Below are 57,671 nucleotides of genomic sequence, written 5' to 3'. Positions count from 1 at the left end.
GGAAGGATCTGCAGCAGAAAAGCTGATCAGTGATGGCTTCACACCGATGAAAGAAGCCACACCAGACACGGTACCGGAAGAGAAAATCGGTAAGGATATCGAGGACATGACAGTTGAAGAACTGAAAACTCTTGCAAAAGAGAAAGGACTGACCGGCGTATCCTCCTTGGCAAAAGCGGACCTTCTGGCAATCCTGAAAGGGTGATACGATGGCATCAGCAGAAGATATCAAAAAGCTGAAGATCCTGACTGGAGAAAAGAATGAGGAACTTCTGTCTGTTCTTCTGGATGAAGCTGAAGCTTTCGTGCTGTCCTACACTAACCGCAAACAGTTAAGGACCGGGCTGGAAAAGGCAGTCCGGGATTTTGCTGTGATCGCTTTGAACCGGATGGGAACAGAGGGGGAAAAGTCCAGAAGTGAGGGTGGAGAGAGTTATACCTTTGAGGATGCACCGAAACAGATCTACGACACACTGAACCGGTATCGCCTGGCCAGAGTAGGAGGAAAGACTTATGAGGTTGAGAAGAAGCAGACTTGAGGGATTTTTCCATAAGAAAATGACGGTAAAGAAAGATAAGGAAGGCAGTACCAGCGAGGAATACGGTACTGCCTCTTCTGTTACCGGAGAAAGCTGGCCGGCATCCGGAAAAGTACAGGCTGAGCAGTACGGCCAGAAACTGAATTATATCCGGAATCTCCGGATACAGGGAAGCTATAAAATCCAGACGGATGAAAAGGGCCGGCTGCATTATATCCTGGAAGATGGAACGGATATAGAGGAACGGGACGGGATTTGTTTGTATGTGGCAGCAGATCAGCTTCCGGATTATCGGATCATATCCATCAAACCATATCGTTTTCTGACCATGGAGGTGGAAAAGATATGAGCGTAAATGGATTCGATGAAGTAGAGAAAGCTTTGCAGGAGGTGTCCGAGTTGGACACCCGGCAGGCAGTTGGAGAAGCAATCCGGTTTGTACGGTCAGCAGCAGTTGAGAATTGCCATGCAGATACCGGAGAACTCCGGCAGAGCATTTTTGCGGAAACCACAGAGGAAGAAAACTCTGTCACAGGGATCTGCTGGACAGACAAAGCTTATGCTCCGTACATAGAGTTCGGAACCGGACCGAAAGGCCAGGAGAAACATGCCGGCATCTCTCCGGAAGTAACTCCGGTCTATACTCAACAGCCATGGTGGATCCATGAAAGCCAGATAGACAGAAGAGTGGCTGAAAAGTACCGTTGGCCATATATGGACACGCCGGATGGAAGATTCTATAGATGCAGCGGAAATCCGGCCTATCCGTTCCTGTATCCGGCTATGAAGGATAACGAAGAACAGATCTTAAAGGTGCTGGGCGGAAGCCTTGCGTCAGATTTGGAGGATATATGAAGAATGTAAAAGATCAGGTGTACGCGGCACTGTGCACGGTGTCCGAAAATGTTTCAGATGCTTATCCCCGTTCCTGGGCGGAGGGCTCAACGCTCCAGTATACCGAAGAGCAGAACGATGTATACGAAGCCAGCTCCGATGCTGAAGGAATGAGAGAGGATAAAGCCCTTGTAAGATACCGGATCGATATCTGGAACAATCACAGCACTTCAGAAGCAGCTCTGCAGGTAGATGAAGCGATGAAAGTGACAGGCCTGAAACGGATCGCATGTGCAGATGTGCCGGATCCGTCAGGGATGAAGCATAAACAGATGCGCTACGAAGGGATCATTGATATGGATTCTGACAGCGTGTATTGGAGATAAGGAGGAATAGCGATGTTAGCAAATGGAGCAACATTAGGTTACAGAAAACACACAGCTGGAGAAAACTCTGCAGCTTACACAGATCTTCCAGGACTGAAAGAGATCCCGGAAGTCGGAGTGGAACTGGATAAGGAGGAAAACACCTGCCTTACAGATCCGCACAAGATGTACGAGGAAGGCATTGGAGACCTTCCGGATATGAAGTACAAATGGAAGTACGACAACAGTAAAGCCGGAAGCCCGTACAGGCTTATGAGAGATGCAGCAGACAAAAAAGAGATCTGGGATTTCCAGGAAAAAACAAAAGATGGAACAGTTACCGAGTTTACTGCACAGTTTTCCGTAAAACGTACAGGCGGTGGAGTAAATGGTGTGATCGAGTTTGAGGTGACCATGGCCGTACAGTCTGAGATCAAACAGACAGATCCGGCGTAAGGAGGAATAAAAGATGATGAATTTTGAAGGCATTCAGGATCTGGGCGGAGCTTCTGCCCAGAATGAGACACAGGCTCCAGAGGAAAAAGTAGTCAATCTGGAGGAACAGAAGAAAAAGAGACAGCCCTTTGCTTATTGGAATGTAGGCGGCAGGAGCTTCAAGATGAAACTGAAAGCTTCCGGAATCGGACGCCTGGAAAATAAGTACAGACAGAATCTCATGAATATGATCGATGATATTCCGCCGCTTTCCGTGATGCTGACGATCATCCAGGAAGCAATGTCACCGTGGGAGCATGGGATTGATTATCAGGATGTGCAGAAGCTGTATGACGCATGGATCGATGAAGGGAACAGTCAGCTGGAACTCTATCAGAAGATTTTGATCCCGCTCATGGTGGTATCGGGTTTTTTACCGGAGAAAACAGCGGTATCCCTTCTGGAGGAAATCGAGAACGCCTGATGTCAGAACAGCTCTCGGAGCTGTATCCGGTAGCTCTTGAGATGGGGATCCTGGCGGAAACATTCTGGAACCTTTCTGTAAATGAGATATTCGATACTTTGGCAAATATAAGAAGGCGGTTGCTCAGAGAAGAAAAGCAGCGGATCATGGATAATTTCATCCAGGCCCAGGCCATAGCAGTAGATATCTCAGCGTTATTTGCTAAAGATGGCAAGATAGCCCATCCCTGGGATTATTATCCGGAACTGTTTGAAAAAGAACAGAAGGCATACGAAGAAGCAGAGGAAGCCCGCCAGTGGGAAGAGTACATGGAAAAAAGAAGGGCGTACAACGCCGAATGGAACTATAGACATAATCATTGATTTGTTGAGAAAAAGAGAGGAGGTGAGCCCATGGGAGACACACTTCATAAGATGCAGGTGATAATTGAAGCTACAACAGAACCATTGAAAAAAGGAATGGAAAACAGCCGGCGGGAAGTAAAGAAAAGCGTTGAAGAAATCCAGAAGGAAACTGAGAAAGTAAAGAATCCGTTCAAGGGAATGGAAAGCAAGGCGCTGCAGCCGGTAAGGAATACTCTGAATAAGATCAGGGAAATGCTCAGCAGGAATCCTGTGAAAAATTTCCAGATCAAGGCAGGCATCAAAGTTCCAACGGAAGAGTATGCAGAATTGCAGAAAAATTTATCAAAAGCACAGCAATCATTGGAAAAACTACAAGAAAAACAGCACAAATTTGAAAACACGGGTAAATCTAAAGAGAACCAGCAATGGAAAAGCCTTGTAGTTGATATTACTCGAGCTGAAAAAAAACTCAGTGAATACAAAGATGCTGCAGCCAAAATGGAAACGTCAGGAACTGCTTTTAAACAAACCCCTACAGACGAATATCGTGAAATCAGAAATTCTGTTAAAAGTTTAAACGAAGAAATAGAAAAATATGAAAAAAAAGGTGAAAAGCTTGAGGCGATGGGCGTTAAGAAAGAAAGCAAGCAATGGAGAAGCCTTATATACGATATTGAACAAGCTCGCGGGAAGCTGTTTGAGTATGAAGAAAAAATGAAATCGTTAGAAAAATCAGGAAAATCAACTCAGCAGGTGCCAACAGAAGAATATCAAAAAATACAAAAAGACATTTTGAAAGTAAATAAAGAACTTGATGCTTATCGCGAAAAAAAGAATAAGCTCCAAGCTTTGGGCGTATCAAAAGAAAGTCAGGAATGGAAAAGCCTTACATATGACATTGATCAAGCGAAAATAGCTGTAGAGGAGTATAAAACAAAGGCCAGACAGATGGAATCCTCAAATACAGATGTAAAGCGGCCGGTATCTCTTCCGAAACAGGCATTGAACTTTGGGACAGGAATTTTCAAAGGAATAGGAGCAACTGTTTCGAAGGGGTGGGGAGGCTTTACAAAGCTTCTGGGAGGTGTTGGAAACGTTGCATCTTCCTTCACCGGTGTGATCCGGAAATGCTCCGGTGCTTATGCTGCACTGATCCAGAAGTTCACATCCGGAATCCCGTTTCTTAACAGGACAAAATCTTCGTTCAATGGTCTGGGAACATCCGGACGAGGCTTGACAGGTATACTGAAGACGATCGGAATGACTGCAAAATTTATGTTTGCAAGTTTTGTGATCCGTGGAGCTGTAGATGGCGCAAAGCAGGGATTTCAGAACCTTGCACAGTACAGTGGAGAAACAAACAGAAGTCTTTCTCTGCTGATGTCTTCTCTGACACAGCTCAAAAATTCACTGGCCACAGCCTTTGCACCAATCCTGAATGTTGTAGCACCAATTCTGAACAGTTTCATTCAGACGGTTATCAACGTGGTAAATTCCATAGGCCAGCTGATGGGAGCCCTCACAGGCAAAACCACCATGGTCACGGCCAAGAAAGTCAATCAGGATTATGCTGCAAGTCTTAACAGTACCTCAACGGGTCTGAAGAATAATGTAAAGAACGCGGATACGGCATCAAAAGCGGCAAAACAATATCAGCGCACTCTTCTGGGATTCGACCAGATCAACAAGCTGAACGATGATTCAGACAGCTCCGGATCAGGAGGAACAGGAAGCGGAACGGATACATCACCGCTTGGTGGTGTTAATGATATGTTCCAGACAACGGCCATCAAGAGCCGTTTCAAAGATCTTGCAAAACTGATCAAAGATTCCTGGAAGTCCGGCGATTTTACAGAACTTGGCGCCATGGTCGGCAATAAGCTCAACGAAGCACTGGAACGTATTCCGTGGGGTAAAATCCAGAATACCTGTAACAAGATTGCAAAAAGCATTGCCACTTTTCTGAATGGCTTTATTGAAGTTGCGGATTGGAGCTTAGTTGGTAATACATTCTCTAAGGGACTGAACACAGCCTTTGGATTTGTAGATACCTTTGCAAAGAATTTCCACTGGAACAGTCTTGGGAAAGCTATCGGAGATGGGATTAATGGTGCTCTTGGAGGCCTTGACTGGAATCTGATCAAAGGAACCGTACATGATACCGTATTTGGCCTGGTAAGCACACTGAATACAGCGATTGCGACAACCAATTGGAGTGTAGTTGGAAAAACAGTTGGAGAGTGCTTTAACACACGACTGGAAGCACTTTATACCACAGTTCATAACTTTAACTGGAGAGGCTTGGGCACTGCGCTGGCTGATCTCGTAACCAACACGGTCAAAACCATTGATACTGGAAAAATAGGACAGACCTTATCCGATGGGATAAAAGGCTTTTTTGAATTTGCAATCTCAGCGATCGAACACATGGATTGGTGGTCCATGGGGGACACCATCTATAACAAAGCAAAAGATCTGATGGTAAACATTGACTGGAGCGGAATTGCTGACAGAGTTTTTGAAACGATTGGAGCTGCATTTGGAGGTTTTGCTGCATTTATTGGCGGTATCTTTAAAAATGCAGTTGCAGATGCAAGGAAGTATATTATAAAGCATTTCACAGAAGCTGGAAAATTCACCTGGGAAGGCTTTAAAAATGGTGTTGTGCAGTCATTTAAAGATATAGGAACCTGGATCAAGGCACACATTTTTAAACCATTCATAAACGGATTTAAAAAAGCTTTCGGAATCCATTCACCATCAACAGTCATGCGTACGCAGGGCGGATATGTTATATCTGGCCTGTTCAATGGTATGAAAGCAGGATTGCCAGCTGTACTGTCTTGGATTGCTAAACTCCCAGGGCAGGTAAAAGAGAGACTTGGAAATGCCAAAACATGGCTACGTGGGAAAGGAAATGCTGCGGTCATCGGTCTGAAAAATGGCTGGGAAGCTGTAAGGGAATCAACATTCCTGAGCAGAGTAAAGAAAATCGGTTCTCAATCTTTCAACGCTATCGGAGATATCAAAAGCAAAGTAACGCCGAAAGGCAGGGATATCATCAGCGGAATGAGAACCGGCCTGAATAATAACTGGAGCTCTCTGTCTGGAATATTAAGTAATATACCAGGCAAGGTGGCAAACGCAATTCCAAGCTTATACACAGTTGGCCAGAATGTTATTCAGACTTTTGCAAATGGATTTTCAAGCATCCATATCCCTATGCCACATATCGGCTGGGATTGGGAAGGTGGATCTATAAAAATCGGTAACTTCAAATTTTCGTTGCCACGTTTTAATCTGAGCTGGTACGCAAATGGCGGATTCCCTGGTATGGGAGAAATGTTCGTGGCAAGAGAGTCCGGACCGGAGCTTGTCGGAAGAATGGGAAACCGTTCTGCGGTGGCAAACAATAATCAGATCATTGCCGGAATCCGGGCAGGTGTATTTGAAGCAGTTGTGAATGCTTTTGAAAGCATGCAGGGCAGAAAAGATCGTGGACAGGAACTTCACATCTATCTGGAAGGCGATGCAAAGAAATTGTTTAAGGTGATCCGCCAGGAAGGAAACAACTATCAGAAACAGACCGGAAATCCGGTATTTGGATAAGGGGGCGGTAAAGTGACAGATGATATCATTATTGACGGAGTTACGATGCCGACTCCGGCCCTCGGGGGCTTGACCATTAAAAAAGAAAAAGTGTGGTCAAATAATACAGGGCGTGCTGCAAACGCAGAAATGATTGGTGATGTGATTGCTATCAAGTATACACTTGAGTGTACATGGACGATGCTTAGTAGGGCTGATGTCGCAAAAATTGATGCGGCAATAAGTCCTGCTTTTTTTAGTGTAACATTTACAGATCCTGGAACAAACACAAGAACAACGAAAAAATTCTATTCAAATACGCCATCTTATCCCGTATACAGTTATGTTAATGGCGTGAAAACATATAAGGGAGTAGGAGCAACACTAATTCAGAAATAGGAGGAAACAAACATGTTAAAAGGTACAAAATCAATGAATCTCAGTTACAACTCCATCATCAATGGAAAAAATGTGGTATACATGTCTGCACAGGTTCCGGAAACCGGAAAGAGCAACTGCACAAAGACCATTCAGGACCAGGAGATGTATGAGGCGAACAAAGCAGAATGCAGAAAAGACATGGCTGCATTTGACGAGCTCCTGTGGAAACTGGAAGATCAGGGGACGGTAGACACTGCAAAAGATACTGATACGGAGGAACAGGGAGCATGAAGATGAAGAACAGTGAGATTGTAGCATTCCTTAACACCTGTGCAGGCTTAAGAGAGAAACATTTACCAGTTCGTCTGGCGTATGCGATCAAGAAGAACATGGCAGCAGTCCAGGAAGCGGCAACTGCATACATGGAAGAAAGAGAAGAGCTTATTGCCAGATATGCGAAAAAGGACAAAAAGGGAGAATATCTTGTCAAGGATAGCTGCTATGTGTTCGAAAACAAAGATGAGTTTGAGAAGGATATGAGTGAACTTTTAGCGATTGAAACTGCAGTGAAAATCCACACGGTATCAATTGATATTGTCGAAAAATGCGATGACGATCAAAAGTATGATTCACTGACCATGGAAGAACTGGATGTCATTGAGTTTATGATTACAGAGTAAGGAGGCGGTCCTGTGTATCAGTCAACAGCAGAATTCGGAAACCTGGTACAGCAGGATTCCCGAACATTTAAGTGTCTGCTTACTTATGACAAGGTATCGATCACAAAGGTTAAGAGCATCAAGCTCACCGGAGGATCTGAGGCAGAAGATGATTTTTCCCTAGGATCGACCATGTCCCAGTATATCGAGGTAACGATTCCGGATGGCAACCTCCTGATCGAGGGAAAAGAAATCCTCCTGCAGATCGGGATGGACGTGAACGGTCTGACAGAATACATCCCGATGGGATACTTTACCGTAGGGAAGCCAAAGAAAGCGGACGATCAGATCACATTCACAGCTTACGACCGTATGATGAACACAGAGCGGACGTTTTCCATGGATGGCACAACCACAAATACAGTGGCCGCACTGAAGAAGATTGCGGATATCACAGGTGTTCCTGTAGTGACAACCGGATTAACGGCGATATCCATGAAAGTGCCGAAAGGATATAGCTGCAGGGAAGTCCTTTCTTATGTGGCACAGCTTCATGGCGCGTTTGCTGTATGTAATCGTAGAGGTCAGATCGAGCTGCATACCTATGTGGATTCAGATTATAAGGTAAAACCAAATCGGTACTGGGGAAATTTTGAACATAATGATTACAATTTTAATGTTTCAAAATTTGTGTGTTTTACGGGCCAGGACAAAAATGGAAAAAGCATATCAATATCTTCAGGATCCGGAGCAAGGTCCGTGTCGTTTTCCAATCCATTCATGACGCAAACGGCTCTCAATAATATCCTGGCATCGTTCAAGAGTTTTTTCTACATGCCGGGTACTTTGAAAATGATGGGAGATCCCCGCGTGGATCCATGGGACGTCCTGACAGTAGAAGATCTGTCCGGAAATACATATAAAGTCCCGGTCATGAAACTGGAATGGGAATATGACGGAGGCCTTACGTACTCTGTCGAGGCGGTAGGTCTGTCAGAAGAAGAAACCAATGCAGATTATAAAGGCCCTCAGACAAAAGAAATGGAACGGTATTACGCACAGCTGGTAATGATTGACCAGGCAATGATCAACAAACTGGATGTGGATACTGCAAACATTACATATGCTACTATAAAAAACCTGAATGTAGTAGAAGAGAATGTGCAAAAAATAAATGGAGAGGTTGGTAACTTCAAGGAACTGACCGCTGCGAATTTTAAAGCAGCTAACGCGCAGATCGATATCCTGAATGGAAATTACGCAAATATCAAAGTACTTTTGTCCGGAGGGGCAGGAATCGGAGATCTGCAGAACATCCACCTGACGTCTCAGAACGCAGTCATTGACTCAGCATTGATCCGATCAGCCGTGATGCAGACGGTATCCGTAGCAGATCTTCTTGCCGGTACTATCAGCACAAACAAATTCCTGATAGCTTCCGACGACGGAGGTATCCGTATCAAGGGAGCAACGCAGCAGTGGTCCGATGAGAATGGTACAATCCGGATGCAGGCCGGCCGGGATGCAAATGGAGATTTCACCTTCTCCCTGTTTGATAAGACCGGAAAAGGCATCCTGATCGATGCAACAGGTGTTAAGCCTGATGCGATAGCAGATGGCCTGATCGTCAATAAGATGGTCGCAGATAATGCAGCGATAGCCGGTTCCAAGTTAGACATCCCATCCGTGATATCAGCAATCAATGACAGCTCGCAGACTATCAAGAGCAGCCGTATCTGGTTCGATGACCAGAATCAGTCCCTGAACCAGTCATACAGTCAGCTGAATCAGAATGTGATAGAGATTCGTTCAACAGCCTCATCAGCAGCCAGCAAGGCAGACGCAGCAAATGAGACAGCAGGAGCTGCTTCGAAGACCGCACAGCAGGCGTTATCTGTTTTATCCGGAATCTCCACACTGGATGCCATCGGAGCTACGTTGAATAACGATGCACATGTGGTTCACACAAACACAGATGGTTCTGGTGGAGATTATAGTGATTGCTCTTCAAAGATGACGGTGTATTTGGGAGATACAGATGTATCAGATGATAGTATATTCACTGTAACCGTATCTGCAGGCGTGACCGGACACTGGGATGAAACGAGCAGAACATACTATGTCACAGCTATGAGCGCTGACAACGGGTACGTTGACATTGACGCATTGTATGGCACAGGAGACCGGTACCTGACCACAAGGAAGGGGCTGCGGCTCACAACCAGAGCAGGAAAATACATCCTTGTACAATCCGGCGGAGCGCACATCCGAAAACGTTTCAGCATCAGCAAGGCGAAAGACGGAAAAATTGGCCTGTCTTATGACCTACATAGCTCCACACTGGCAGTCCGGAAACAGAAAGATGGAAAGACACTGATACCGGCATCTATCACATTCTCAGCAACGCAGAATGATAATGGACTGGTCAGGAGCTATTCCGGAAGGTACAGCATCCAGGAAACAGAAGATGGGACAAACTACATGCTCAAATATGTTTCCGTAGCTGATGAGATCCAGAAAATCTACACGCCATCCAGTGCGAATATAAAAGCAGTCAGGTGTACTCTCCTATCTGCAGGAGGGGTGTCCGAATTGGACACACAGACAGTGATCATCCTTGTAGATGCGGAAGGCCTGTCTGACGACATCAAGAAAGCACAGGACACAGCAGATGCAGCGAAAGAAGCCATAGTGACAACGAACCAGAACGTAGCAAACATCGAATCCGGGATGGATGGATTCCGGGCAGAGCTTAAGCAGACCACTACAGATCTCCATGGATTGACGGACAACACCTTGTTATACAATGTGAAATATCAGGATAACGGGAATGACACTACCACTCTGAGTGCAGTGCTGTACAAAAACGGAAATGACGTGACAAAGTTATATCCGGCTCGTTGGTATACCTGGAACAGAAAGACTGAATCAGGGCAATCTTATCTGGGTTACGGATACAGCATAACCGTAAAGAATTCGGATTATGAATTTGGCGGAGTCACTATAGGAAGCTTTACTACATATGACACAATGAATCTTACAACTCGATCAGGAAATCAGTTGACAACCCGATCCGGCAACCATTTAACAGTATGGAGGGAAAATTAATGGCAGATCAGAATATAACAGCGTTACCGGTATCAACTACACCGGAAACTTCAGACCAGCTTTTGCTCGTAGGAGCGACCGAAGAGAAGCTGATAGACTACGATAAGCTTGCAGATGCGATACTCAATAAATTGACATCGAAAAAATTCAGCCTGGATCAGGGAACTATGCCCTTGATAAGTGCTCTTAATCAATTAAATAGTAACTCGCTGAATGGCTATTTTCATTACGAAAAATTTGCTGATATACCTAAAAGGAACATTCTGTGCGATGTTCGTTATGAGTCAGCTTCTGATCCAGAAGCGCCTGATGTTACTATGGGAACGTACTGGTGGAATATCATTCAAGTTTGTCTGGCAGAAAATCGCATTCTTCAAATAGCATCTAGTGCGTTTAACCAAAGAGATGTTTTGTATTTTCGCGTAAAACATGATAATAACTGGTATGGATGGTACTATGTTATAGGCCAAGAAAAAAGATAATTTCCCGTCTTCCCATTTAATTGGTTTGTGAACAGAGCACTTCCTGTGGCAAAATAAAGGTAAAATAAAGCTATAGGAGGTGCACTTTTTTGACAAAAATCGAAATGATACAATCGAGGATAATGGAGAGGATGCAGGATATACTTTCGAACGAACAGTTGCAGCACTTGGAGAACGTCTTGGCGATAGAATTCCACGGGATTGAGGTGCAGGAGGAGTGTACGCAGCTAGTAACGTCAGAAATTCACTGGCAGAAGATTCTTAGGACCTTCATTGCTTCGAAGAGAATCGAGAACTGCAGTCAGGGAACATTGGAAAGATACAATGACTGCGTGGTTAAACTTGTTACGGCTCTGAATAAGCGGCTGCAGGATATCACAACGAATGATATTCGATACTATCTTGCGATGTATCAGGAACAGAGGAAGATCTCTATGAGCTATATGGACACAATCAGACGGTATCTGAGTAGCTTCTTTGCATGGATATCGGATGAGGGGTATATTAGCCGGAATCCTATGCGACGTCTCAAGAAAATCAAGGTTCCGCGCATGATTAAAAAACCATTTACGCAGGCCGAAATGGAGCATCTGCGCTGTAATGCAGAGTGCCAGCGAGATATAGCTATTATGGCATTCCTGTACAGCACAGCAGCCAGAATCGGCGAAGTTGTACGGCTTAATCGGAAAGATATAGATTGGGGTAACAAGGAAGTGATTATATACGGAGAAAAAGGCAAGAAAGAGAGAAGAGTGTATCTGACGGATGACTGTGCATATCATCTTCATAAGTATCTGTTATCCAGAGATGATACAAACCCGGCCTTGTTCGTGAGCAATAAGCGGCCACATACCCGACTTGGGAAGCAGGCTATTCAATCTATGCTGCGAACATTAGGCCAGAAGACGGAAATCCATGCACATCCGCACAAATTCCGTCGCACATTACTGACGGATGCCGGAAACCGAGGAATTCCACTGCAGGAAATCCAGATGTACGCAGGTCATCAGAAACCAGATACGACGATGATGTACGTGACGGTGAGCGAGGAAAACGTCCGAGCATCATTCAGACGGTATATAGCCTGATAGCCTGATTTGTTCTAAATAATATGATTTTTTGAAGCTGGCAGAAATGGCAGCCTTTTTGTTGTACCTAAAAAACTACAAAAAGACAATGGAAATCGGGAAGATGTTCAGAGAGACGATATTATACAAAATGGGAAGAGGCTCTTGAGTTTTAGCTTATATTAATTAAAAAACATAAAAATGTTTGAGTATTAGTTATAGTAAGACCAAGAATTATCTATCGTTAATCGACCGTATTATTTACGAAGTCTTTCCATTTTTCCCAATCAGCCATTTTCCAGACTGGCTTCGTTCGTTCCGGAAATAATACGATTTTGCATGAACTTGAATTACGGTAAAAAATAATTCCAGATCCATATTTATATGTCGCATCAATAGGAAGATCATTCCCTGTATAGTTAGTACCAGAGAGGTGGAACAGAATGTACGTGCCAGGTGAAGCTTTGCTTATCAAAGCCTGTATATCGGTCACGTTTTCTTTCAAGGCAAGCTTTGAGGTGTTACTATTTTATAAAGCTGAAAGAAAACTTATTTCCAAAAATCAACCTCTAAACCATAAATTATTGTATCGGGTTCTCCGATGATATAAGCTCTTTGAGAGCTTGCATATATGGTTATAGCTGTTTTGGTATTTATGTTTGCATAGTTCACTATGGTAGCGAATTTACATTCTGAGAGGTCTATATCATTTTTAGCCAATGACGCATAGCCATTTGCATTGATTTTTAATTCATTGTATGTTCCTCGTGCGTAGGCGGTCAGCCGGTTACTATTTAATCTGTCCATTCTGACCAAGAATCTGTACTTTTTGAATATCGAATCTTGACTTTGCCAGACATATAGGCTCTTTGAATTACACTTCCGCCCGATGTGTCATTCCAGGGAGTTATTGTTTGTAAAACTAAAAACGCTGCAGCCTGAAAAGGGTCGTCTACTGATATGCTCTCTTTAAGCTCATAAACAACTGTTTGAGGATAATTTGAGTAATAGTATTGCGGTGGCTTGTTTGTTGATCTTGTATCAATAATTTGCGTTTTGAGCAGGTTACTATTTTATGTCGTAACGATATGTCCAAGTGCCATTCATCCGGTAGGCTGCTATTACTTTGCCAATTCCAACAGCTATCAATCCAGCATCCCGTCCGAATGGAATGTAGATGCAGAATGTCCACGGAGGTATAGTAAGATTTTCGTTTACTACAATTTCGTTTTCACCAGCACGGAAAAAAGCAATTTCGTTGCCATCTGGAATCTTGTCGGAGGCGGCACTTGCATAACTGGAAAGACGGTTACTATTTAATATCACAGAAAGGAGGTGAGAAAAAATGAGATTTCAAAAAGAGATAAACATTTTTGCCAAAGATGCCATACTGAAGCGCTTCCAGACAAATGAGACAAATTTTTCTGTTGTCAAAGGCAAGATAGAGGCCTTGATCAGCGAGAGTGAAATCCTCGAATTGCAGAACAGCAAGGTTACTATGTATAGCAAACTTGCGAATATAAAGCTTACTGTAGATGGACTGGAGCAGACCTATACAGATATATCATCGAAATATGATTCCGTAACCGGAAAGTATACGGATCTTGATGCCAAAGTTGCTGAGTATAAGTCAACTGTAGACGGATTCTCCTCAAATTTATTTCAGGTCAAATCAAATCTGAAGGATAACTATAGTACGACTACGACCATGAATACCGCGATACAGGGAAAAATAGATGAACTTTCACTGTCTGTATCTAATACATACGCCACAAGAGATGCGGTAGGAGCACTTGAAACATGGAGAAACGAAGCTTCGCAGAAGATCACTGACAGCGCTATCGTATCAACAGTCACATCGAGCACGGAATGGACAAAAAAGGCTGACAAAGCATCACTGATCAGTCAGATCAATCAGTCGGCAGAACAGATCAAGATCCGTGCAAGCATCATAGACCTGCAGGGCAACATCAGTATCACGGATATATCTAACGACGCTATGGATATTATCAAAAATTATAGCATCACAGCGCTATCAGATGCGAAAAAGTATACAGATGACTGTGATGTACTGGTTCTTAAAGACTCACAGGACTATACACGGACGTATACGCTAGCGGAAATCGGAAAGCTAGAAGCGTCTGGCGGAAACCTTGTGAAAGGATATCGGTTATCAGCGGATAATGTAAAAACGTACTGGAATACAGTCGGGACCGTGAAAACAGGCCAGAATGATCCAGATGGTGGGAAAAATGCGGTAGTGATTACTGCCGATGTAGACAACTGCATTCTTGCTGCAAAGCGGGACACAAACGCTGTACTCAATGCCACCGGACGATATACTATAACATTCTGGGCAAAAGCGTCAAAAGCACAGTCTATAGCATTCTATTTCAACAAAGTGCGAGAAAGCATAGTGCTGACCACATCGTGGAAAAAGTTTTCATTCGTGAAAGATGTCACGAGCGTGGAAAAGACAGGAAGCCTGATCATGTTTGGCGGCGGGAATACGATTAGCACTGGCGATGGGAACATATACATCTACCGTCCAGATGTTCGGCATGGATATACATCAGAAGATGTTTTTAACCTTCTGACTAATAATGGAAAAATCGAGGGTATGTACATGACCGGTGGCAAGTTGTACTGGAACGGAGCTTACATTAAGTCCAAGTCTATAACCACAGCTGCACTTGCGGCCGATAGTGTAACCGCGGAAAAAATTAAAGTAGACGATTTGTACTCCCTGAAAGCAAGCATAGCCGGATTCAAAATCTCATCAGATACGATATCACATCAGAGTACTACAAAACCTGCAAGTGGCATCGGACAGACTTATTACGACACATATTTTTCATCCCAAAATAAACGTCTTACTTTTCGAAAGGGCCCCGGAACATCTGATTATATGACGTTCGGCATAAATGGTCTAAGAACCAGCAACTGGAAATGCTTAGATCTGATATCGGATGCGGATACAGAGGCTGGTGGTGATTTTACCAGCGGAAACCATCACTCTTTAGGATGCACAAATATTTACGGAACACTATATGTTGCAGAAGGCCTCAGAGTTGCCGGAACTAAACAGGCAGTTCGCCAAACAGAAAACTACGGAGAAAAAGGAGTTTACTGCTACGAAACTCCAACACCACTGTTTGGAGATATCGGATCCGGAGAGATATCAGAAGATGGAAAATGTTATATTGACATCGAAGATATCCTGAAAGAGATGATCAACACAGGAATACAGTACTATGTTTTTTTACAGAAGCGCGGAGAAGGAGATCTGTATGTTTCGGAATGCCGTCAGGATTATTTTTTAGTAACCGGTACACCTGGTCTCAGATTTTTTTGGGAATTGAAAGCAAAACAGAAAGGCTATGAGTACAACCGGTATGAAGGCGAGGATAGAATGGTAGGATTTAAACAGATAGCATATGACGATGAGTACCTGAACGATATAGAAAAACTCATCGAGGAAAGGGAGGAAATATGAAAGTATTAACAAGCTTTATAGTGCTGAATACAGGAGAGGGAGAAAGAATCTCTTTTACCTATTCGGAAGTAGCTGAAGACGGAACAATCATCAGTCAGAATAACAAGAAAAACTTCCTCGTACTTAATAAAGACCTGAAAAATCACATCAGCGAAATCAAAAAGTACATCGAAGATACGCACCTCACAGAGTAGGAGAAAAACATATATGAAAATCAGAGCAGAGCCGGAAGGCTCTTATTTTTATACTTAAAATTGCGCCGGCGCAATACCGGAGAAAGGGAAAATAATGAAAGAAAATCACATCAAAGCAATTTTTACAGCTATCTTTGCACTGATCAGTTCCGTACTGGGGGTACTGACAGTGCCGGTCCTCCTTATGGTGGCCTGCAATGTTCTCGACTATGCCACAGGTCTTATGGCATCTACATACAGAGCTGAGGATATCAATTCATACAAAAGCATTCGTGGAATCATGAAAAAAGTGAGCATGTGGCTCCTGGTGATTGTAGGAGCAATCATTGATCAGCTTCTTTTATATGCTTCCCAGACTGCAGGCATCACTTTACCATTTACATTCCTGGTGGCCTGCATTGTGGCAATCTGGATTATATGCAACGAGATCATTAGTATCCTGGAGAATATCAAAGATATGGGAGTAACAATTCCAACATTTCTGATTCCGCTTGTAACACATGTAAAGTCTCAGGTGGAAGATAAAGTTAATATCAATCCAGAAAACGAAGATTCAGAGGGCGAGTGATCGTCCTCTTAGGAGGAAGAACATGTTAAAGATCATGGAAAAATCACAGGCCAGCATTGACCAGATGAGGGCCTACATTAAAAAAGTAAATCCGCAGGTGTCCGATTCGGTCACAAAGATGATTCCGTTATATATCACAGAAGGAGCTGCAGAAGGAGTTCGCGGAGATATTGCCTTCGCTCAGAGCTGCCTGGAGACAGGAAACTTCACATTTACAGGTTCAGCAGTAACTTTCGATCAGAATAACCTCTGCGGTCTTGGTGTAACTAAAACCGGTATGAAGGGCAACAGCTTCAGAACACCGGCAGAAGGCATCCGTGCACAGATCCAGCACCTGCAGGCCTACGCATCCACAGACCGACTGAAGAACCGTTGCGTGGATCCGCGCTATACATACGTCAACAGAGGCTGTGCGCCTTATGTGGAGTGGCTCGGGATCCAGGAAAATCCAAAAGGGCAGGGCTGGGCAGCTGGCCGAAATTACGGTCAGAAAATCATCAGCATTTTGAATAGCGTATTATCTATCAAGACATCAAAAACAGAAAAGGAGAGTAATACCATGAATATCAACACAAGCCTTATCAGTAACAACAATAGCTATGCAGGTCAGAAACCGGCATATATCGTAATTCACAACACGGATAACTATGCCAAGGGTGCAAATGCGAAAGCGCATGCAAAAGCACAGCATGATGGCAACTTTAAGGGATATTCCGCACATGTATATGTGGACGACACAGAAGCATACCAGGCGCTTCCGTACAACCGTGGAGCATGGCACGTGGGCGTCAACTACGGCGGTCGGCTGTTCGGTACTGTCAACAACAGAAATTCAGTAGGAATCGAGATGTGCGTCCAGGCGGGCTATAACTATGAGAAAGCTTTCCAGAATACAGTCCAGGTGTGCAAACAGCTTATGAAACAGCTGGGAATCCCGGCAGACAGAGTTGTGCAGCATTATGATGTATGTGCAAAGAACTGCCCGTCAGCAATCCGTGCAAAAGGTGACTGGAACCGGTTCAAGCAGCTGATCGGAGCTAAGACCGCCACACCGACGGTAGATAAGTATTATCGCACAAGAAAGTCCTGGGCTGACAGCAAGAGCCAGATCGGAGCATACAAGAGCCTTGAGAATGCAAAGAAAGAGTGGAAACAGGGATACACCATCTATGACTGGAACGGAAAAGCAGTGTATCCGGTACAGACTTCAGAAAAGGCAGTAGTTCTGACAGGAAAGTTTGAGACCCAGCTTCCGATTATCCGGAAAGGGAATTCCGGCGTTGCAGTTTCCGTGCTGCAGTCTGTACTTGGTGTTACTGTGGATGGCCATTTCGGAGACGATACAGAAGCATCTCTGAAAGTTTTCCAGAAAAACACAGGCGTAAAAACAAGTGGAACTTGCGGTATTGATTCCTGGAAAAAGGTGATCGAACATGTGAAGGCAAACACAAAATAACTTCCTATTATAAAAAAGTCCGGCAGGTACCCACTGCCGGACGGATATTGCATCATCTGGATTATATAATATCATCATTTATGTGCCAATGTGCTGGCGATCATGTCGTTTACTCTGAACAGAGTTTATACAGAGTGGTACCGGAATAAAGGTTATGATTTTACCATTACGTCCTCCACAGCATACGACCACAAATGGATCTATGGCAGGAATATTTTTGAGAGTATCGACCGGATCGTGGATGAACTGTTTGAAAACTATCTTTCCAGACCGGATGTACGTCAGCCGATCCTGACCCAGTACTGTGACGGACGGCAGGTGCAGTGCAGGGACCGGGGATGGATGACCCAGTGGGGAAGCAAAGCTCTGGGAGATCAGGGATATTCCGCGATTGAGATCCTGCGAAGTTTCTATGGAAACGATATGTATATCAATGTGGCGGAAGCAGTTTCCGGGATTCCTGCATCCTGGCCTGGATATGACCTGACTATCGGTGTTACCGGAGAAAAGGTACAGCAGATCCAGGAACAGCTTAATGCCATAGCAAAAGCCTATCCTGCCATCCCGTCAGTGACTGTGGATGGTATTTATGGTCCGGCTACTGCTGCATCTGTAAAAAAATTCCAGAATATATTTGGGCTTCCTGCATCCGGAGTGGTGGATTATCCAACCTGGTATAAGATACAGGACATTTATGTAGCAGTGACCAGGATAGCAGAGCTGCAGTAAATATATAAATATAAAAATGTTCTCGGCCGTTTCCGGAGTGATCTGATCGGGGCTGAGGTGTAATGCGTGAACATGATTTCAGAAAAAATGTTTGACGTTTCAGAATAAACCAAGTATAATGGCTGTTTGTATCTATGAACGTAAATTGTAAAAAGATTGCGTTTATGAGCATGTGAAAAAGCGAAATGAGAATGTCTGCTTTACAAAAGGAGTGATGAAAATGACATTTTATCAGGAACTGCAGTTAAGCTCAACCGGATCAAAACAGCTGATCAGAAATACCACAGACAAAAAGGAAAAAAGAAGGCATATTCTGATCTATAATTTTAAAGTATATCTTGTCATGGCATTTTGTGTGGCGGTTGTGACATTGTACAGTAAGATAACCGGCAATGACAACAGTGTTGTAGGAGTAACCGTACTGCTGGCAGTGCTGGTTTTAAGACAGGCGGATTTCGGGATCCGGACGTCCCACGGATTGTTGTCCATTGCCGGGATTTTCTGTATTCTGATCGCAGGACCGAGATTATCCAATATGGTTTCACCGGTACCGGCATTTTTTGTTAATGCGATAAGCATCCTGTTACTGATGATCCTGGGATGCCATAATGTAATTATGTATAACCATTCCACATTTGTTCTCGGATATCTGCTTCTGATGGGATATGACGTAACCGGAAAGGCGTATCTGCTTCGTGTAGAGGGGCTTTTGGCCGGAATGGTTTTCTGCATGGTAGTTTTTTATAAGAATCAGAAAAACCGCCCGTATCGCAGGACATTTCTGGACCTGTTCCGGGAATTTAATCTGCATTCTGCAAGAGGCAGGTGGTATTTAAGACTGACGCTGATCGTTTCCAGCGCTATGCTGATCATGTCTCTTCTGGGACTTCCGAGAGCAATGTGGGCCGGAATTGCCTGTATGTCCGTGTGTCTGCCGTTTACCGCGGATTGCAGGGGAAGAGCTGGAAAAAGAGCTATGTTCAACATCGTTGGCTGTATTCTGTTTGCAGTGCTTTATCTGATACTTCCGGAATCTATGTATCCCTATATTGGAATGATCGGAGGAATCGGTGTAGGATATTCCGCAGGTTATGCGTGGCAGACTGCATTTAATACATTTGGAGCATTGTCCATTGCATCAGGACTGTTTGGAATGCCGGCAGCAGTGCTGCTCCGTATTGGAGCCAATGTATTTAGTTCAATTTATACTATGCTCGCAAATAAGCTTGGGGATAAGCTCGTGCAGCATATGTGGGTACGAAAGAGTGCAGAAATCTGAGATATTGCCCTGAAAAAAGTTTTGCCGTATAATGGGTAATAGCATAACAGCCCGGATATCACCGGGCCGATAGAGGAGAAGATTATGTACGAAGAAACAACAGAAAAACTGCTGGAATTTATCAGTAAAAGTCCTACAGCCTTTCAGGCGGCAGAGGAAACAAGAAGACGTTTTTTGGAGGAAGGCTTTACAGAATTGAAGGAAGAGGAGCGCTGGGAGCTGGAAAAGGGCGGAAAGTATTTTGTCATGAGAAATCATTCCGCGATCATCGGATTTTCCATTCCTGTCAATGACTGCAGGAGATATCATATCATTGCAAGTCACAGTGACTCCCCGTCTTTTAAAATAAAAGAAAATCCGGAGATGTCTGTAAACGGAGCTTATGTGAAGCTGAATGTGGAGCGGTACGGAGGAATGATCCTTTCTACCTGGTTTGACCGTCCCCTTTCTGTTGCAGGCCGCATGCTCGTCCACAAGAACGGAAAAATCCTGGAAAAGCTTGTAGATATCGACAGAGATCTGGTCATGATCCCGAGTCTTGCTATCCATATGAACCGGGATATTAACGGAGGCTATCATTACAATGTCCAGAAAGATATGCTTCCATTGTACAGTGGCAGTGGTGAAAAAGGAAACTTCATGCGGATGCTGGCAGAAGCGGCAGAGGCCCGTCCGGAGGATATCCTGGGCCATGATCTGTTTCTCTATAACCGAATGCCCGGAACAATTTGGGGATCCAGGAATGAATTTGTTTCCAGTCCAAGATTAGATGATCTGCAGTGTGCGTTCGCTTCAATGGAAGGCTTTCTCCAGGCAGATAGGAAGAAGGTTATTGCAGTCCATTGTGTACTGGATAATGAAGAAGTGGGAAGTACTACCAAGCAGGGAGCTGCATCCACATTTCTTAAAGATGTACTGTTTCGTATCAATCTGGCCCTTGGCGGAGATCAGGAAAGTTATCTGATGGCCCTTGCGGAGAGCTTTATGATCTCTGCGGACAATGCACATGCATTACATCCGAATTATACAGACAAGGCAGATCCTGTAAACCGTCCGGTGATGAACGGTGGAATTGTGATCAAATATAATGCCAACCAGAAATATTGTACCGATGGGATTTCCACAGCAATCTTCAAGGAACTCTGCAGAGAAGCAGATGTGCCATATCAGACATTTGTGAACCGTTCCGATATTGCCGGTGGTTCCACTCTGGGAAATATTTCCAATACCCAGGCAGCCATGAATACGGTCGACATCGGTTTGCCGCAGCTGGCGATGCATTCCGCTTATGAAACGGCCGGAGTAAAAGATACAGAAAGTCTGATCCGTGCGGCAAAGGTATTTTACAGGTGATATCGGAGGACAGGAAAATGAGCAGAAAAGCAGTATTTTTTGATGCGGACGGAACAGTCTGTGATATGAAAAAAGGAGTGCCGGACAGTGCCATAGAAGCCATCCGTGCGCTGGTAGATAATGGACACGAAGCGTGGCTCTGCACAGGAAGAAGCCGTGCGTTTGTATCCTGGTATCTGGAGCAGGTTCCTTTTACAGGAATGATCAGTGCCTGCGGATCCACCATTGAGAAGAACGGGAAGAGACTTTTTAATAAAGAGATGACACCGGAGGTTGCAAAGCTTTCTGTGGAGGTTCTCAGAAAATACGGACTGATTCCGGTGATGGAAGGCGCGGATTTTATGTATTATGACAAAGAGGAGTATACCGATGAAGTGAACTGGTATGCCAGTCTGATCACAGAATCCCTGGGTGATAAATGGAGGCCTATCCGCGGAAATGAGGACTGTATGCGGATTAATAAGATCAGCGCAAAAATGACTGAGGGATGTGATGCAGAGGCAGCGTTATCTGTTTTATCAGAATACTATGATATCATTCGTCATGAAGGCAGCAGTTCGTTTGTGGGAAATACCATTGAACTGGTGCCAAAGGGATTTAACAAGGCTGTGGGGATCGCGGCTGTGATCCGCCTGTTTGATATTCCGTGGGAGGATACCGTTGTTTTTGGAGACAGCAATAATGATCTTGCCATGTTTGAATACGCTGCAACAAAGGTTGCTATGGGAAATGCTTCTCCGAAGATCAAAGAACTGGCAGATTATGTTACGTCTGATATGTTCCACTACGGAATACAGGATGGATTGAAATATCTGAAGCTGATCTGAGAGGATATTTCATTTGCTTTGCAGGGTATGTGACTGTAAGAACAGGAACATCCACATCAGGAATGATAGCTTTATGTGAATATGCTTTTATAAAAAATGCTGTAAGAACCAGAAATCATAGTTCTTACAGCATTTTATGTTACAGATTTTTCCGGGTAGATAATATGCAGAAGCTGCAATATCAGATCAGTCCCAGACCTTTGCAGATAAACAGCCAGAGTGTCAGGGTAAAGGCACTGAATAATGTGGTAAGAAGCACGACTCCCGAAGAAAAAGAGCCCTCATGTCCCATGTTTTTTGCCATGACAAAGCAGGTAACGGTGCTGGCGGACCCCAACATGATAATGATGGAAACCAGCTTGTCCTTTGTAAAACCGCAGCGGATGGCAAGAGGAAGAAAAAGTGCTTCATAACCGACAAGTTTCATAAATGTACAGGCAACAGATGCTTTCAGCCGGGAAAAGGCTTTTCCGAAGTGCAGAGATCCGCCCATGGCCATGAGGCCAAGAGGAGTGGCGGTTTTTGCAAGATTGCCTGCCGTAGAGTCCAGGATTTTCGGAAATGGAAGACGAAGAAGGGACCAGAGTGTACCGGCTGCAATGCCAAGAATGATGGGATTGGTGACAATTCCCTTTAAAGTACGCTTCAGAACGGTATCATCTATTTTTCTCTGACCTGGTTTAAAGACAGAGAGAATTACAACAGCCATTACATTGTAAAGAGGGACGCTGGCAATGATCATCAGTGGTGCCATACCCGCATTTCCGTAAAGGTTCTGGATAATGGCGATACCAAGGATCGCCGCGCTGCTGCGGTAGGATACCTGGATAAACTCGCCCCGGATATCGGAAGGATGGAGAAAATGGGACAGGAGCACGGAGATCATAATACTGAGCGATGTGATCGCAAAACAGAAAAGAACCATTTGGGGATCCCAGGCCTCATAGATATCAATTTTAGCGATGTCCTGAAACAGAAGCACAGGCAGGGGGATGACAAACACAAATTTGTTCATACGGTTGACAAATGCCTCATCAAATAGCCCGATCTTCCGGAAAAAATATCCCAGGAGAAGTGTAAGAAAGATGGGCACGGTAACATTCAGACAGAAAATAAGATTGTCCATAAAAGAAAGCCTTCCTGTGGTAAAATTTCTCTGTTTATTATATCCAAACTACGAAAATTGTCAAACGAGGTATACGGGACTGGAGATTTCTGGTATGATAAAAAGTGTTGCGAAGAAAGCAGCACAGGGGTTGAGAAGGAGAAAGGAAAGAAAATGAGATACGGAAAAATACGGATTGAAGATGGCTTTTTTGTGTTTACCAGACATATGATGCTCAACAGTCTTCCGTGTAAAGATATTCTCTGGGCGTACATGCGCCGTGAGGGAACCGATAAAACCGGTGAAAAGCAGCTGATCATCAATTATCTGGTAATCATAACCAGACGTCAGAAGCGTTATAAATTTGATATGACAGAGCAGGAGGTACAGGATTGTCTTCAGCTTCTTAAAGTACTGAATCCGGATCTTGCGGTTGGCTTTCCAAAAGGAAGCAGGCTTCCGCTTCAGAATCTTCCGAATACAAGAGATCTGGGTGCATTGATGACAGTAGACGGTTCGCATATTCTTCCCAGAAAGCTTTTGCGCAGCGGAGAAATCTATCATGCTTCTGCTGCAGACAACCGGATCCTTTCAGAAGAATATAATGTAAAAACAGTGATCGATTTCCGGTCAGCCGCAGAAGTAAAGAAAAAACCAGATGATATCATGGCAGGAGTGGAATATTATCATATTCCGATTCGGGATGAAGACAGCAGTGGAAACAGTTTTTTTGAACATGTGATGTCCTGTTATGGTGATGTAGACCGATATATGCAGGATTGGTACCGGAATTATATTACGGATGAATATTCTTTGAAGCAGTATGCACGTTTTCTGGATGTCCTGCTTCACGTAAAGAACGGAGCTGTTGTTTTTCACAGTGCCACAGGAGAAGACCGGACAGGAGTTGGAACGGCACTTTTGCTCTTTGCTTTGGGTGTACCTAAGGAAACGATAAGAAGGGATTATATGCGGTCGAATCCATGTCTGGAAGACGAACTGAAGTATATGCGCAGGCTTTACCGGGCAGACCGGCCGGAAAATAGCCGGAAGCTTGCAGATCTGAATGCCTTCTATCAGGTGAAGGAGTCTTATATCAATACAGTTTTTGATGTCATCGAAAAAGAAAACGGGGGAATTGAAAGATTCCTTCGGAAAAAACTCTACCTAACATCAAAGGCATCCGAGGAGCTTAAGAAAAAATATCTGATCTGAGGATAAAAACATTTCTTATCATCCTGAATGGATTTTGCAGGAAATTTTGATTGACAAAATTTTCGAAGTTGTTATAATGGTAAGAAAGCAAGGGTTTATTAGATTAAAGCGTTAACTGACGAAGTCGGTTTTCTATACATAAAAGTGTTGAAAGCAGGTGTATTATGGAAAAGAGAATACTATCCATCCTTGTGGATAATACCTCCGGAGTCCTTAGCCGTGTGGCTGGCCTTTTCAGTCGCCGTGGTTATAATATTGACAGCATTACCGCAGGAGTGACTGCAGATCAGAGATATTCCCGTATGACAGTTGTTTGTGAGGGAGATGACCAGATGCTCCAGCAGATCACTAAGCAGCTGGCGAAGCAGGAAGATGTACGGGATGTTAAGGTCCTTGAACAGGACGACAGCGTTGCCCGTGAGCTGATGCTCGTTAAAGTTGCTGTGAAGCCAGAACAGAGACAGGGAGCTCTTTCTGTTGCAGATATCTTCCGTGCAAAGGTTGTGGATGTAAGTAAGGATTCACTTATTATGGAGATGACCGGAAGCCAGAACAAGCTGAAAGCGTTTGTGGAGCTGATGGCTGACTATGAGATCCTTGAGCTTGCAAGAACAGGAATCACAGGTCTGTCACGAGGCAGTGACGATGTCCGGTACCTGTAAAAATTTTTACATATGTTTGCTAGGAGAGCAGATACTCTCTTAACGATAAATAATTTTTATGAAGAAGATGTTGTAAACATCAGAGGAGGAAAGTAAAATGGCAAATAAGATTTTTTACCAGGAAGACTGTAATCTCGGATTATTAGATGGTAAGACAATTGCGATTATTGGATACGGAAGCCAGGGACATGCACATGCATTGAACCTTAAAGAGTCCGGATGTAATGTAATCATCGGCCTTTACAAAGGAAGCAAATCCTGGAAAAAAGCTGAGGAGCAGGGCTTTGAGGTATATACAGCTGCTGAAGCAGCTAAGAAAGCAGATATCATCATGATCCTGATCAACGATGAGAAACAGGCTGCACTTTACAAGAATGATATCGAGCCGAACCTTGAGGAAGGCAACATGCTTATGTTCGCTCATGGTTTCAACATTCATTTTGGATGTATCAAACCACCGGCATATGTTGATGTTACAATGATCGCTCCGAAAGGACCTGGACACACAGTAAGAAGCGAGTATCAGGCTGGCAAAGGTGTTCCTTGTCTGATCGCTGTAGAGCAGGATGCTACAGGTAAAGCTCAGGATATCGCACTTGCATATGCACTTGGAATCGGCGGAGCAAGAGCTGGAGTTCTTGAGACAACATTCCGTACAGAGACAGAGACAGACCTCTTCGGTGAGCAGGCTGTACTTTGCGGTGGTGTTTGCGCACTTATGCAGGCTGGTTTCGAGACACTTGTTGAAGCTGGTTATGACCCAAGAAACGCATACTTCGAGTGTATCCATGAGATGAAACTGATCGTTGACCTGATCTATCAGTCAGGATTCGCCGGAATGAGATATTCTATCTCCAATACAGCTGAGTATGGTGATTACATCACAGGACCGAAGATCATCACAGAGGATACAAAGAAAGCAATGAAGAAAGTTCTTTCCGATATCCAGGATGGTACATTCGCAAAAGAGTTCTTACTCGACATGTCCGATGCAGGTGCACAGGTACACTTCAAGGCTATGAGAAAATTAGCTTCTGAGCATCAGTCTGAGAAAGTTGGCGAGGAGATCCGTAAACTCTACAGCTGGAACGGCGAGGATAAGCTTATTAATAACTAAGCAAAATTTATTGCAGGTGCAATAAATTTTGCGCTACTCGAACGAAGCGCAGCGAAGTTTGAGACAAAAAAGTTACATATGTAATACAGTGGCAGGAAACTTTTTTGAAATCTAAAACCCCCATCTGATCACAATGGTCAGATGGGGGTTTTTCATACTTTATCTATCCGGATGCCCTGTTTCATCATCGAAAAACGGCGCGATTAAAGCCGAATCAGCATCTTTCTGTCTGCACACAAACCCGATCTCACGCAGCGGAAAAGAAAATCCTACCGGTACTTCCACCAGAGTCCCTTCTTCCAGCTCTTTTTTTACAAAATCGCGGATCACACAGGCAATCCCAAGACCGATTTCCGCAAACTGGATCAGAAGATCCATAGTTGTTACTTCCAGAATGTGGCTTAATTCCACATGATGTTCTTTTAGCTGAGAGTTCACAGTCTGACGTGTAATATTGTCCTCATCCAGCATCATGAAAGTTGCTGCCTGAATCAGAGGTTCATCAGGATAGAGCTGTTTCTGGTTTTCCAGATACTGTTGTGTACAGACAAAGGTATCCTGGATTTTCAAAAGAGGTTGAAAATAATATCCCCGAAGCTTCTGCGGCCGTCCGATGAGTCCCAGATCGATTTTTTCCTCATCCAGAAGCTGCAGAGTCTGATAAGTAGACTGGCAGGAAATTGTGATACGTACATGAGGAAAACGAGCGATATAGTTTTTCAGGTGGGAGAGCAGTACATATCTGGTAAGAGTAGAACTGGCACCCAGACGCAGCTTTGGAATGTCCCGGGAACGGTTATGGCGAATGGAATTTTCTCCTTCATCCAGAAGTGAAAGAGCTTCTTTTACTTTTTCAAAAAGAAGCTCACCGTCCGGGGTCAGAGTGACACCCCGGGAACTTCGTTTAAAAAGAACGGTATCCAGATTCTGCTCCAGCTTCTGGATTGCCTTGCTGATAGCGGGCTGACTGATATAAAGATCCCGGGAACTGTGGGAGATACTGCCGGTACGTGCTACCGTATAAAAAATATGATAAAGAGACAGATTATCCTGCATGTAAAACCTTCCTTTCGAAAAATAGTAAAGTAATAAAGGTAATAAAAAAATCCGAAGTCATCAGACCTCGGAAACCTTAGCTGTTATAATATCTATAATTTTCAATCGGGGCAACAGGATTTGAACCTGCGACCTCACGGGACGCAATGGAACTGAAACCTCTTGATTTTAAAGGTTTTCCGAAGGGTAAATTTAAAAGGTAATAAAAAAGGTAATAAATTCAAAAACAGAATAAATATTCAGGAGGAAATCCGCATATTGTGATAAGAGTATTGGCATAAGCTCATGAACGTAGACAATCTATAGTTCATGGGCTTATTTTAGTGCTTTTATCAAAGAAACCATGAAACAAACTTAAATCCTGGATAAAAATTCGGTTAAACGCAAAATAAAGCATTTTAAGAATATAGCATCTATAATAGCACAAGATAAGAAGTTCGTAAACAAAAATTAAGGAGGAAATGACAATGAACAAAACAATATATGAAGCAGAGTTTACCAAGATGGTACATGACAAAATGAGAGAAGCTAATAGATTTAAAGAATATGCGAGAATACCCAAAAATAGGATAGGTGGAGATTACTGGAATACATACTGGACAATCCGTTATATGCTTCGCACAATAGAGGACATTTTGGCTAATGGGGATAAATTGTCATTAAATGGATTTTTCACTGTAGCACCTAAACTTTATAAAGAAAGAACAGTACGTTCGGGGATGGAAAGAACAGGAAAAAATGTGTATGAGATTCCAGAAAGATATAAGGCAAAGTTTAAATCTGGTACTGTGTTAAATCGTGCTTGCGAAGCGTATGGAGATTACCTCAAAGAAGAAGCAAATAATCAAGATGATGAATACGAAGAAGGAGAAGAAGAATGAGATGTAAAGATTGTAAATATGTAAAATGTTACGCTGTTAATAAGAGAATGTATTATTGTGACCATGAAAATAGAAAAGATTTCATAGGTAAGCTGGATGAAGATGTTCTACCAGAAACAAGTCCAAAGTGGTGTCCAATGACTGACAGGACAACTACTGCTGTTGAAAATATTACTGATGGGAAAGGATTAGAGAAATAATGGAATTAAACAATACAGAAATGAAAATGCAATATATTCTTAATGAGAATAAAAATCTGGCAGAGATACCACTAACAGATATGATACCTGTAGAATATCCAATTAAATATAAATTAATCAGTGCGTTTGAAGTATTTGTAAGAATACCGCAGACAGAAAACTATTGGATTTCTAATTACGGAAGATGCGTAAATAACCACAGAAACCCAAATAAGAATAAATTTTATGAGCACAAACAGGGGCAATGCCATTATACTGTTTATGAGATAGAACGAATAGAAGAAAAAGTTAGAGGGAAAAAGACTGGGAAAACGATAATTGAAACTTGGAAGAGAGAAACTAGCCCTGAAGAATTAGTAGCAAGAAGTTTTCTGAAACCGTATAAATTCAGACATAAGATATGGCATAAAAGTGGTGACTTTACAAATAACTGGTATAAGGATCTGATTTATGTTTCCGAATCTGATTTTAGAAATCTGAAAGCAGGTAAGATTACATGGCAGGAATTAGGCTATGAGCAGGAATATATTGAGTATGTCAACAATGCCAAAAGTCAAGCTATGTCTGCATATGGGTCAATTTCCAGTCGATGTAAAGGAGAAGATAACAGTAGCAGTGCACACAAGTGTTATGATGATGTTGAAATGTGTCAAGAATGGAAAGATGATCCGCAGTTATTTGTCAAAAGATACTTGGAATTATATTATGAAGTACCAGGCGAATCAATGGCTGTAGACAAGGATTTATTTGGTAATGGTAGTAAGGTGTATTCTCCAGAGACAATTTGTATTCTGCCACAAGGATTAAATACATTGCTTGCTAACAGCAAAAAGCATTATAAGGATGGAGAAACCCCAGATAATGTACTTCCTCTTGGTGTAAGATATAATGGTAAAGTCAATAAATATTACGGACAGATTACTTATTTTGGCACAGAAGATATAATTGATTTACCATATCGGAACACAATAGATGAAGCTTTTGCAGATTATAAGAAGTTCAAGGAATGTGATATTGCAGTCACAGTGTCGAAATATAGAGACAAAATACCAGAATACATATATGAGAAACTGCTTACGGTGCGAGTAGAGCCATATTGAGATAATTATAGGCATATCAGGGAAAATAATCCTTGGTATGCCTATTTTTTTACATTTTCATAGCGAGGAAATAGAATTTATGTCGTATAGAATATAAGGATTATAATGGCTGATCGTCATCGGATGGGACATATACACAAATATCCTGTATCTGACAATTAAGGATACGGCATAAATCATTAACAGTACGCATGGAAATATCCTTATTGTGTTTTAGACGGTGCATGGTACTATGTGATAGGTGATGTTTATTTGTCAGTGTATACCAATTTTCATTTGAATTCTTGAGCGTTTCCCAGAAGGGAGAGTAATCAATCATTAGTTATCCTTCTTTTTTCTTGATAGAATAACCATAAAATATCTTTTTACTCTTGAATATCTTCGCAATGACGAATATAATGGAGCATATAAGAAATTGTGAAAAAAGTGTGAAATAGAATACGGCAAACCCAGAGAAATCTGGCGGCGCAAAACTATAGGGTCTAAGCAGATGTATGACAGCCAGTTGCAATTTGGATGATTAAGGCATTGCTTTACGATGGAGCAGTGTTTTTTTATATTGGGGAGGGATTTATATGCTTATAACTACAGGGTACAATTTTGAGGGGTATGATATTGTTGAATAGATAGTTATTGCAATTATAAGTGACATTTATAATACTAGGGAGTATATGTATACTATTCCATATTTGAGGTAATCTTATGATGAGAATAAAATGTCCGCATTGCGGAAGAAAAGAATCAATGCAAGATAAATCAGGGTATTATAGATGCCCGTATTGTGGTAAAAACATTGATTATAACGGTAATCCTATTATTGAACCAACAGCATATGAGCAAAGAGTAATGATATGTCCTTCTTGTGGATTTATTGCTCTTAGTGATGGATATGATCCTGATAATCCACAAATGAAATGCCGAAAATGCGGAAGGGATATGGTTAATACAAAAATGACAGGCTATACTTATGGCGAAGCGTGTGTAGCTTGCCGTCAAAAAGAAATAGACCAAAAACTTCGTGAATCATTTGTTACTAATAATCCTGATTTTAATTCTGAAAAATACAATGAGAATATACAAGATGAAAAAGAAAAAGAATTAAATCGAATGATCGAAACAGGAAAAACTATCGAGCAAGAAAAGGTGGAATACGATCAAAAACAACAAGAAATTGCGTCAAACAGAAATATCCCAAAATGTCCTACATGTGGAAGTACTAATATAGAGAAAATATCAACTGCATCTAAAATTACTGGTGGATTTTTATTTGGAATATTTAGCAATAACATAAGAAAAACATTTCACTGTAAAAACTGCGGATACAAATGGTAGATTTGATCCAATTGTCTACGATTTTCAATACTCATTGTTGAATATATGCGCCAATATGATTTTTCATATTCGGTAGAAGAATTATTTACTTAATCAGAAAAAAGTTCCTGTTGTTGTTTTAACTCTAACATTTTTCTTTTAATTTTTATATATTCTTCTTTAGGTTTATGATGTTTTGAAATTGGATATACTAACCAGTCAAACATAGATTTGCATTTTTTATTTTAAACACCTACTTTCTATTTGGAGGTTGAAACAAAAATGATGGAAAAGAATAAAAAATTAAAATGTTCTAAATGCGGGAAAAAAGGATTATATTTTAATGAAGAAGACAATATTTATTGGTGTGTGATGTGTGGAGCGAATACAAACTCTGACGGTACTCCATATATAGCACCTCCACGACAATATTACATTTGTCCTAGATGTGGTAAGGGTTGGAACTATGCAGAAAATAATCAACATATCTGTAAGAACTGTCATTATGAACCTATGATTAAAACTGAGTTTTCAGATGAAGATTATGAAAATGCAAGTACTTCATCTCCAAAAGCATTTAGACAATTTAAAATAAATTTACGTGAAAAATATACAATCAACAGTGACGTATTCGATTCTGATTTATATAATACATTAATAGCAGAAGAATATAAAGCATCTAAAAAACTTAAAAAAATGGAAAAAGAAAAACGAAAGAATTTTGAAGCTAATAAAAACAAACTTCATTGCCCTACATGTAATTCTACAAACATTAGAAAAATTCCTACAGGTAAAAAGATAAGTGGAGGATTGATGTTTGGTTTATTTAGTAATAATGTCAGAAAAACTTTTGAATGCTTAAATTGTGGGTACAAGTGGTAATTACAAAAGGAGTGATATTATGGATATAAAAGATAGATGTCCACATTGTAAAAATAGAAAGACATTAAGCTGGACAGAAATATATGGAGAAAATGTAATGAGGTGTAGTTACTGCGGACATATGTACAATTCCAATGGAACGGAGCATTTTTTACCACAAGTATTTTATTATATGTGTCCTAAATGTGGAAATGATGAAACTTATTCAGTTAACGAAACTCCAATATGTAAAAATTGTGGATGTGAACATTTAATAAATACGAATTTTACATTAGATGAATATATGAAAATTGGAACAGGAGATAAAAATAAATTTCGTGAATTTAAAACTCATTTACGAGAAAGGTATGTCGTTGATAGTCCAGAATTTGATTCCAAATTATATCAAGAAGTTTTAGACAGAGAATTTAAATCATTTATGTTAAGTTCTTCATCTAATTCTCAAGATTATGAAGAACCAAAAGTTAGATGTCCGAAATGTGGCTCAACTTCAATTGGATCTACCACAAGAGGATATTCTTTATTTACTGGCTTTTTAGGTTCAGGAACGCCTATGAATGTATGCCAAAAATGCGGTTATAAATGGAAACCGTAAATATGATAATTATAATTTCAAAATCCTAAATATAAATCAAGTATGCAAATAGATTGAACAGATTACCCTTTTTATTATAAGTAGAAGAGGATAAATGAGATGATTAATGCAAATACAAAAATAAAGAAAATTTCTGATATAGAACAAAAAACAATAACTCAGAAATACTTTAAATTATGGTATGAAGAATATAAAGATTTTGTAAATGTTAAAGATTTACCAGATATAAAAATAGAGCCATTTATAGATACTGAAAGTCCACGATGTTATATAGATCCTAAAAAGTATAAAATTGTACATGCGAATCAGTTAAACTATTATGTTTTGGGAGAAAAATCAACAAAATCAATAGCATTTCATGAATTTACACATGTGTATGACCATTACTTATTAAAGAAAAACAGTATAGTAGATAAGGAAAATTATGCGTTGATATATCATGAATATCATGCAACAATACTTGAAATGATGTGTGCATTACAATTTAGAAATATTACGGAAAATCCAGAAATAAATATTTATACATCTAAAGTATATCTGGAAAGGGAACATAAAAATTTAAAGCAGTACTTACTGGATGAAAAAAAGAATAAAATAGAACTATTTGAAACACTTTTAAAAGAGCCATTAACGATTACATCTTGGGTTGAAGTTGCCCGTTTTATTGCGTATACATTGGGACGCATAGAATTTTTACGAACATATTGTAGAGATGCATTAGAAGTTTTCGATATTCAAAATTATTTGCAAGAAAATTTGGGGGTACAATTATAAAATTGCAATCTTTATTGTATCTTGCAAAACCATGTGATATGCAAGCTCATCAAATAATCACCAATGTAATGTGTGAGGCGGTATATCCATATATGGAAAAGTGATATAATAGCAGCAGACGTTCGGAACATTCAAATTTTACCTGTATCGTGAAAATTGAACACATCCACCCCATACAGTCACAAGCCCTTTTCTCTGAAATGTAAACCACCGGGGTATACCGTTTCTGTATCCTATTATCATCCAGACCATCAGAACGGATACCAGGACAGCATGACACAACTAGAAAACAGCTGTGTATACAATCTACAATCCATATTCTGATTCGTTGACTGTTAGAATACAATAAGCCCGTAACGTTCTGATCTGCATATCAGACAACACAGAGAAATCAGAGCGTCCCATATAGCTTATGAGAATGGACACAAGGCGGCAGACAGAGACAACGGCGGCTTACAGACAGGACATATACAGCAGTCCAGAATAAACAAATTATAACCAAAAAATAAAGGCTAGGAGAATCACAACGGATTCTCTTAGCCTATTTTTTTACGCTTCACCAATGATGAAATTAACTGCTTTTTCTGCCTTGCTGCTTGCTGATACTATAAACTTGTTGTCGTTCCTGAGAACCTTCAACCAACTCTGGATATATGCTGCACTGTTTCTAAATGTCTTAGGCGTTTCAATTCCTAACAGATTCATAAGGGATGCGCTTCCGATCTCTGCAACCAACTCTTCCTTGCTGTAAGTCTCTGATCCGAAAGCTGCAACTGCTCCGGTCTGTAATCTGTTTAATCTGTTATTGTGTCCGGTGCTGTGTGTCAGTTCATGAAATGTTGTGCTGTAATATTCGTTGATGTTCTTGTACTGCTGTTTCATTGGGACCACAACTCTGTCAAATGACGGGCTGTAATATGCCTGATTGCTTGCACACTCTTCAAAATCAATGTTTTCTCTTTTCACATAATCAGCTATTACTCTGTCCGCTTCTTCGATCGGTTTCACCTCTTCAAAAGGTTTCGCTAATGGCTTAACACCTTCAACCTGTGAAATATGAAATACGTTGTAATATCTCAGCATTGGGATCTTCCTGATCTCTTTCTCTCCGGTGTCTTTGTCTGTCTCTTCTTTTTCTAATATCTTCCAGAAAACAACGATTTCAGATTTCTCACCTTTACGAACATGTCCGCCAAGATCAGCCCACTGTTTAAATGTTGCATACTCACCGGAATGTTGGAGGAGCATCTGATTTAATAAGCTATATGGTCTCTTGCTGATCCGGTTAAATGCTCCTGATCTCACGCCAGTCCACGGCTTTTCCCACGGGATATTACCTTTTTCCAGTTCTGCAATAATTCTTGCTGTTACCATTTCATATACATTTGATTTTGCCATTTGCCTTACCTCCGTGTGATTTATTATGAGGTAAGTATACACCTAAAATAAGTGTATGTATATTGACAAAATAGATATAATATGAACTTGATTTTGGTGCATATTATACATATGAAACAAGTGTATATATTCTAATGTCTATTCAACAGCATCTTCTATATATTCAAGTATATCACCTGGTTGACAATGTAAAAGGTTACATAATGTATTTAAAGTTTCTTTGCTTGCAATTTCACCAGTTCGAATTTTTTGTATTTGTGCTTCACCAATGATCTTATCTTTTCTTAATTTATATGTTGTATAACCCTTAGTTTTTAATTCTTCTAATATATCTATTTTGTATTTCAGCATAAAAAATCCCTCCTATTTTGAATTGTAACATCTTTCTTTGTGGTTTACAAGTGAGATTTAATAAACACTTATAACAGGTGTATAATATACACAAAAAACAAGTGCATATTTTGTGCCATTTGTCAATGGACATACACTTAAAATAGGTGTATTATAATCTCAACAACAAAACAACAGCAACACACAAGCAACCGGATAGCCGAAAGCTTCCAATACTTGAATCCATATACCTGTGAGATCAGCAATAGGGCGTGTCAATAGTCAGGAAGATGATTCAAGGGTTGCAACATAAGAGATCAATTCACAGGAGGATAAAACATATGTGTAGAACAATGAACGAACTCGAGAAGGTTGTAGCTGATTACAGAGGACTGAAGGCTATGAAAGAACAGCTTGAAGAAGAATTAAAAGCTGTGGAGCGTGAGATCATCGGCTATCTTGATTCCAATGAGAAGCTTTCCGAAACTGGTAACGACTTCACAGTAAAGATTTCTACCTGTGAACGCCGTACAGTTGATGCCAAACGACTTGAGGCGGATCTTGGCAGCCTTGCAGAGTATCAGAGAGTTAGCCAGTACCGCAGATTATATGTTAAATAAGAAGCTGATCCTTCCGGTGGGGGTTAACCGGAGAAAGGTGGGAACATGGTGTTAAACATCTTTAAGCACAAGAACAAACCGGATCACAATAAACAGTCTGCTGAGATCAGAATGATTCAGAATGATATACAGACAGTTGCAGAGAAGTATGAGGCAACTCGGCAGCAGTTACTGAAGAATCTGGAACTGATTAACACGATTTTATAAATCCTATCTCTTCCGGTAGGTAGTCAGACCGGAGAAAGGTGAAAAGATGAGATTTAAAGATTTAATCTTTGAAAGAATCGAACATTATGATCCTTATAATTCAAGAGCTAAAAGTAATGGCATGGTATCCGAATGGGTTGCAAGAAATAGTTGGGGCAATGCTGTAGCCTTCGGCAATACTAAAGCTGAGTGCTTACAGGATGCACGAAGATATGTAGCTATCCAGAATATTTGATTAACAAGTGGTCGCAGCCACTATAAATAGGGCTTTAAGCTGTGAGCGTTGACCGTCACAACGGCGGTCAGGTAGTCAGAGAACAAGGAGGACAAGAGCATGTTATACAGAGTACATTTTAACACATCAAACGCCAGCTATTCCAGATGCTTCACAGACAGATCAGAAGCTGAGAAGTTTTACAATGATCTTCTTCATTCCGAGATCTACAGGAACGTTTCTTTTCAGGAAGGATAATCTTACCGCTGACCTATCGGCGTTACGGGGCTTTTATCAAATTGTTTATTGCTGTGCTATCGGCATGACGGGCAAGGAGGACAGAAATCATGAGAAAAACAGAAACAGTGATGACTTATGACCAGTGGGAGTGCAGATTTAAAAAAGCACTCAAAAAAACAATTAAGCAGAAACTGAATACAGCATTACAGTATGTTGCTTTTTTCATTCTCATGGTTGGCTTTCCTCTGGGAATGATTGCACACTGGTTATTGTTTGGATATTAAGAGAAGGGAGAAGCGTATGGATAAGCAGAAAATGCATAAAGGTTTGGAGAATACAAAAGTAACAGGAATGTTTGCTGTTACATCTAAAAACGGAATTATTCGTAATATTGGGAACAGCACTATCATGCAACCAAAGGTACAGTTTAGTGGAAAGCCTATGAAATGGTTTGATGACAGCAAATTATTGAAGAAAAAACAGAAATAAGAAGAGAAGTATATACATATGGGGAGAATGCTTGTGTGTTCTCCCTGAAATATAGACAACAGGAGGATTATAAGAAATGGCAGTAAAGTATCCAAAATTTAACGAGTTAAAGAAGGAACCAGCTTTTAACTGGTTGGTAAAATCCGAGGGGGAAGATTTTAAAACTAATAAGGCAATCATTCGCTTAGATATGTTTCATCCAAACAGGAAAGTAAGTATTTCAAACGATATGAAGAAAGCTATTTTAACACTGTTAAAAAAGTATATAGATGTAGAACACAATCCATGCACAGATGTAACCATTAATGTAGAGTTGCAAAAGGTATTTGATCGTAACAGCAAGCGGAAACCTAAAACGGAAATCTACTACATCCTGTGCGTCACTGTTAAGAAAATGAATGGTGAAAGTTGTAATCTGAAAAACACAATGGAGATTCATAACGTAAAAGGCTCTGGATTATTATATAAATCTTGTAAAATTTATGCCTATGACTCATTGAAACAGTTCATTCTTAAGTAAAGGATGGAGGTGTAGCGGTTGTGGCTATTGTATTGACAAATGGGCAGCATTATATTACTACGGATGATAGTGGAAAGATAAAAAAGGTACAGGATATTGAAAAAGCACAGACATTCTATTCTTGTAATGTTGCGATGCGTAAAGTAATATTCAATCCAAAAAAATGTGAAGGATTTTTTCCATATGATACGGATGATTTTATGAATGATCCATTATGCAAAAAAGACAATACTAAAAAGAAACTTCAAAAGATGAAACGCAGACAATATACTGCTTATGAGAGAGAATTAGTATATCGTAAAGGCGAATGTAAATGCTACATATGTGGGAAAGATTTATTATTATCAGATATGACCTTAGATCATGTTGTGCCATTAGCTAAAGGTGGAGCTGATTGTTTGGATAATCTTATGCCGTGTTGTAGGGAATGCAATACATGGAAAGCAGATAGTTATTCGGGTGATTTTGGAGAAAAGATAAGTAATATTTTTATGTATCAGATGGATGATAAAATTGGAAATAAGATCATATGGAGATTCATTAAAAAATACTTGGGAAAACAGATGAAAGATCTTTATGGTTAAGCGTAGATAAAGAAAAACCTACTAAGGGACTAGGAAATAAACTATTCTTTGTGATATTTTTGAGATATTTTTGAGATATTGCAGGGAATAGTTTATTACATATGGTGTTCGAGAAACCTAGTATATTCAATAAATACAAGGAAATTATGGAATCATATGGTATATAGATGTTGAATATTATGTAAACTTCGAGAAAAGCCAGTAATAGCAAGGAATTATAGGATAATTCCTAGTAAGATGGTATGAATTAATAAGGTGAAAAAACTATATACGTTGAAAATACAACGAAAAACGAAATTAAATACGAACTATTTTTCATGATTTTGGTATAGTGCAGGAAAATGAGAAAAGTGCTGAAAAGCCTTGATTAGCAAGGCTTTGATAAGGATGGTAGTAGAAAACCAGTAAAATCAAGGCTTTGCAGACAGCAGGCAGACGGTGCTTTTATAAAAAATGAATATGAAGATAGAAAAAGACGCATTTTTGAGATTTGCGTCTTTTTCTATTGGGCTTTCTGCTTTACCTTGAAAAATTAGCAGACAACAGCAAACGCCATTGAATGGACTTCCATTGATGGTGTTTTTTTATTGTCTGGAAAGGAACAGAAAAATGGAAACAACATACGAAAAAGAAAAGCGAAAGGCGGTCTATGTGTGCCCTTAAATTAGGAAGCCTGTTTGATGGAATCGGCGTGTTCCCTCTTGCGGCTTCCCGTAATGGAATCATTCCCGTTTGGGCAAGTGAGATTGAAAAATCCCCGATTGCCATAACAAAACGCCATTTCTCCGGCATGGAACATTTAGGGGATATTACAAAGATACATGGAGGACACATCCCTCCTGTCCATATTATTACATTCGGCTCTCCCTGCCAGAACCTTTCTAAAATCGGGAAACGTGAGGGACTGGCTGGAAGCAAATCAGGTCTGTTTTTTCAGGCTATCAGAATTATAGAAGAAATGAGGTGTGCTACAAATGGGTTATATCCAGTTATCGCTGTTTGGGAAAACGTCATGGGAGCGTTTTCTTCAAATGACCGGATGGATTTTAGAGCCGTGCTGCAATCATTTTCCGATACCGAAATTTCAATGCCTCCTACTGGAGGATGGGCTAACGCCGGTATGGTGCGAGGGGGAAAAACTGACCTGTGCTGGCGGCTCATGGACGCCCAGTATTGGGGAAAGCCCCGGCTTGTTCAGCGAAGAAAAAGAATCTTCCTTGTGGCAGATTTTAGAGGACAGCGTTCCGCAGAAATACTATTTAAGCCCCGCAATATGTTCCCGATTCCTCCGCCTTGCACAGACTACGGGCTGCCCGCCGCCGGAGCCAGTCGAATATCTCTTGATAAAACAAGGGGGAAGATACCCATCATCCGCCCCTTTCAGGAACGGCGTATGCGGAGTGCTGCAAAATCAGGAAACCAGTCTGCTTTCCTCGCAAGTTTCGGACGACCAGATGAACCTTTTCCAACTCTGCTGGCAAAAGCAGTCAATATGATTTCATTCTGGTATGAGGGGGAAGAAAAAGACGGAGTTCTCCGAAATTTGACACCTGTGGAGTGTGAGCGTTTGATGGGATTACCAGAGGGGTGGACAGCATATGGAAATTTAGGACAGCCCATCAGAGATAATGCACGGTGCAAAGCACTTGGAAACGCAATCGCCCTACCGTGTGCTGATTACATCATGGCAGGAATAGCAGAAACCATACACGAATAAGAAAGGCGGTATTGTATGACAGAAAAGAATCGTTCCCCTCCGCTGTCGGATGGAACATCAACAGAAACTATCGAACCAACTATATTATTTCAGAAAGGACAGGTACATCTATATGGAATTAAAATTCGTTATCCCCAACATGGAAAAGACATTCGGCAACTTGGAGTTTGCCGGAGAAGACAAAACAGAACAAAGAAGAATCAACGGACGCATGGCGGTACTCTCCCGCAGCTTCAACCTTTATTCAGACGTACAGAGGGCGGATGATATTGTGGTTATCCTCCCTGCCGAAGCCGGAGAGAAGCATTTTGACTTTGAAGAACGTGTGAAGCTCGTCAATCCCCGTATCACCGCAGAGGGCTATAAAATCGGCACAAGGGGCTTCACTAACTACATTTTACACGCTGACGATATGGTAAAAGTGTAAGGAAAAGGAGGACATCAGACTATGAGATTAGCAAACGGAATCGTGATTGACAAGGAAGCAACATTCGGGGCATTGAAATTTTCTGCCCTCCGCCGTGAGGTTCACCTCCAGAATGAAGACGGCTCGGTATCAGAAGAAATCAAGGAGCGTACCTATGACTTAAAATCCAGAGGACAGGGGCGTATGATTCAGGTTTCTATCCCTGCCAGCGTGCCATTAAAGGAGTTCGATTACAACGCAGAGGTGGAAATCATCAATCCTGTGGCAGATACCGTGGCAACGGCTACCTTTCAGGGGGCAGAGGTGGACTGGTACATCAAGGCGGATGATATTGTTCTGAAAAAAGGTGCTGCCATGAATCCGCAGCCGCCAAAGAAAGAACCGCCAGCAGAAAAATAAGTATGGACGCAATTACTGGATATGAAGAATACGAACAGGACTTCCGGCTGGTTTCTCTGCCGGAATACTGCTGGATGGCAGGTCAGCTTCTTATCGAAGCCCTAGAAGATTATCAGCCGCCGGAAAATCTGGCAGTTTATATGCCGGAATGTCTGTGCAGGGAGTCATCCGGCTATACTTTTTTATTTCAAGCCCATATGGAAGACAGCAAGAAAGGATATTCGCTGCTTTATATGGGCTATTTTTAATCACGGAAAGGAGGATTGTTCCCATGAAGCAGCTTTTCCCCCGTGGAAAACGTATCCGTCCCACGGATAAAGACCTTGTGTCCCATACTGCCCTTGCTGCCCTGTTCCCTGTCTTCCTGCTGGTTGTCCTACTGTTTCATATCCGGCAAATAGCCGGAACCAACTGGCAGGAAGTGCCCCTCTCCCAGATAGCACAGGATGTAAATATCCCTTACCTGTTATTCAGCATGGGCATGGCAGGGCTGGTGTGTCTTACAACAGTTCTTCTGTTCTGGCGATACCGCAGGGACGAAGTAAAGCAGCTCATCCACCGCCAAAAGCTGGCAAGGATGGTGTTGGAAAACAAGTGGTATGAATCGGAGCAGAGAACGGAAGACGCTTTTTTCAAGGACTTGTCTTCCAGCCGTTCCAAAGAAACCATCACTTACTTTCCCAAAATCTACTACCGGATGAAACAGGGCTTGCTCCATATCCGTGTAGAAATCACCTTGGGGAAATATCAGGAACAGCTCTTAAACTTGGAGAAAAAACTGGAAAGCGGCTTGTACTGTGAGCTGACGGATAAGGAATTAAAGGATTCCTATGTGGAGTACACCCTGCTCTATGATACCATTGCCAACCGTATCTCCATTGAGGACGTACAGGCAAAGGATGGCAGACTCCGGCTCATGGAAAATGTCTGGTGGGAGTATGACAAGCTCCCCCATATGCTCATTGCCGGAGGAACCGGCGGCGGAAAGACCTACTTCATCCTGACCCTCATTGAAGCCCTGCTCCGCACCAACGCCGTCCTGTTCGTGTTAGACCCCAAAAACGCCGACCTTGCGGACTTACAGGAGGTTATGCCGGATGTGTACTACAAAAAGGAAGATATGCTCGCCTGTATTGACCGTTTCTATGAGGAAATGATGAAACGCAGCGAAGACATGAAGCTCATGGAGAATTACCGGACAGGGGAAAACTACGCTTACTTGGGGCTTCCGGCAAATTTCCTTATCTTTGATGAATATGTGGCATTTATGGAAATGCTCGGCACAAAGGAAAATGCCGCTGTCCTCAACAAGTTAAAACAAATCGTTATGCTTGGGCGGCAGGCTGGTTTCTTCCTGATTCTCGCCTGCCAGCGTCCGGACGCAAAGTATCTGGGGGATGGAATCCGTGACCAGTTCAATTTCCGTGTGGCTCTGGGGCGGATGTCGGAAATGGGCTATGGGATGATGTTCGGGGAAACCACAAAGGACTTCTTCCTAAAGCAGATAAAAGGGCGTGGCTATGTGGATGTGGGAACCAGCGTTATCTCGGAGTTTTACACACCCCTAGTACCCAAAGGACACGATTTCCTCAAAGAAATAAAAAAACTGACAGACAGCAGGCAGGGAGTGCAGGCGGCGTGCGAAGCGAAAGCCGCAGAAACGGACTGACCTGCTGTGGCTGGTGTGCCGCAAGGCACGCTAGCATAAACCCCTCGTATCTAACAGAGGGGTACAAATCGACAGGCAACAACCAAACAACAGGGCAGAATCCCACGGTACACAAGGGATTTTTCCCATATCCGGCGTATGTCAACAAGGCTCCGAAAGTTGACATACGCTTTTTTAGACAGGAGGGATTTTCGCTGAACGAAGAAACATGGGTACGGGACATCAAAGAGAAACGGGAAGTTTACGGTATCTCACAACAGAAACTTGCCTTAGCTGCCGGAATTACCCGTCCGTACCTGAGCGATATTGAAACGGGCAAGGCTCACCCATCCGAAACATTACAGGAAACCATCACGAAAGCTCTGGAACGCTTCAATCCAGACAATCCCCTTGAAATGCTCTTTGACTATGTGCGGATTCGCTTTCCCACTACGGATGTGAAGCATATCGTGGAAGACGTGCTGCGGCTAAAACTGCCTTACTTTATCCATGAAGACTACGGCTTCTACTCTTACACGGAGCATTACTATCTGGGGGATATTTTCGTTCTGGTATCACCGGAACTGGAAAAAGGGGTGCTGTTGGAACTGAAAGGGCGTGGCTGCCGCCAGTTTGAAAGCTATCTGCTGGCACAGGAACGGAGCTGGTATGAATTTTTCATGGACGTTCTCATGGAGGACGGCGTGACGAAGCGGCTTGACCTCGCTATCAATGACAAAACGGGAATCCTGAACATTCCCAATCTGACAGAGAAGTGCCGGAATGAGGAATGTATCTCGGTCTTCCGCAGCTTCAAAAGCTACCGCAGCGGCGAACTGGTACGGCGTGGGGAAAAAGAATGTATGGGGAACACCCTGTATATTGGTTCCCTCCAAAGTGAGGTGTACTTCTGCATTTACGAAAAGGACTATGAGCAGTACAAGAAGCATGATATTCCCATTGCGGACGCAGAGGTAAAGAACCGCTTTGAAATCCGGCTGAAAAATGAGCGTGCCTTTTACGCCATCCGTGACCTGTTAGAACATGACAATCCAGAACGGACAGCCTTTCAAATCATCAACCGCTATGTCCGGTTCGTGGACAGGGACGATACAAAGCCCCGTTCTGACTGGCGTATCAGTGAGGAATGGGCGTGGTTTATCGGGGAACACAGGGGAAGCCTGAAACTGACAACCAAACCGGAACCCTATTCCTTTGAACGCACCCTGCACTGGCTCTCACATCAGGTAGCACCCACCTTAAAGCTGGCTCTCCGTCTGGATAAGATGAACCACACCCAGATTGTCCATGACATCATCACCCATGCAAGGCTGACGGAGAAGCATGAAAAAATCCTGAAGCAGCAAGCCGCCGCTGCAAAGGAGGTGGTGCTTTAACGGCGGCAATCTTGAAACATAAGGAATCTTACAAGAAAGAAAGGAGCTTTTATGAATTTCGGACAGAATCTTTACAACTGGTTTTTATCCAACGCCCAGTCCCTTGTGCTGCTGGCAATCGTGGTGATTGGACTGTACCTTGGATTTAAGAGGGAATTTTCCAAACTTATCGGTTTTCTGGTGGTGTCCCTTGTAGCGGTCGGTCTGGTCTTCAATGCGGACGGTGTAAAGGACATTTTACTGGAACTGTTCAATAAGATTATCGGTGCATAGAAAAAACATATCACACTTCCGTTATGGAGCAAGCTCTGATTGCTTCATAGCGGAAGTCCACTAGGGGCTTGGGGAGCGTAACTCCCCAAAAGAAGCCTGACGGAGAATGGAGGTGACACTGTGGAAGAAATGCGGATTTACATTGCCAACTTAGGAAAATACAATGAGGGCGAACTGGTGGGGGCATGGTTTACGCCGCCTGTGGATTTTGAGGAAGTCAAGGAACGTATCGGCTTGAATGATGAGTATGAGGAATACGCCATCCATGACTATGAGCTGCCCTTTGAGATTGACGAATACACCCCCATTGAGGAAGTCAACCGCCTGTGTGAAATGGTGGAGGACTTACCGGAGTACATTCAGGAGGAACTATCAGAGCTGCAATCCTACTTTGGCAGTATCGAAGAACTCTGTGAGCATGAAGACGATATTATCTGCCATTCCGGCTGTGACGATATGGCGGATGTGGCTCGCTACTATCTGGAAGAAACTGGACAGCTTGGGGAACTTCCGGCACACTTACAAAACTATATCGACTATGCAGCCTATGGGCGTGACATGGAATTGGAGGGAACCTTTGTTGTCACAAACCACGGCGTATATGAAATCTTACGGTAGACCCGTCTGTATCTCTTTCAAGAAATACAGGCGGCTTTTTTATTCAGGGGCGGCTTTTGCTGCCCCATCTTTTAGAAAGGACGGACAACATGAAAAAAATACGAAGCTATACCAGTATCTGGTCGGTGGAAAAGGTACTATATTCCATCAATGATTTTAAGCTGCCATTCCCCATCACGTTCACACAGATGGCGTGGTTCGTGGTATCGGTGTTTGCAGTTATGCTCTTGGGGAACCTCCCTCCCCTTTCGTTCATTGACGGGGCATTTTTGAAATATTTCGGCGTACCCTTTGCCCTCACTTGGTTCATGTGCCAGAAGACCTTTGACGGGAAGAAGCCTTACGGCTTCCTGAAATCCGTACTGGCATATCTGGTACGCCCGAAACTGACCTATGCAGGAAAGCCCGTGAAGCTGGAAAAGGAATCTCCGGCACAGCCCATCACGGCAGTAAGGAGTGATATTTATGGCATATCCGATTAAGTATATCGAAAATAACCTTGTGTTCAACCATGATGGGGAGTGCTTTGCTTACTATGAGCTGCTTCCCTACAACTATTCCTTTTTAAGCCCTGAACAGAAATATCAGGTACACGATTCGTTCCGGCAGCTTATCGCCCAGAACAGGGACGGGAAGATTCACGCCCTGCAAATCAGCACGGAATCCAGCATACGGGCGGCACAGGAACGCTCCAAACAGGAAGTGACAGGCAAGCTAAAGGACGTTGCCTGTGCAAAGATTGACGCACAGACCGAAGCCCTGATTTCCATGATAGGGGAAAATCAGGTGGACTACCGCTTTTTTATCGGCTTCAAGCTGCTTGTCAATGAGCAGGAAGTCACCATGAAGCAGTTTCGCAGGGAAGCAAAGACCGCCGTTTCCGATTTTCTCCATGAAGTCAACCACAAGCTCATGGGGGATTTTGTTTCCATGAGCAATGAGGAAATCTGGCGGTTTCAGAAGATGGAAAAACTGTTGGAAAGTAAAATCTCACGCCGCTTTAAAGTCCGGCGGCTTGATAAGGACGATTTTGGTTATCTGATTGAGCATTTATACGGGCAGACCGGAACCGCCTACGAAGATTATGAGTATTACCTGCCAAAGAAGCGGTTTCAGGAAGAAACGCTGGTGAAATACTATGACCTCATCAAACCCACCCGTTGTCTGATAGAGGAAAACCAGCGGTATCTGAAAATCGAACAGGAAGACGGGACGGTTTATGCCGCCTACTTCACCATCAACAGCATTGTGGGGGAACTGGACTTCCCATCCTCGGAAATCTTTTACTATCAGCAGCAGCAATTCACTTTTCCCATTGATACCTCTATGAATGTGGAGATTGTGACAAACCGGAAAGCCCTCTCCACGGTGCGGAACAAGAAAAAAGAGCTGAAAGATTTGGACAACCACGCATGGCAGAATGACAGTGAAACCAGTACAAACGTGGTGGACGCTTTAGACAGCGTAAATGAGCTGGAATCCACCTTAGACCAGAGCAAGGAATCCATGTATAAGCTGTCCTATGTGGTGCGTGTGACGGCTCCCGACTTGGAAGAACTGAAACGCCGCTGCAATGAGGTAAAAGATTTTTATGACGATTTGAACGTGAAGCTGGTTCGCCCCTTTGGGGATATGCTGGGGCTGCATGGGGAATTTCTCCCTGCCAGCAAACGGTATCTGAACGATTACATCCAGTATGTCACCAGCGACTTCCTTGCTGGTCTTGGCTTCGGGGCAACCCAGATGTTAGGGGAACCGGAGGGTATTTATATCGGGTACAGCCTTGATACGGGAAGAAACGTGTACTTAAAGCCTGCCCTTGCCAGTCAAGGGGTAAAAGGCTCTGTCACCAACGCCCTTGCTGCCGCTTTTGTCGGCTCCCTCGGCGGTGGAAAATCATTCAGTAACAACATGATTGTCTACTACTGTGTATTATTTGGGGCACAGGCACTCATTGTTGACCCGAAAGCAGAACGGGGACGCTGGAAAGAAACCCTGCCGGAAATCGCCCATGAAATCAATATCGTAAACCTGACCTCAGAGGAACAGAACAGGGGCTTACTCGACCCGTATGTGATTATGGAGAACCCAAAGGATTCCGAATCACTGGCAATCGACATCCTGACCTTTTTAACGGGCATTTCCAGCCGTGACGGGGAAAAGTTCCCTGTTCTTCGGAAAGCCATCCGTGCGGTGACAAACAGTGAGGAACGGGGGCTTTTCAAGGTGATTGAAGAACTACGGGCGGAGGGAACCACCATCAGCACCAGCATAGCAGACCATATTGAATCCTTTACGGACTATGACTTTGCACACCTGCTCTTTTCGGATGGGGATGTCACACAGTCCATCAGCCTTGAAAAGCAGCTCAATATCATTCAGGTGGCGGATTTGGTGCTGCCGGATAAGGAAACCTCGTTTGAAGAATACACCACAATGGAACTGCTTTCCGTGGCAATGCTCATTGTAATCAGCACCTTTGCCCTCGACTTCATCCATACCGACCGCAGTGTGTTTAAGATTGTGGATTTGGATGAAGCATGGAGCTTCTTACAGGTGGCACAGGGCAAGACCCTCTCTATGAAGCTGGTTCGTGCCGGACGTGCCATGAACGCAGGCGTTTACTTTGTCACCCAGAACACGGACGATTTACTGGATGAAAAGCTGAAAAACAATCTGGGCTTAAAGTTTGCGTTCCGTTCCACGGACATCAACGAAATCAAGAAGACCCTCGCCTTTTTCGGTGTGGATTCCGAAGATGAAAACAACCAGAAGCGGCTCCGTGACTTGGAAAACGGGCAGTGCCTTATCAGTGATTTGTACGGGCGTGTGGGAGTGATACAGTTCCATCCTATCTTTGAAGACCTGTTCCATGCCTTTGATACCAGACCGCCCGTAAGAAAAGAGGTGGAATGATGGTGATACATAGAACTTCCAACGGGCAGCAACTCCCTGTTCCCTATTCAGAAAAAAAGGGCTTGTCTTGGAAAATAGCAGGAAAAGTGATTGGTAGGGTGCTTCTGGCACTCCTGCTCATCCTCCTGCTGCTGGCAGTCTTCGGCACAGCCGCCCACGCTGCCGGACTGGTGGATGATACGGTGGACGCTGCCAACGAATACAGCAAATATCCTCTGGACAACTACCAGCTTGATTTTTATGTGGACAGCGGATGGGACTGGCTCCCGTGGAACTGGCTGGACGGTATCGGAAAACAGGTGATGTACGGGCTGTATGCCATCACAAATTTTATCTGGACAATCAGCCTGTACCTTTCCAACGCCACGGGGTATCTGATTCAGGAAGCCTACTCGCTGGACTTCATTTCCTCTACGGCGGATTCCATTGGGAAAAATATGCAGACCCTTGCAGGCGTTACCACAGGCGGCTTGTCCTCGGAGGGATTTTATGTCGGGTTCCTGCTGATTCTCATTCTGGTAGTGGGGATTTACGTTGCCTACACAGGGCTTATCAAACGGGAAACCACAAAAGCCATCCATGCCGTTGTGAATTTCGTGGTGGTGTTCGTGCTGTCCGCTTCCTTTATCGCCTATGCCCCTGATTATATCGGGAAAATCAATGAATTTTCCGCAGACATCAGCAATGCCAGCCTGACCCTTGGCACAAAGATTGTGCTGCCGAACTCGGAAAGTCAAGGAAAAGACAGCGTGTATTTGATACGGGACAGCCTGTTTTCCATTCAGGTCAAGCAGCCGTGGCTCCTGCTGCAATACGGCAACTCGGATGTGGAAAGCCTTGGGACTGACCGTGTGGAACGCCTGCTCTCAACCAGTCCAGACGAAAACAACGGGCAGGACAGGGAAGAAATCGTAGTGGAGGAAATCGAAGACAGGGAAAATACGAACCTTACCATCACAAAGACCATCAACCGCTTGGGAACCGTCTTCTTCCTGTTCATGTTCAATATCGGTATCTCCGTTTTTGTATTCCTGCTCACGGGGATAATGATTTTTTCACAGGTGCTTTTTATCATCTATGCCATGTTCCTGCCTGTGAGCTTCCTCCTTAGCATGGTTCCCTCTTTTGAGGGGATGTCAAAACGTGCCATTACGAAACTGTTCAATACCATCCTTACCAGAGCCGGAATCACCCTGATTATCACGGTAGCGTTCAGTATTTCCACCATGCTCTACAACCTGTCTGGGGAATATCCGTTCTTTCTGACGGCGTTCTTGCAGATAGTGACCTTTGCCGGAATTTATTTCAAGCTGGGGGATTTGATGGGGATGTTCTCCTTGCAGAGCGGCGATTCCCAAAGCATGGGAAGCCGTATCATGCGAAGACCCCGTATGCTCATGCACGCCCATATGCACCGTTTACAGCATAAGTTAGGACGTTCTGTGGCGGCTCTTGGGGCTGGTACGGCTGCCTACCATGCAGGAAAACAGGCTGGCTCAGACCAGAGAACTGCTTCCAGCTCCGGTTCTTCCAAACGGACACAGGCAGACCACAGCAGACCAGACGGGCAGGCAGCACCGGAAAAGGAATCCGCATGGAAACGGGCTGGCTCTGCGGTAGGTGCGGTGGCAGATACCAAAGATAAGATAAGCGATACTGCTGGACAGCTTCGGGAGCAGGCAAAGGATTTGCCCGTCAATGCAAAGTACGCCCTTTACCACGGGAAAACACAGGTATCAGAGGGAGTACGGGATTTTACTTCCAGCGTGACCCAGACCCGAACTGCCAGAGCCGAACAGCGAAACGCACAGGCAGAAAGCCGCAGACAGACCATTGCAGAACGCAGGGCGGAACTGGAACAGGCAAAACAACAGCAAAAGACAGCTTCCGAAGTACTCAAAGGAGCGGCTCCTGTCCATGAACGCCCTGTTACTGCAAAGCAGCCGGAAGATTTCCAAAACCATGCAGATACCATTCATGCAGGAAAACCAGCCATGCAGCCTGCTTCCCCATCCATCAGGGAACGGGGACAGGTTCCTTATGGGGGAACTGTGGCAGAACGGGCTTCGGTTCCGGTGGTAAAAGCGGCTTCCATCCACCATGAACAAACACCGCCTGTAAGGACAGAACGCCAGATAGTCCCTCCGGCTTCCCCAGACAAACCAGAGGAAAGACAAAAGACAACTACTACACCTGCTGCTCCCCGTCCGGCAAGACCTGTCCATAACGATACGGCTCCTGTGATACCGGAAAGAAAACGGGCTGCCCCTGCGGTAAAAGAATCGAACTTTACCATCCGGCGTACCACCGCCAGAAAGGAGTGGACAAAAACGGAAAAAGCAGCTGCCAAACAGAAGAAAGGGGAGAAGCCATGAAGTTAAGACACCTTTTCTTTGCCTGTTCCGGCGTGTTCGTGATGATGTTCTCCCTGCTCCTTTTGGTGGTGATTGTCTTCTCGGATGAGGAAGACGGCGGAAGCGGCGGAAACCTTATCTATGGGGGTGTGAGCGTATCACAGGAAGTCCTCGCCCATAAGCCTATGCTGGAAAAGTATGCAAAGGAATATGGCATAGAGGAATACTTAAATGTACTGCTCGCCATCATTCAGGTGGAATCCGGCGGCACGCTGGAAGACGTTATGCAGTCCTCGGAATCTCTGGGGCTTCCCCCGAACTCCCTGAGTACAGAGGAATCCATTAAACAAGGCTGCAAGTATTTCTCGGAACTGCTCGCAGCGGCAGAAACAAAGGGCTGTGACTTAAACAGCGTGATTCAATCCTATAATTACGGCGGCGGTTTCCTAGACTATGTGGCAGGACACGGAAAAAAATACACCTTTGAACTGGCAGAGAGCTTCGCAAGGGACAAATCCGGCGGAAAGAAAGTCACCTACACCAACCCTGTTGCGGTAGAGAAAAACGGGGGCTGGCGATATTCCTATGGAAATATGTTCTATGTCCTCTTGGTATCGCAATACCTGACCGTGGCACAGTTTAATGATGAAACGGTACAGGCTATCATGGACGAAGCCTTAAAGTATGAGGGCTGGACGTATGTGTACGGGGGCGATTCCCCCTCCACTTCCTTTGACTGTTCGGGACTGGTGCAGTGGTGTTATGGAAAGGCAGGAATCGCCCTGCCACGGACAGCTCAGGAACAGTACAATGTAACGCAGCACATCCCCCTGTCCGAAGCAAAAGCAGGGGATTTGGTCTTTTTCCACTCCACCTACAACGCCGGAACCTACATCACCCATGTGGGGCTGTATGTGGGAAATAACCGGATGTACCATGCCGGAAATCCCATTGGCTACGCAGACCTGACAGGCTCCTACTGGCAACAGCACCTTGCCGGAGCCGGACGAATCAAACAATAAGAAAGGATGAACCGATATGATTCAGATTAGAAAAGAGGATAACCAGAAAAAGCAGAAAGAAAAGAAACTGAAAGTTTACAAAGTCAATACCCACAAAAAAACCGTAATTGCCCTGTGGGTGCTGCTGGCAGTGAGCTTCCTGTTTGCCGTCTATAAGAATTTCACGGCGATAGACATTCATACTGTCCATGAAACCAAAGTAATTGAGGAAACCATCCTCGACACCCACAAGATAGAAAACTTTGTGGAGAATTTCGCAGAAGTCTACTATTCATGGGAACAGTCCGCCGCTTCCATTGATAACCGGACAAACGCTTTAAAAGGGTATCTTACCGGAGAACTGCAAGCCCTGAATGTAGATACTGTCCGAAAGGACATCCCCGTATCGTCTGCCCTGACCGATTTTCAGATATGGGAAATCACAGAAGAAAAGGAACAGCATTATGAAGTGACTTATACGGTGGAACAGCGTATTACAGAGGGGGAATCCGGTAAAACCGTCCGTTCCGCCTATCAGGTGACGGTCTATGTGGACGGCTCTGGAAACCTGACGATTATCCAGAATCCTACCATCACCAGCGTTCCCGTAAAATCCGGCTATACGCCAAAAACGGTACAAAGTGACGGTACGGTGGATTCCATCACCACAGAAGAAATCAACGAATTTCTCACCACCTTTTTCAAGCTGTACCCTACGGCAACCGCAAAGGAGCTGACCTATTATGTGAATGAGGGCGTGCTGAAACCTGTGGGGAAAGAATATATCTTCTCGGAACTGGTGAATCCGGTCTACAACCGAAACGGAAATCAGGTGACGGCTTCCCTTGCGGTGAAATATCTGGATAACCAGACCATGACAACACAGGTATCGCAGTTTGACCTTGTGCTGGAAAAGAACGGGGAAAACTGGAAGATTGTGAAATAGAGCTATATAAATACAGAAGACACATTGTATTTCTTGAAAGATTACAATGTGTCTTCTCATTAAAATTCTGTTCTGGACATTCACCTGTCCTCTGTTTCGACTTTGGCTATCTCTTTTGCTGTGGCGGTGACTACCCGTATTCCTTTCTCGCTCATACTATCAAGCAATGTATCAAGTTGTCTGCGTTGTGTATCTTTTTCCGCTGATTTATCTGGGAAAAAGAATTGGTCTACGGATATATCATAACGTGTTACAAGCTCATAAAAGATTTGCAAACTCGGCTGTTGCCCTTTATTTTCAATGTTAGCAAGATAACGTGGTGAGATATACATTTCATCACTTACTTTCTTGCGGCTCTCTTTTCGTTCGGTTCTCGCTGCTTTGATAGCTTGTCCGAAAGCCTTAAAGTCATATTTAGCTGTTGGTCTTTTTGCCATATTTATTCACCCATATACATTCTACTGTTCCTCTTTCATACTGAATACGTCTACACAGTTCCTATTTATAGCCATAATAATTCATAGACTTGCACTTGCTATTATTCGTATGTCCGACTATAATTATACTGATATGATTTGTAGAAAGGACTTGGGTGTTATGGAATATATGTCTTGCCACGAAGCAGCGAAGAAATGGGGGATTTCTGAACGACGTGTACAGATTCTTTGTAAGGAAGATAGAATACCGAGAGTTTCAAAAATCGGTTATATGTGGTTGATACCAAAGGATGCAGAAAAACCTGTTGACGCAAGGAGAAAGGAGTTTAAGCATGAGTAACTTATTACTTTTAGAAGATGATATTAGCTTAATAGACGGGTTGTATTACTCTCTAAAGAAAAATGGTTTCTACGTTGATATTGCCCGTACTGTTGAAGAAGCAGAAAAGCAATTAGCGCAAATCGAAAAATACGATTTGCTTATTCTTGATGTGACACTGCCGGACGGAACAGGCTTTGAGGTTTGCAAAAATGTGCGGAAACATAACAAACAAATACCGATTATCTTTTTGACTGCTTCTGATGAAGAAGTCAATATTATTCGTGGCTTGGATTGTGGCGGGGACGATTATGTTACAAAGCCCTTTAAGTTGGGGGAACTATGTTCCCGTATTCGTGCCTTGTTACGACGTGCAGGAGTAACACCTCAGGACAAGGCAAGTGTATTGAAATGTGGGGACATTTCGATTGACTTTTTAAGTTGCCGCGTAATTTTGAACAATAAAATACTAGAACTGACAAACGCAGAATACCGTCTGCTTTGTCTGTTAGTACGAAATGCAAATCGCATTGTTTCTAGAGATATTATTCTAAATGATTTATGGGACGGTACAGGAAATTTTGTTGACGATAACACCTTATCGGTTTATATCCGGCGGCTTCGCGAAAAAGTGGAAACTGACGCTTCCCACCCGCAGCGCTTAATAACCATTCGCGGCTTTGGTTATCAGTGGAAAGAGGTGTAAGTATGAATATTTTTCGTGACAAGCAAATAAAACACTTTTCTCTTTTTATTGCTATATACAGTATTTTACTTGTGGGAGTTTCTACATGGTTTTCTATAAATCAATTAAATACAGCAAAGTCTATGTATCTGGAACATGATAGAGCTATTGTATCTGCCTTGTTGGAACAGGCGGTTTCAAAAGAAGTAATTGCCAATGCTATTTCTTCCACAGATATAAGTACCGCGGGAATGGAATTTTTAGATAATCTGGGAATTACCACAAATACGTTTGGTAGCTTGTTGCCACATTTTTCCCAGTTTCAATATCACTTTTTGCGTATAGCATTAGGAGGGGGAATTTGTCTAGTGATAATTCTTGTCATTGGGGTTATTTCTTTCCTACAAATTAGAAATAATCTATATCGACAGTCTGGAAAAATTATAGATAACTATATTAACAATGACTATTCTTGTCATTTACCGCAAGACAGTGAGGGGGAACTTTTTCGTTTATTTGCTTCTGTTGAACAGCTTGCAACTATGCTTAAAGCCAAAAGTGAAACAGAACATAAAACAAAAGAATTTTTGAAAAGCACAATTTCAGATATTTCACATCAACTGAAAACTCCATTAGCAGCTTTGATGATGTATCAAGAAATTATAGAAGCGGAACCAGATAATATTGAAACAGTAAAAAAATTTTCGCAAAAAACCGGAACCGCCTTAAAACGAATAGAACAGCTTATTTTGTCTATGCTTAAAATCGCACGTTTAGATACTGGAAATATTCTTTTTGACAAGCGTACCTGTCTTATACAGGAATTAGTTAAAAACGCTATCAGTGAACTTACAATAAGAGCTGCACAAGAAAAAAAACAGATTATTGTAAATGGAACATCTAATCAAGTTATTATGTGTGATATGGATTGGACAAGTGAAGCGATTGGGAACCTTGTAAAGAACGCGTTAGACCATACAGAAATAGGTGGAATAATAAAGATTACTTGGGAAAGTACACCAACTATGATACGAATTTTAGTTTCTGATAATGGAAGTGGAATTGCCCCGGAAGATATACACCATATTTTCAAACGCTTTTATCGCAGTAAATATTCCCTCAACACTCCGGGAATTGGGTTAGGACTTCCTCTTGCAAAATCTATTATAGAGGGACAAGAGGGGCTTATTTCTGTTCAAAGTGTTTTACATGAAGGTACTACTTTTTCAGTTTCTTTCCTTACGAAATCGTAAGGTGAAATTCACCGGATTGTAAGCTGCTCCTGTTATCCTTTAAGAAAGGAGGTCTATGATTTATGGAAATTTTAAAAGTTGAAAAATTATGTAAAACTTACGGGAAAGGCGAAGCAAAAGTAAATGCTTTAAAAAATGTGTCTTTCTCTCTTGAAAAAGGGGAATTTGCCGCAGTTGTAGGTGAATCTGGTTCTGGAAAAAGTACTTTGCTTAACTGCATCGGTGCTTTAGATATGCCGACTTCAGGCTCTATTTTTATTGACGGGCAAAATCTGTTTTCTATGAAAGAAGAAAAACGGACAATTTACAGACGACGCAACATAGGATTTATTTTTCAGTCATTCCAACTTGTGTCTGAGCTGAATGTAGAACAAAATATTATTTTCCCTCTACTGTTAGATTATCAAAAGCCAGACCCTAAAAAAGTAAACGAAATCCTCGATTTACTTGGATTGGCAGAACGCCGCTATCATTTACCTAGCCAGTTATCCGGAGGACAGCAACAACGAGTAGCGATTGGGAGAGCTTTGATAACACAGCCAAAACTAATTTTAGCTGACGAACCAACGGGAAACCTCGACAGTAAAAATAGTCAAGACGTTATTGATATGCTTATCAGTGCGTCAAGACATTTTAAACAAACAATTTTGATGATAACGCACAATAATAATTTAACATCTTCGGTTGACAGGGTGTTTCGTGTGAGCGACGGTATTCTTACAGACTTAGGAGGGACAGCAAATGAAGCATTATCTTAAACTTGTCCCTATATTGACCAAAATCCACCGCAAGCAAAGTAGAATGACCCGTATTTGTATTACTCTTGCGGTTATTTTGGTTGCTGTCATGTTTGGTCTTGCCGATATGTATTTACAGGGTGTTACGCAACACGAAATAGAGAAAAGCGGAAACTGGCATTATGCGTTTCATACTATTGATTCGCAGACAGCTTCCTTTATTTCAGCTCGTCCAGAGGTAAAAATTTCCGGGTGGCATAATACAGTTTCTTCTGAAGCAGGATATTCTATTAAAGAACAGCCTATTACTATCAGCGCACAAGATAAAAGGGTTTTTGAAGATATATTTCTGAACGGGATTGCAGAGGGAGAATATCCAGACGCACCAAACGAGATTGCAATATCTTCTTCACTTAAAGATACTGCTTCTGTTTTGTTGAATGATACAGTTGAATTGTATAATCCGAACGGAAGTGTGGCAGATTATCAGATAGTTGGCTTTTTAGATGATACAAAAACTTCACGCTTGATTGCTGAGAATTTGCCGATTGTAGTAATGACACCAGAGGGTTTAGGAACGCTGGCTGTTTCTAGCGCTAATGAAAGTTATGTTGCCCAGTTTTCACATTTATGCAATATACCGGACGCAATCAATGATATAAAAGCAGCCAATCATCTGACTGATGAACAGATAACCGGAAATACTCCTCTTTTGAGCATACAAGGGCAAATAGAGGGGAAAACAGGTGTAAACCAGATTTATCAAGTAGCCTTTATTCTTTCACTTATTGTCATGCTGACTTGCATTTTGATGATTTCAAGCAGTCTAAACAGCAATGTCGCAGAGAGAACAGAATTTTTTGGTATGCTCCGGTGTCTGGGGGCAACCAAAAGACAAATAATGCGATTTGTACGCTTAGAGGGGCTGTATTGGTGTAAAACGGCTATTCCCATTGGAATTATATTCTCCATTGTGATTGTCTGGATTTTGTCTGCCGCCATGCGGGTAATAAGTCCAGAATGGTTTTCTTCAATGCCGATTTGGGGTATTAGTTGGATAAGTATAGTCGCAAGTATTTTGTTAGGATTGCTGACCGTTTTACTGGCTGCCTGTTCTCCGGCAAAAAGAGCCGCAAAAGTTTCTCCGCTTACCGCTGTATCAGGGAATGCTGGACAAATAGCTACGTTTCACAAAGCAGCTAACACAAAGACATTTAAAATTGAAACCGCATTGGGTATTCATCACGCAAAAGCAAAGAAAAGAAATTACATTTTAATGACAGGGGCATTTGCTATCTGTATTACATTGTTTCTCACGTTCAGTACACTTGTTGATTTTATGCAAAATGCTTTTGTGCCCCCGGTTTATACGCCGGAATTATCCATAGCAAGTGAAACTAATACTTGTTCGATTGAGAGCGAAATGTTAGCACAGATTAAGAAAAATAATGATGTCAAGCGGGCATACGGACGTATGTTTGCTTATGATGTTCCATCAGAAAATAATGGAAAAAGCTACAATGCAAATCTTATTTCCTATGAGGAAAATCAATTTCAATGGGCGGCGGATTCTTTGGTAGCAGGTTCCATAGAAACAGTTATGCAGCAAGAAAATCAAGTGCTATTCGTACAGACGGGAAATGTTGATGTACAAGTTGGCGACAAGATAACTTTATCTATCAATAATACGAAAAAAACTGTTACGGTTGCAGGAATTTTGTCTGATAGCCCCTTAGCCCGTGTAAAGGGTACGGAAACCTTTTTCTGTTCGGAAGCAACCTTTACCGCACTGACCGGAGAAACTGGCTATACTATTATCGACATTCAATTTGAGAACAACGCTTCCAGTGAAGATGTAAACGCAATTAAAAACATATTTACTAATGGCGGCGTGATATTTTCAGACAGCCTTTCTCAAGTGCAGCAGCAAAGAAATCTGTATTATACTTTTGCAGTTCTTGTTTACGGCTTCCTATCTATTATCGTTGCGATTACCATTTTCCATATTATGAATACAATCAATATGGGAGTTGCCGCAAAAATGAAAGAATACGGAAGTATGCGAGCGATTGGAATGAGCAATCGCCAACTTATAAAAATGATAATCGCAGAAGCAGGAACCTACGCAATAAGCGGAGTGATTTGGGGCTGTATCATTGGACTTCCTATGCACTGGGTTATCTATGTAAGTCTTATAACAAATATTTGGGGAACAGCATGGAGTATTCCGTTTATTCCCCTTATACTCATAATCGCCATTGTACTGTTGACTTCTCTTTTGGCAGTTAAAGGACCCGCAAAACGGTTACAACGAATGTCTGTCGTCGAAAATATTAGCGCACAATAATCTGACATTATCTATTGAGTGGGCAGTTCTAAAACTGCTCACTCTTTTTTATCTTACAAATCCGTAAGCTAAAATTCATCTTAAAGTAAGCTGATATTGATAAAATTAAGAAAAGAAAATATTTGCTTATTATCTGCCGGACGACGGCAAAAGAAAAAAGCCGTCGTAACGCAGACAGATTTTCACGCGCTTTTGAAGCGGTGGCTTTGATTTTTAGAGCCGCCGCTTCTTTTTGTCTATTACTGAACCAACGACGACACAGAATATAAATAGCGGCATTTAGGAGGATTGCCGCTATGGGGATTTCTTTGCTGCTATATAACGTACATAGGCTACATTCATTAAAAAAAGTATAGCTCCTCCACCGGGAAAGTTTGGCTTTGAATATGAACTGACAAGACACATTTATTCTACTGTTATTTCTTATGCACGCATTTTTTTAAATGGGTGTATTTTTTTTATTCAAAAACGCAACTGCACCCCCTGTCCTGTCGGGACTAAGAGCGAAA

63 protein-coding genes, 1 pseudogene and 1 riboswitch (1 of these 65 only partly in view) are annotated in these 57,671 nt (G+C 42.5%); of the genes and pseudogenes, 58 read left to right on the top strand and 6 right to left on the bottom strand.

Annotated features, from left to right (window positions below; translation table 11 throughout):
- The 23 genes and pseudogenes from DWX61_RS12320 to DWX61_RS12210 form a co-directional block, all read left to right on the top strand.
- Positions 1-205 carry the 3' portion of a Rho termination factor N-terminal domain-containing protein gene (locus tag DWX61_RS12320; RefSeq protein WP_118625581.1) on the top strand. Its footprint begins 35 nt before the window's first position, so the window shows 205 of its 240 coding nt (coding positions 36-240); its start codon lies beyond the left edge, outside the window; it ends in the stop codon at positions 203-205.
- A gap of 4 nt (positions 206-209) precedes the next feature.
- Positions 210-539 (top strand): phage head-tail connector protein, encoded by a 330-nt coding sequence (locus tag DWX61_RS12315; protein WP_118625579.1) that lies wholly within the window; start codon positions 210-212, stop codon positions 537-539.
- Complete coding sequence (locus tag DWX61_RS12310; protein WP_118625577.1) at positions 514-888, top strand: hypothetical protein; 375 nt, start codon at positions 514-516, stop codon at positions 886-888. Before DWX61_RS12315 ends, DWX61_RS12310 begins: the two co-directional genes overlap by 26 nt.
- Complete coding sequence (locus DWX61_RS12305; protein ID WP_118625575.1) at positions 885-1,394, top strand: HK97-gp10 family putative phage morphogenesis protein; 510 nt, start codon at positions 885-887, stop codon at positions 1,392-1,394. Before DWX61_RS12310 ends, DWX61_RS12305 begins: the two co-directional genes overlap by 4 nt.
- A complete protein-coding gene (locus DWX61_RS12300; RefSeq protein WP_092070768.1) occupies positions 1,391-1,759 on the top strand; it encodes a hypothetical protein in 369 nt (122 codons plus the stop codon). Before DWX61_RS12305 ends, DWX61_RS12300 begins: the two co-directional genes overlap by 4 nt.
- 12 nt (positions 1,760-1,771) lie before the next feature.
- Positions 1,772-2,194 carry a phage tail protein gene (locus DWX61_RS12295; protein WP_092070766.1) on the top strand — a complete coding sequence of 141 codons (423 nt, stop codon included), beginning with the start codon at positions 1,772-1,774 and terminating at the stop codon, positions 2,192-2,194.
- Between the two features lie 13 nt (positions 2,195-2,207).
- Positions 2,208-2,657, top strand: a complete 450-nt coding sequence (locus DWX61_RS12290; protein ID WP_092070764.1) for a DUF6096 family protein — start codon at positions 2,208-2,210, stop codon at positions 2,655-2,657.
- On the top strand, positions 2,657-3,019 hold the full coding sequence (locus DWX61_RS12285) for a hypothetical protein (protein ID WP_092070763.1): 363 nt from the start codon (positions 2,657-2,659) through the stop codon (positions 3,017-3,019). Before DWX61_RS12290 ends, DWX61_RS12285 begins: the two co-directional genes overlap by 1 nt.
- 30 nt (positions 3,020-3,049) lie before the next feature.
- Positions 3,050-6,610, top strand: a complete 3,561-nt coding sequence (locus DWX61_RS12280) for a coiled-coil domain-containing protein (RefSeq protein WP_118625573.1) — start codon at positions 3,050-3,052, stop codon at positions 6,608-6,610.
- 12 nt (positions 6,611-6,622) lie between these two features.
- Entirely contained in the window at positions 6,623-6,988 is a 366-nt protein-coding gene (locus DWX61_RS12275; RefSeq protein WP_118625571.1) for a hypothetical protein, read from the top strand.
- 12 nt (positions 6,989-7,000) lie between these two features.
- On the top strand, positions 7,001-7,261 hold the full coding sequence (locus tag DWX61_RS12270) for a hypothetical protein (RefSeq protein WP_118625569.1): 261 nt from the start codon (positions 7,001-7,003) through the stop codon (positions 7,259-7,261).
- Entirely contained in the window at positions 7,258-7,650 is a 393-nt protein-coding gene (locus DWX61_RS12265; protein WP_118625567.1) for a hypothetical protein, read from the top strand. Before DWX61_RS12270 ends, DWX61_RS12265 begins: the two co-directional genes overlap by 4 nt.
- A gap of 12 nt (positions 7,651-7,662) precedes the next feature.
- The gene (locus DWX61_RS12260) at positions 7,663-10,737 is read left to right on the top strand and encodes a hypothetical protein (protein ID WP_118625565.1); all 3,075 of its coding nucleotides are present in this window, start codon (positions 7,663-7,665) and stop codon (positions 10,735-10,737) included.
- Entirely contained in the window at positions 10,737-11,219 is a 483-nt protein-coding gene (locus DWX61_RS12255; RefSeq protein ID WP_118625563.1) for a hypothetical protein, read from the top strand. The genes DWX61_RS12260 and DWX61_RS12255 overlap by 1 nt, the downstream gene beginning before the upstream one ends.
- An 89-nt stretch (positions 11,220-11,308) precedes the next feature.
- On the top strand, positions 11,309-12,307 hold the full coding sequence (locus DWX61_RS12250) for a tyrosine-type recombinase/integrase (RefSeq protein ID WP_118625561.1): 999 nt from the start codon (positions 11,309-11,311) through the stop codon (positions 12,305-12,307).
- Positions 12,308-13,631: 1,324 nt separating this feature from the next.
- The gene (locus tag DWX61_RS12245; protein ID WP_118625559.1) at positions 13,632-15,782 is read left to right on the top strand and encodes a hypothetical protein; all 2,151 of its coding nucleotides are present in this window, start codon (positions 13,632-13,634) and stop codon (positions 15,780-15,782) included.
- Complete coding sequence (locus DWX61_RS12240) at positions 15,779-15,976, top strand: hypothetical protein (protein WP_118625557.1); 198 nt, start codon at positions 15,779-15,781, stop codon at positions 15,974-15,976. Before DWX61_RS12245 ends, DWX61_RS12240 begins: the two co-directional genes overlap by 4 nt.
- 94 nt (positions 15,977-16,070) lie before the next feature.
- Positions 16,071-16,544, top strand: a complete 474-nt coding sequence (locus DWX61_RS12235; protein ID WP_118625555.1) for a phage holin family protein — start codon at positions 16,071-16,073, stop codon at positions 16,542-16,544.
- Positions 16,545-16,566: 22 nt separating this feature from the next.
- Entirely contained in the window at positions 16,567-18,000 is a 1,434-nt protein-coding gene (locus tag DWX61_RS19565) for an N-acetylmuramoyl-L-alanine amidase (RefSeq protein WP_118625553.1), read from the top strand.
- Between the two features lie 84 nt (positions 18,001-18,084).
- Positions 18,085-18,729: pseudogene (locus DWX61_RS12225) on the top strand (peptidoglycan-binding domain-containing protein); the annotation flags it as partial.
- Between the two features lie 220 nt (positions 18,730-18,949).
- Positions 18,950-20,008 carry an FUSC family protein gene (locus tag DWX61_RS12220; protein WP_118625551.1) on the top strand — a complete coding sequence of 353 codons (1,059 nt, stop codon included), beginning with the start codon at positions 18,950-18,952 and terminating at the stop codon, positions 20,006-20,008.
- 84 nt (positions 20,009-20,092) lie between these two features.
- A complete protein-coding gene (locus tag DWX61_RS12215) occupies positions 20,093-21,361 on the top strand; it encodes a M18 family aminopeptidase (RefSeq protein WP_118515935.1) in 1,269 nt (422 codons plus the stop codon).
- Positions 21,362-21,378: 17 nt separating this feature from the next.
- Positions 21,379-22,188, top strand: a complete 810-nt coding sequence (locus DWX61_RS12210) for a Cof-type HAD-IIB family hydrolase (RefSeq protein WP_118625549.1) — start codon at positions 21,379-21,381, stop codon at positions 22,186-22,188.
- Positions 22,189-22,369: 181 nt separating this feature from the next.
- Here DWX61_RS12210 and DWX61_RS12205 read toward each other — a convergent pair whose 3' ends face one another.
- On the bottom strand, positions 22,370-23,314 hold the full coding sequence (locus tag DWX61_RS12205) for an AEC family transporter (protein WP_118625547.1): 945 nt from the start codon (positions 23,312-23,314) through the stop codon (positions 22,370-22,372).
- A gap of 153 nt (positions 23,315-23,467) precedes the next feature.
- On the opposite strand from DWX61_RS12205, the gene DWX61_RS12200 reads away from it, so the two are divergent.
- The 3 genes from DWX61_RS12200 to ilvC all read left to right on the top strand — a co-directional run bounded on the left by DWX61_RS12200 (position 23,468) and on the right by ilvC (position 26,287).
- Entirely contained in the window at positions 23,468-24,508 is a 1,041-nt protein-coding gene (locus DWX61_RS12200) for a tyrosine-protein phosphatase (protein WP_118625545.1), read from the top strand.
- A gap of 164 nt (positions 24,509-24,672) precedes the next feature.
- Positions 24,673-25,170: an acetolactate synthase small subunit gene (gene ilvN / locus DWX61_RS12195; protein WP_015526774.1), complete on the top strand. Its 498-nt coding sequence runs from the start codon at positions 24,673-24,675 to the stop codon at positions 25,168-25,170.
- 97 nt (positions 25,171-25,267) lie between these two features.
- A complete protein-coding gene (gene ilvC / locus DWX61_RS12190) occupies positions 25,268-26,287 on the top strand; it encodes a ketol-acid reductoisomerase (RefSeq protein WP_118515940.1) in 1,020 nt (339 codons plus the stop codon).
- A gap of 159 nt (positions 26,288-26,446) precedes the next feature.
- Here the strand turns inward: ilvC and DWX61_RS12185 are convergent, their stop codons facing one another.
- Positions 26,447-27,343, bottom strand: a complete 897-nt coding sequence (locus DWX61_RS12185; RefSeq protein ID WP_118625543.1) for a LysR family transcriptional regulator — start codon at positions 27,341-27,343, stop codon at positions 26,447-26,449.
- A 467-nt stretch (positions 27,344-27,810) separates the two neighbouring features.
- On the opposite strand from DWX61_RS12185, the gene DWX61_RS12180 reads away from it, so the two are divergent.
- Genes DWX61_RS12180 through DWX61_RS12170 form a run of 3 tightly spaced genes read left to right on the top strand, consistent with a single transcriptional unit; the run spans position 27,811 to position 29,524 of the window.
- Positions 27,811-28,224, top strand: coding sequence for an HU family DNA-binding protein (locus tag DWX61_RS12180; protein WP_182433996.1), 414 nt, complete (start codon positions 27,811-27,813; stop codon positions 28,222-28,224).
- Positions 28,221-28,424 (top strand): hypothetical protein, encoded by a 204-nt coding sequence (locus DWX61_RS12175; RefSeq protein ID WP_118625539.1) that lies wholly within the window; start codon positions 28,221-28,223, stop codon positions 28,422-28,424. Before DWX61_RS12180 ends, DWX61_RS12175 begins: the two co-directional genes overlap by 4 nt.
- Positions 28,424-29,524 carry a hypothetical protein gene (locus tag DWX61_RS12170; RefSeq protein ID WP_118625537.1) on the top strand — a complete coding sequence of 367 codons (1,101 nt, stop codon included), beginning with the start codon at positions 28,424-28,426 and terminating at the stop codon, positions 29,522-29,524. The genes DWX61_RS12175 and DWX61_RS12170 overlap by 1 nt, the downstream gene beginning before the upstream one ends.
- 100 nt (positions 29,525-29,624) lie before the next feature.
- Here the strand turns inward: DWX61_RS12170 and DWX61_RS12165 are convergent, their stop codons facing one another.
- Entirely contained in the window at positions 29,625-29,843 is a 219-nt protein-coding gene (locus DWX61_RS12165) for a helix-turn-helix domain-containing protein (RefSeq protein WP_118625535.1), read from the bottom strand.
- 113 nt (positions 29,844-29,956) lie between these two features.
- Positions 29,957-30,037, top strand: a riboswitch (cyclic di-GMP riboswitch).
- A 189-nt stretch (positions 30,038-30,226) separates the two neighbouring features.
- Here DWX61_RS12165 and DWX61_RS12160 point away from each other — a divergent pair.
- The 4 genes from DWX61_RS12160 (at position 30,227) to DWX61_RS12150 (ending at position 33,086) form a co-directional block, all read left to right on the top strand.
- A complete protein-coding gene (locus DWX61_RS12160; protein ID WP_147419629.1) occupies positions 30,227-30,856 on the top strand; it encodes a primosomal protein N' in 630 nt (209 codons plus the stop codon).
- A gap of 261 nt (positions 30,857-31,117) precedes the next feature.
- On the top strand, positions 31,118-31,717 hold the full coding sequence (locus tag DWX61_RS12155; RefSeq protein WP_118625531.1) for a hypothetical protein: 600 nt from the start codon (positions 31,118-31,120) through the stop codon (positions 31,715-31,717).
- Between the two features lie 19 nt (positions 31,718-31,736).
- The gene (locus tag DWX61_RS18795; protein WP_147419628.1) at positions 31,737-32,312 is read left to right on the top strand and encodes a hypothetical protein; all 576 of its coding nucleotides are present in this window, start codon (positions 31,737-31,739) and stop codon (positions 32,310-32,312) included.
- A gap of 99 nt (positions 32,313-32,411) precedes the next feature.
- Positions 32,412-33,086, top strand: coding sequence for a hypothetical protein (locus DWX61_RS12150; protein ID WP_118625529.1), 675 nt, complete (start codon positions 32,412-32,414; stop codon positions 33,084-33,086).
- A gap of 549 nt (positions 33,087-33,635) precedes the next feature.
- Here the strand turns inward: DWX61_RS12150 and DWX61_RS12145 are convergent.
- Complete coding sequence (locus tag DWX61_RS12145) at positions 33,636-34,484, bottom strand: ArdC family protein (protein WP_118625527.1); 849 nt, start codon at positions 34,482-34,484, stop codon at positions 33,636-33,638.
- A 138-nt stretch (positions 34,485-34,622) separates the two neighbouring features.
- A complete protein-coding gene (locus DWX61_RS12140) occupies positions 34,623-34,835 on the bottom strand; it encodes a helix-turn-helix domain-containing protein (protein ID WP_118625525.1) in 213 nt (70 codons plus the stop codon).
- A 320-nt stretch (positions 34,836-35,155) separates the two neighbouring features.
- Here DWX61_RS12140 and DWX61_RS12135 point away from each other — a divergent pair, with 320 nt between their 5' ends.
- The 21 genes from DWX61_RS12135 to DWX61_RS12050 all read left to right on the top strand — a co-directional run bounded on the left by DWX61_RS12135 (position 35,156) and on the right by DWX61_RS12050 (position 51,384).
- Entirely contained in the window at positions 35,156-35,434 is a 279-nt protein-coding gene (locus DWX61_RS12135; protein WP_118625523.1) for a hypothetical protein, read from the top strand.
- 45 nt (positions 35,435-35,479) lie between these two features.
- Entirely contained in the window at positions 35,480-35,641 is a 162-nt protein-coding gene (locus tag DWX61_RS18975) for a hypothetical protein (protein WP_182433995.1), read from the top strand.
- Between the two features lie 46 nt (positions 35,642-35,687).
- Positions 35,688-35,876, top strand: coding sequence for a hypothetical protein (locus DWX61_RS12130; protein ID WP_118625521.1), 189 nt, complete (start codon positions 35,688-35,690; stop codon positions 35,874-35,876).
- Between the two features lie 99 nt (positions 35,877-35,975).
- Positions 35,976-36,113, top strand: a complete 138-nt coding sequence (locus DWX61_RS18970) for a hypothetical protein (RefSeq protein ID WP_182433994.1) — start codon at positions 35,976-35,978, stop codon at positions 36,111-36,113.
- A gap of 89 nt (positions 36,114-36,202) precedes the next feature.
- Positions 36,203-36,379 carry a hypothetical protein gene (locus DWX61_RS18965; protein ID WP_182433993.1) on the top strand — a complete coding sequence of 59 codons (177 nt, stop codon included), beginning with the start codon at positions 36,203-36,205 and terminating at the stop codon, positions 36,377-36,379.
- A 16-nt stretch (positions 36,380-36,395) separates the two neighbouring features.
- Entirely contained in the window at positions 36,396-36,584 is a 189-nt protein-coding gene (locus DWX61_RS12125; protein WP_118625519.1) for a hypothetical protein, read from the top strand.
- 76 nt (positions 36,585-36,660) lie between these two features.
- Positions 36,661-37,104 (top strand): hypothetical protein, encoded by a 444-nt coding sequence (locus DWX61_RS12120; RefSeq protein ID WP_118625517.1) that lies wholly within the window; start codon positions 36,661-36,663, stop codon positions 37,102-37,104.
- 20 nt (positions 37,105-37,124) lie between these two features.
- Positions 37,125-37,688: an HNH endonuclease gene (locus tag DWX61_RS12115; protein WP_118625516.1), complete on the top strand. Its 564-nt coding sequence runs from the start codon at positions 37,125-37,127 to the stop codon at positions 37,686-37,688.
- Between the two features lie 649 nt (positions 37,689-38,337).
- Positions 38,338-39,405 (top strand): DNA cytosine methyltransferase, encoded by a 1,068-nt coding sequence (locus DWX61_RS12110; RefSeq protein WP_118625514.1) that lies wholly within the window; start codon positions 38,338-38,340, stop codon positions 39,403-39,405.
- A 112-nt stretch (positions 39,406-39,517) separates the two neighbouring features.
- Entirely contained in the window at positions 39,518-39,832 is a 315-nt protein-coding gene (locus DWX61_RS12105) for a YdcP family protein (protein WP_118209968.1), read from the top strand.
- Positions 39,833-39,853: 21 nt separating this feature from the next.
- Positions 39,854-40,231, top strand: coding sequence for a YdcP family protein (locus tag DWX61_RS12100; RefSeq protein WP_118209967.1), 378 nt, complete (start codon positions 39,854-39,856; stop codon positions 40,229-40,231).
- Between the two features lie 2 nt (positions 40,232-40,233).
- A complete protein-coding gene (locus DWX61_RS12095) occupies positions 40,234-40,479 on the top strand; it encodes a hypothetical protein (protein ID WP_032547033.1) in 246 nt (81 codons plus the stop codon).
- 23 nt (positions 40,480-40,502) lie between these two features.
- Positions 40,503-41,900 (top strand): FtsK/SpoIIIE domain-containing protein, encoded by a 1,398-nt coding sequence (locus tag DWX61_RS12090; protein WP_118209966.1) that lies wholly within the window; start codon positions 40,503-40,505, stop codon positions 41,898-41,900.
- A gap of 194 nt (positions 41,901-42,094) precedes the next feature.
- Positions 42,095-43,276, top strand: a complete 1,182-nt coding sequence (gene mobT / locus DWX61_RS12085) for a MobT family relaxase (RefSeq protein ID WP_179985537.1) — start codon at positions 42,095-42,097, stop codon at positions 43,274-43,276.
- Positions 43,277-43,327: 51 nt separating this feature from the next.
- Entirely contained in the window at positions 43,328-43,549 is a 222-nt protein-coding gene (locus tag DWX61_RS12080; protein WP_002570387.1) for a hypothetical protein, read from the top strand.
- 129 nt (positions 43,550-43,678) lie between these two features.
- Positions 43,679-44,167: an antirestriction protein ArdA gene (locus DWX61_RS12075; RefSeq protein ID WP_173721802.1), complete on the top strand. Its 489-nt coding sequence runs from the start codon at positions 43,679-43,681 to the stop codon at positions 44,165-44,167.
- An 89-nt stretch (positions 44,168-44,256) separates the two neighbouring features.
- On the top strand, positions 44,257-44,649 hold the full coding sequence (locus tag DWX61_RS12070; protein WP_118209964.1) for a conjugal transfer protein: 393 nt from the start codon (positions 44,257-44,259) through the stop codon (positions 44,647-44,649).
- On the top strand, positions 44,633-47,083 hold the full coding sequence (gene tcpF, locus DWX61_RS12065; RefSeq protein ID WP_118209963.1) for a conjugal transfer ATPase TcpF: 2,451 nt from the start codon (positions 44,633-44,635) through the stop codon (positions 47,081-47,083). Before DWX61_RS12070 ends, tcpF begins: the two co-directional genes overlap by 17 nt.
- Positions 47,080-49,458 carry a CD3337/EF1877 family mobilome membrane protein gene (locus DWX61_RS12060; protein ID WP_353652876.1) on the top strand — a complete coding sequence of 793 codons (2,379 nt, stop codon included), beginning with the start codon at positions 47,080-47,082 and terminating at the stop codon, positions 49,456-49,458. Before tcpF ends, DWX61_RS12060 begins: the two co-directional genes overlap by 4 nt.
- The gene (locus tag DWX61_RS12055; RefSeq protein ID WP_118209961.1) at positions 49,455-50,459 is read left to right on the top strand and encodes a bifunctional lytic transglycosylase/C40 family peptidase; all 1,005 of its coding nucleotides are present in this window, start codon (positions 49,455-49,457) and stop codon (positions 50,457-50,459) included. Before DWX61_RS12060 ends, DWX61_RS12055 begins: the two co-directional genes overlap by 4 nt.
- Positions 50,460-50,475: 16 nt before the next feature.
- Positions 50,476-51,384 (top strand): conjugal transfer protein, encoded by a 909-nt coding sequence (locus DWX61_RS12050; protein ID WP_118209960.1) that lies wholly within the window; start codon positions 50,476-50,478, stop codon positions 51,382-51,384.
- Between the two features lie 80 nt (positions 51,385-51,464).
- On the opposite strand, the gene DWX61_RS12045 is transcribed toward DWX61_RS12050, so the two are convergent.
- Positions 51,465-51,821 carry a helix-turn-helix transcriptional regulator gene (locus DWX61_RS12045; RefSeq protein WP_118209959.1) on the bottom strand — a complete coding sequence of 119 codons (357 nt, stop codon included), beginning with the start codon at positions 51,819-51,821 and terminating at the stop codon, positions 51,465-51,467.
- Positions 51,822-52,153: 332 nt separating this feature from the next.
- Between DWX61_RS12045 and DWX61_RS12035 the strand changes: the two genes are divergently transcribed.
- The 4 genes from DWX61_RS12035 to DWX61_RS12020 all read left to right on the top strand — a co-directional run bounded on the left by DWX61_RS12035 (position 52,154) and on the right by DWX61_RS12020 (position 57,162).
- Positions 52,154-52,846 (top strand): response regulator transcription factor, encoded by a 693-nt coding sequence (locus tag DWX61_RS12035; protein ID WP_118209958.1) that lies wholly within the window; start codon positions 52,154-52,156, stop codon positions 52,844-52,846.
- A gap of 2 nt (positions 52,847-52,848) precedes the next feature.
- On the top strand, positions 52,849-54,078 hold the full coding sequence (locus DWX61_RS12030) for a sensor histidine kinase (RefSeq protein ID WP_118209957.1): 1,230 nt from the start codon (positions 52,849-52,851) through the stop codon (positions 54,076-54,078).
- Between the two features lie 62 nt (positions 54,079-54,140).
- On the top strand, positions 54,141-54,836 hold the full coding sequence (locus tag DWX61_RS12025) for an ABC transporter ATP-binding protein (protein WP_118209956.1): 696 nt from the start codon (positions 54,141-54,143) through the stop codon (positions 54,834-54,836).
- The gene (locus DWX61_RS12020) at positions 54,820-57,162 is read left to right on the top strand and encodes an ABC transporter permease (RefSeq protein ID WP_118625510.1); all 2,343 of its coding nucleotides are present in this window, start codon (positions 54,820-54,822) and stop codon (positions 57,160-57,162) included. The genes DWX61_RS12025 and DWX61_RS12020 overlap by 17 nt, the downstream gene beginning before the upstream one ends.
- Positions 57,163-57,671 lie beyond the last annotated feature (509 nt).

This window comes from Ruminococcus sp. AF20-12LB, from assembly GCF_003478985.1.
In the GTDB taxonomy this organism is placed as follows: domain Bacteria; phylum Bacillota; class Clostridia; order Lachnospirales; family Lachnospiraceae; genus Blautia_A.
The sequence above is the reverse complement of the archived record's forward strand: the minus strand, read 5'-3'. Positions and strand labels throughout refer to the sequence as shown.

Excerpts from the sequence above, each read along its gene's own strand:
- DWX61_RS12315 (WP_118625579.1), top strand. The coding sequence starts at position 210 with ATGGCATCAGCAGAAGATATCAAAAAGCTGAAGATCCTGACTGGAGAA.
- DWX61_RS12310 (WP_118625577.1), top strand. The coding sequence starts at position 514 with ATGAGGTTGAGAAGAAGCAGACTTGAGGGATTTTTCCATAAGAAAATG.
- DWX61_RS12305 (WP_118625575.1), top strand. The coding sequence starts at position 885 with ATGAGCGTAAATGGATTCGATGAAGTAGAGAAAGCTTTGCAGGAGGTG.
- DWX61_RS12300 (WP_092070768.1), top strand. The coding sequence starts at position 1,391 with ATGAAGAATGTAAAAGATCAGGTGTACGCGGCACTGTGCACGGTGTCC.
- DWX61_RS12295 (WP_092070766.1), top strand. The coding sequence starts at position 1,772 with ATGTTAGCAAATGGAGCAACATTAGGTTACAGAAAACACACAGCTGGA.
- DWX61_RS12290 (WP_092070764.1), top strand. The coding sequence starts at position 2,208 with ATGATGAATTTTGAAGGCATTCAGGATCTGGGCGGAGCTTCTGCCCAG.
- DWX61_RS12285 (WP_092070763.1), top strand. The coding sequence starts at position 2,657 with ATGTCAGAACAGCTCTCGGAGCTGTATCCGGTAGCTCTTGAGATGGGG.
- DWX61_RS12280 (WP_118625573.1), top strand. The coding sequence starts at position 3,050 with ATGGGAGACACACTTCATAAGATGCAGGTGATAATTGAAGCTACAACA.
- DWX61_RS12270 (WP_118625569.1), top strand. The coding sequence starts at position 7,001 with ATGTTAAAAGGTACAAAATCAATGAATCTCAGTTACAACTCCATCATC.
- DWX61_RS12265 (WP_118625567.1), top strand. The coding sequence starts at position 7,258 with ATGAAGATGAAGAACAGTGAGATTGTAGCATTCCTTAACACCTGTGCA.
- DWX61_RS12255 (WP_118625563.1), top strand. The coding sequence starts at position 10,737 with ATGGCAGATCAGAATATAACAGCGTTACCGGTATCAACTACACCGGAA.
- DWX61_RS12245 (WP_118625559.1), top strand. The coding sequence starts at position 13,632 with ATGAGATTTCAAAAAGAGATAAACATTTTTGCCAAAGATGCCATACTG.
- DWX61_RS12240 (WP_118625557.1), top strand. The coding sequence starts at position 15,779 with ATGAAAGTATTAACAAGCTTTATAGTGCTGAATACAGGAGAGGGAGAA.
- DWX61_RS12235 (WP_118625555.1), top strand. The coding sequence starts at position 16,071 with ATGAAAGAAAATCACATCAAAGCAATTTTTACAGCTATCTTTGCACTG.
- DWX61_RS19565 (WP_118625553.1), top strand. The coding sequence starts at position 16,567 with ATGTTAAAGATCATGGAAAAATCACAGGCCAGCATTGACCAGATGAGG.
- DWX61_RS12220 (WP_118625551.1), top strand. The coding sequence starts at position 18,950 with ATGACATTTTATCAGGAACTGCAGTTAAGCTCAACCGGATCAAAACAG.
- DWX61_RS12215 (WP_118515935.1), top strand. The coding sequence starts at position 20,093 with ATGTACGAAGAAACAACAGAAAAACTGCTGGAATTTATCAGTAAAAGT.
- DWX61_RS12210 (WP_118625549.1), top strand. The coding sequence starts at position 21,379 with ATGAGCAGAAAAGCAGTATTTTTTGATGCGGACGGAACAGTCTGTGAT.
- DWX61_RS12205 (WP_118625547.1), bottom strand. The coding sequence starts at position 23,314 with ATGGACAATCTTATTTTCTGTCTGAATGTTACCGTGCCCATCTTTCTT.
- DWX61_RS12200 (WP_118625545.1), top strand. The coding sequence starts at position 23,468 with ATGAGATACGGAAAAATACGGATTGAAGATGGCTTTTTTGTGTTTACC.
- ilvN (WP_015526774.1), top strand. The coding sequence starts at position 24,673 with ATGGAAAAGAGAATACTATCCATCCTTGTGGATAATACCTCCGGAGTC.
- ilvC (WP_118515940.1), top strand. The coding sequence starts at position 25,268 with ATGGCAAATAAGATTTTTTACCAGGAAGACTGTAATCTCGGATTATTA.
- DWX61_RS12185 (WP_118625543.1), bottom strand. The coding sequence starts at position 27,343 with ATGCAGGATAATCTGTCTCTTTATCATATTTTTTATACGGTAGCACGT.
- DWX61_RS12180 (WP_182433996.1), top strand. The coding sequence starts at position 27,811 with ATGAACAAAACAATATATGAAGCAGAGTTTACCAAGATGGTACATGAC.
- DWX61_RS12175 (WP_118625539.1), top strand. The coding sequence starts at position 28,221 with ATGAGATGTAAAGATTGTAAATATGTAAAATGTTACGCTGTTAATAAG.
- DWX61_RS12170 (WP_118625537.1), top strand. The coding sequence starts at position 28,424 with ATGGAATTAAACAATACAGAAATGAAAATGCAATATATTCTTAATGAG.
- DWX61_RS12165 (WP_118625535.1), bottom strand. The coding sequence starts at position 29,843 with ATGATTGATTACTCTCCCTTCTGGGAAACGCTCAAGAATTCAAATGAA.
- DWX61_RS12160 (WP_147419629.1), top strand. The coding sequence starts at position 30,227 with ATGATGAGAATAAAATGTCCGCATTGCGGAAGAAAAGAATCAATGCAA.
- DWX61_RS12155 (WP_118625531.1), top strand. The coding sequence starts at position 31,118 with ATGATGGAAAAGAATAAAAAATTAAAATGTTCTAAATGCGGGAAAAAA.
- DWX61_RS18795 (WP_147419628.1), top strand. The coding sequence starts at position 31,737 with ATGGATATAAAAGATAGATGTCCACATTGTAAAAATAGAAAGACATTA.
- DWX61_RS12150 (WP_118625529.1), top strand. The coding sequence starts at position 32,412 with ATGATTAATGCAAATACAAAAATAAAGAAAATTTCTGATATAGAACAA.
- DWX61_RS12145 (WP_118625527.1), bottom strand. The coding sequence starts at position 34,484 with ATGGCAAAATCAAATGTATATGAAATGGTAACAGCAAGAATTATTGCA.
- DWX61_RS12140 (WP_118625525.1), bottom strand. The coding sequence starts at position 34,835 with ATGCTGAAATACAAAATAGATATATTAGAAGAATTAAAAACTAAGGGT.
- DWX61_RS12135 (WP_118625523.1), top strand. The coding sequence starts at position 35,156 with ATGTGTAGAACAATGAACGAACTCGAGAAGGTTGTAGCTGATTACAGA.
- DWX61_RS18975 (WP_182433995.1), top strand. The coding sequence starts at position 35,480 with ATGGTGTTAAACATCTTTAAGCACAAGAACAAACCGGATCACAATAAA.
- DWX61_RS12130 (WP_118625521.1), top strand. The coding sequence starts at position 35,688 with ATGAGATTTAAAGATTTAATCTTTGAAAGAATCGAACATTATGATCCT.
- DWX61_RS18970 (WP_182433994.1), top strand. The coding sequence starts at position 35,976 with ATGTTATACAGAGTACATTTTAACACATCAAACGCCAGCTATTCCAGA.
- DWX61_RS18965 (WP_182433993.1), top strand. The coding sequence starts at position 36,203 with ATGAGAAAAACAGAAACAGTGATGACTTATGACCAGTGGGAGTGCAGA.
- DWX61_RS12125 (WP_118625519.1), top strand. The coding sequence starts at position 36,396 with ATGGATAAGCAGAAAATGCATAAAGGTTTGGAGAATACAAAAGTAACA.
- DWX61_RS12120 (WP_118625517.1), top strand. The coding sequence starts at position 36,661 with ATGGCAGTAAAGTATCCAAAATTTAACGAGTTAAAGAAGGAACCAGCT.
- DWX61_RS12110 (WP_118625514.1), top strand. The coding sequence starts at position 38,338 with ATGTGTGCCCTTAAATTAGGAAGCCTGTTTGATGGAATCGGCGTGTTC.
- DWX61_RS12105 (WP_118209968.1), top strand. The coding sequence starts at position 39,518 with ATGGAATTAAAATTCGTTATCCCCAACATGGAAAAGACATTCGGCAAC.
- DWX61_RS12100 (WP_118209967.1), top strand. The coding sequence starts at position 39,854 with ATGAGATTAGCAAACGGAATCGTGATTGACAAGGAAGCAACATTCGGG.
- DWX61_RS12095 (WP_032547033.1), top strand. The coding sequence starts at position 40,234 with ATGGACGCAATTACTGGATATGAAGAATACGAACAGGACTTCCGGCTG.
- DWX61_RS12090 (WP_118209966.1), top strand. The coding sequence starts at position 40,503 with ATGAAGCAGCTTTTCCCCCGTGGAAAACGTATCCGTCCCACGGATAAA.
- DWX61_RS12080 (WP_002570387.1), top strand. The coding sequence starts at position 43,328 with ATGAATTTCGGACAGAATCTTTACAACTGGTTTTTATCCAACGCCCAG.
- DWX61_RS12075 (WP_173721802.1), top strand. The coding sequence starts at position 43,679 with ATGCGGATTTACATTGCCAACTTAGGAAAATACAATGAGGGCGAACTG.
- DWX61_RS12070 (WP_118209964.1), top strand. The coding sequence starts at position 44,257 with ATGAAAAAAATACGAAGCTATACCAGTATCTGGTCGGTGGAAAAGGTA.
- tcpF (WP_118209963.1), top strand. The coding sequence starts at position 44,633 with ATGGCATATCCGATTAAGTATATCGAAAATAACCTTGTGTTCAACCAT.
- DWX61_RS12060 (WP_353652876.1), top strand. The coding sequence starts at position 47,080 with ATGATGGTGATACATAGAACTTCCAACGGGCAGCAACTCCCTGTTCCC.
- DWX61_RS12055 (WP_118209961.1), top strand. The coding sequence starts at position 49,455 with ATGAAGTTAAGACACCTTTTCTTTGCCTGTTCCGGCGTGTTCGTGATG.
- DWX61_RS12050 (WP_118209960.1), top strand. The coding sequence starts at position 50,476 with ATGATTCAGATTAGAAAAGAGGATAACCAGAAAAAGCAGAAAGAAAAG.
- DWX61_RS12045 (WP_118209959.1), bottom strand. The coding sequence starts at position 51,821 with ATGGCAAAAAGACCAACAGCTAAATATGACTTTAAGGCTTTCGGACAA.
- DWX61_RS12035 (WP_118209958.1), top strand. The coding sequence starts at position 52,154 with ATGAGTAACTTATTACTTTTAGAAGATGATATTAGCTTAATAGACGGG.
- DWX61_RS12030 (WP_118209957.1), top strand. The coding sequence starts at position 52,849 with ATGAATATTTTTCGTGACAAGCAAATAAAACACTTTTCTCTTTTTATT.
- DWX61_RS12025 (WP_118209956.1), top strand. The coding sequence starts at position 54,141 with ATGGAAATTTTAAAAGTTGAAAAATTATGTAAAACTTACGGGAAAGGC.
- DWX61_RS12020 (WP_118625510.1), top strand. The coding sequence starts at position 54,820 with ATGAAGCATTATCTTAAACTTGTCCCTATATTGACCAAAATCCACCGC.